The 57671-nt window shown below is 38.5% G+C and carries 54 protein-coding genes, 1 tRNA gene, 1 other RNA gene and 1 pseudogene (1 of these 57 running past the window's edge); 20 read left to right on the forward strand and 37 right to left on the reverse strand.

Annotated features, from left to right (window positions below; all coding sequences use genetic code 11):
- Positions 1 to 689, forward strand: partial view of an MBL fold metallo-hydrolase gene (locus HUS24_RS14975; protein WP_173912765.1) — the 3' portion only. 286 nt of this gene lie to the left of the window's left edge; the window shows 689 of its 975 coding nt (coding positions 287-975); the start codon falls outside the window, past its left edge; the stop codon is at positions 687 to 689.
- Between the two features lie 50 nt (positions 690 to 739).
- Here HUS24_RS14975 and HUS24_RS14980 read toward each other — a convergent pair whose 3' ends face one another.
- The 3 genes from HUS24_RS14980 to HUS24_RS14990 form a co-directional block, all read right to left on the reverse strand.
- Positions 740 to 1363 (reverse strand): LysE family translocator, encoded by a 624-nt coding sequence (locus HUS24_RS14980; RefSeq protein ID WP_173912766.1) that lies wholly within the window; start codon positions 1361 to 1363, stop codon positions 740 to 742.
- A 152-nt stretch (positions 1364 to 1515) separates the two neighbouring features.
- A complete protein-coding gene (locus HUS24_RS14985) occupies positions 1516 to 2154 on the reverse strand; it encodes a hypothetical protein (RefSeq protein WP_173912767.1) in 639 nt (212 codons plus the stop codon).
- Between the two features lie 28 nt (positions 2155 to 2182).
- Entirely contained in the window at positions 2183 to 2842 is a 660-nt protein-coding gene (locus HUS24_RS14990; RefSeq protein WP_254433875.1) for a D-Ala-D-Ala carboxypeptidase family metallohydrolase, read from the reverse strand.
- A 216-nt stretch (positions 2843 to 3058) separates the two neighbouring features.
- Between HUS24_RS14990 and HUS24_RS14995 the strand changes: the two genes are divergently transcribed.
- Positions 3059 to 3928: a 1-aminocyclopropane-1-carboxylate deaminase/D-cysteine desulfhydrase gene (locus HUS24_RS14995; RefSeq protein WP_173912768.1), complete on the forward strand. Its 870-nt coding sequence runs from the start codon at positions 3059 to 3061 to the stop codon at positions 3926 to 3928.
- 27 nt (positions 3929 to 3955) lie between these two features.
- Here the strand turns inward: HUS24_RS14995 and HUS24_RS15000 are convergent, their stop codons facing one another.
- Positions 3956 to 4300, reverse strand: a complete 345-nt coding sequence (locus tag HUS24_RS15000) for a DUF4870 domain-containing protein (RefSeq protein ID WP_065993667.1) — start codon at positions 4298 to 4300, stop codon at positions 3956 to 3958.
- Between the two features lie 206 nt (positions 4301 to 4506).
- Between HUS24_RS15000 and HUS24_RS15005 the strand changes: the two genes are divergently transcribed.
- A complete protein-coding gene (locus HUS24_RS15005) occupies positions 4507 to 5706 on the forward strand; it encodes an NAD(P)/FAD-dependent oxidoreductase (protein ID WP_173912769.1) in 1200 nt (399 codons plus the stop codon).
- A gap of 121 nt (positions 5707 to 5827) precedes the next feature.
- Here HUS24_RS15005 and HUS24_RS15010 read toward each other — a convergent pair whose 3' ends face one another.
- The 4 genes from HUS24_RS15010 to HUS24_RS15025 all read right to left on the reverse strand — a co-directional run bounded on the left by HUS24_RS15010 (position 5828) and on the right by HUS24_RS15025 (position 8490).
- The gene (locus tag HUS24_RS15010) at positions 5828 to 5980 is read right to left on the reverse strand and encodes a hypothetical protein (RefSeq protein WP_173912770.1); all 153 of its coding nucleotides are present in this window, start codon (positions 5978 to 5980) and stop codon (positions 5828 to 5830) included.
- A gap of 163 nt (positions 5981 to 6143) precedes the next feature.
- Positions 6144 to 6314 (reverse strand): hypothetical protein, encoded by a 171-nt coding sequence (locus HUS24_RS15015; RefSeq protein ID WP_173912771.1) that lies wholly within the window; start codon positions 6312 to 6314, stop codon positions 6144 to 6146.
- An 87-nt stretch (positions 6315 to 6401) separates the two neighbouring features.
- The gene (locus tag HUS24_RS15020) at positions 6402 to 8045 is read right to left on the reverse strand and encodes a mechanosensitive ion channel (RefSeq protein WP_173912772.1); all 1644 of its coding nucleotides are present in this window, start codon (positions 8043 to 8045) and stop codon (positions 6402 to 6404) included.
- A gap of 169 nt (positions 8046 to 8214) precedes the next feature.
- Positions 8215 to 8490: a hypothetical protein gene (locus HUS24_RS15025; RefSeq protein ID WP_173912773.1), complete on the reverse strand. Its 276-nt coding sequence runs from the start codon at positions 8488 to 8490 to the stop codon at positions 8215 to 8217.
- 220 nt (positions 8491 to 8710) lie between these two features.
- On the opposite strand from HUS24_RS15025, the gene HUS24_RS15030 reads away from it, so the two are divergent.
- Positions 8711 to 9133: a hypothetical protein gene (locus HUS24_RS15030; RefSeq protein WP_173912774.1), complete on the forward strand. Its 423-nt coding sequence runs from the start codon at positions 8711 to 8713 to the stop codon at positions 9131 to 9133.
- A 541-nt stretch (positions 9134 to 9674) separates the two neighbouring features.
- On the opposite strand, the gene HUS24_RS15035 is transcribed toward HUS24_RS15030, so the two are convergent.
- On the reverse strand, positions 9675 to 10436 hold the full coding sequence (locus tag HUS24_RS15035) for a ferredoxin--NADP reductase (protein ID WP_173912775.1): 762 nt from the start codon (positions 10434 to 10436) through the stop codon (positions 9675 to 9677).
- Between the two features lie 167 nt (positions 10437 to 10603).
- Here HUS24_RS15035 and gigC point away from each other — a divergent pair, with 167 nt between their 5' ends.
- The gene (gigC, locus tag HUS24_RS15040) at positions 10604 to 11494 is read left to right on the forward strand and encodes a LysR family transcriptional regulator GigC (RefSeq protein WP_173912776.1); all 891 of its coding nucleotides are present in this window, start codon (positions 10604 to 10606) and stop codon (positions 11492 to 11494) included.
- Between the two features lie 71 nt (positions 11495 to 11565).
- On the opposite strand, the gene HUS24_RS16950 is transcribed toward gigC, so the two are convergent.
- From HUS24_RS16950 to ndhC, 15 genes are all read right to left on the reverse strand, one after another.
- Positions 11566 to 13062 carry a DUF4573 domain-containing protein gene (locus tag HUS24_RS16950; RefSeq protein ID WP_217424363.1) on the reverse strand — a complete coding sequence of 499 codons (1497 nt, stop codon included), beginning with the start codon at positions 13060 to 13062 and terminating at the stop codon, positions 11566 to 11568.
- 96 nt (positions 13063 to 13158) lie between these two features.
- Entirely contained in the window at positions 13159 to 13794 is a 636-nt protein-coding gene (gene upp / locus HUS24_RS15050) for a uracil phosphoribosyltransferase (protein WP_173912777.1), read from the reverse strand.
- Positions 13795 to 13914: 120 nt separating this feature from the next.
- Complete coding sequence (gene nuoN / locus HUS24_RS15055; protein ID WP_173912778.1) at positions 13915 to 15411, reverse strand: NADH-quinone oxidoreductase subunit NuoN; 1497 nt, start codon at positions 15409 to 15411, stop codon at positions 13915 to 13917.
- A 2-nt stretch (positions 15412 to 15413) separates the two neighbouring features.
- Positions 15414 to 17018, reverse strand: coding sequence for an NADH-quinone oxidoreductase subunit M (nuoM, locus tag HUS24_RS15060; RefSeq protein WP_173912849.1), 1605 nt, complete (start codon positions 17016 to 17018; stop codon positions 15414 to 15416).
- 7 nt (positions 17019 to 17025) lie between these two features.
- Positions 17026 to 18918: an NADH-quinone oxidoreductase subunit L gene (gene nuoL, locus HUS24_RS15065; RefSeq protein ID WP_173912779.1), complete on the reverse strand. Its 1893-nt coding sequence runs from the start codon at positions 18916 to 18918 to the stop codon at positions 17026 to 17028.
- Positions 18915 to 19223, reverse strand: a complete 309-nt coding sequence (gene nuoK, locus HUS24_RS15070; protein WP_065993679.1) for an NADH-quinone oxidoreductase subunit NuoK — start codon at positions 19221 to 19223, stop codon at positions 18915 to 18917. Before nuoK ends, nuoL begins: the two co-directional genes overlap by 4 nt.
- A complete protein-coding gene (gene nuoJ / locus HUS24_RS15075) occupies positions 19223 to 19741 on the reverse strand; it encodes an NADH-quinone oxidoreductase subunit J (RefSeq protein WP_173912850.1) in 519 nt (172 codons plus the stop codon). Before nuoJ ends, nuoK begins: the two co-directional genes overlap by 1 nt.
- Positions 19741 to 20283 carry an NADH-quinone oxidoreductase subunit NuoI gene (gene nuoI / locus HUS24_RS15080; RefSeq protein WP_065993681.1) on the reverse strand — a complete coding sequence of 181 codons (543 nt, stop codon included), beginning with the start codon at positions 20281 to 20283 and terminating at the stop codon, positions 19741 to 19743. The genes nuoJ and nuoI overlap by 1 nt, the downstream gene beginning before the upstream one ends.
- Positions 20284 to 20301: 18 nt before the next feature.
- On the reverse strand, positions 20302 to 21315 hold the full coding sequence (gene nuoH, locus HUS24_RS15085; protein ID WP_173912780.1) for an NADH-quinone oxidoreductase subunit NuoH: 1014 nt from the start codon (positions 21313 to 21315) through the stop codon (positions 20302 to 20304).
- Positions 21316 to 21318: 3 nt separating this feature from the next.
- Positions 21319 to 24003: an NADH-quinone oxidoreductase subunit NuoG gene (gene nuoG / locus HUS24_RS15090; RefSeq protein WP_173912781.1), complete on the reverse strand. Its 2685-nt coding sequence runs from the start codon at positions 24001 to 24003 to the stop codon at positions 21319 to 21321.
- A gap of 11 nt (positions 24004 to 24014) precedes the next feature.
- A complete protein-coding gene (nuoF, locus tag HUS24_RS15095) occupies positions 24015 to 25343 on the reverse strand; it encodes an NADH-quinone oxidoreductase subunit NuoF (protein WP_173912782.1) in 1329 nt (442 codons plus the stop codon).
- Positions 25340 to 25849 (reverse strand): NADH-quinone oxidoreductase subunit NuoE, encoded by a 510-nt coding sequence (gene nuoE, locus HUS24_RS15100; RefSeq protein ID WP_173912783.1) that lies wholly within the window; start codon positions 25847 to 25849, stop codon positions 25340 to 25342. Before nuoE ends, nuoF begins: the two co-directional genes overlap by 4 nt.
- Before the next feature lie 12 nt (positions 25850 to 25861).
- Positions 25862 to 27649, reverse strand: a complete 1788-nt coding sequence (gene nuoC, locus HUS24_RS15105) for an NADH-quinone oxidoreductase subunit C/D (protein WP_173912784.1) — start codon at positions 27647 to 27649, stop codon at positions 25862 to 25864.
- Positions 27650 to 27735: 86 nt separating this feature from the next.
- Positions 27736 to 28413 (reverse strand): NADH-quinone oxidoreductase subunit B family protein, encoded by a 678-nt coding sequence (locus HUS24_RS15110; protein WP_173912785.1) that lies wholly within the window; start codon positions 28411 to 28413, stop codon positions 27736 to 27738.
- Positions 28414 to 28420: 7 nt separating this feature from the next.
- On the reverse strand, positions 28421 to 28969 hold the full coding sequence (gene ndhC / locus HUS24_RS15115; protein ID WP_173912786.1) for an NADH-quinone oxidoreductase subunit A: 549 nt from the start codon (positions 28967 to 28969) through the stop codon (positions 28421 to 28423).
- 744 nt (positions 28970 to 29713) lie between these two features.
- Between ndhC and HUS24_RS15120 the strand changes: the two genes are divergently transcribed.
- Complete coding sequence (locus HUS24_RS15120; protein WP_065993689.1) at positions 29714 to 30070, forward strand: hypothetical protein; 357 nt, start codon at positions 29714 to 29716, stop codon at positions 30068 to 30070.
- Positions 30071 to 30158: 88 nt separating this feature from the next.
- On the opposite strand, the gene bfmS is transcribed toward HUS24_RS15120, so the two are convergent.
- Positions 30159 to 31787, reverse strand: a complete 1629-nt coding sequence (gene bfmS, locus HUS24_RS15125) for a sensor histidine kinase BfmS (protein ID WP_217424364.1) — start codon at positions 31785 to 31787, stop codon at positions 30159 to 30161.
- Positions 31788 to 31833: 46 nt separating this feature from the next.
- Complete coding sequence (bfmR, locus tag HUS24_RS15130; protein ID WP_065993691.1) at positions 31834 to 32550, reverse strand: response regulator transcription factor BfmR; 717 nt, start codon at positions 32548 to 32550, stop codon at positions 31834 to 31836.
- A 555-nt stretch (positions 32551 to 33105) separates the two neighbouring features.
- Between bfmR and HUS24_RS15135 the strand changes: the two genes are divergently transcribed.
- The 10 genes and pseudogenes from HUS24_RS15135 (at position 33106) to HUS24_RS15180 (ending at position 44204) form a co-directional block, all read left to right on the forward strand.
- Complete coding sequence (locus HUS24_RS15135) at positions 33106 to 35964, forward strand: ribonucleoside-diphosphate reductase subunit alpha (RefSeq protein WP_173912787.1); 2859 nt, start codon at positions 33106 to 33108, stop codon at positions 35962 to 35964.
- 439 nt (positions 35965 to 36403) lie between these two features.
- Positions 36404 to 36535: a preprotein translocase subunit YajC gene (locus tag HUS24_RS15140; protein ID WP_081406093.1), complete on the forward strand. Its 132-nt coding sequence runs from the start codon at positions 36404 to 36406 to the stop codon at positions 36533 to 36535.
- A 141-nt stretch (positions 36536 to 36676) separates the two neighbouring features.
- Positions 36677 to 37960: a ribonucleotide-diphosphate reductase subunit beta gene (locus HUS24_RS15145; RefSeq protein ID WP_065993693.1), complete on the forward strand. Its 1284-nt coding sequence runs from the start codon at positions 36677 to 36679 to the stop codon at positions 37958 to 37960.
- A 197-nt stretch (positions 37961 to 38157) separates the two neighbouring features.
- The gene (locus HUS24_RS15150) at positions 38158 to 38880 is read left to right on the forward strand and encodes a glycerophosphodiester phosphodiesterase (RefSeq protein ID WP_173912788.1); all 723 of its coding nucleotides are present in this window, start codon (positions 38158 to 38160) and stop codon (positions 38878 to 38880) included.
- A gap of 340 nt (positions 38881 to 39220) precedes the next feature.
- Entirely contained in the window at positions 39221 to 40384 is a 1164-nt protein-coding gene (locus HUS24_RS15155) for an acyl-CoA desaturase (protein ID WP_173912789.1), read from the forward strand.
- 132 nt (positions 40385 to 40516) lie between these two features.
- Positions 40517 to 40843: pseudogene (locus HUS24_RS15160) on the forward strand (DHCW motif cupin fold protein).
- Between the two features lie 92 nt (positions 40844 to 40935).
- Positions 40936 to 42378, forward strand: coding sequence for a YdiU family protein (locus HUS24_RS15165; protein WP_173912790.1), 1443 nt, complete (start codon positions 40936 to 40938; stop codon positions 42376 to 42378).
- A gap of 43 nt (positions 42379 to 42421) precedes the next feature.
- Positions 42422 to 43057 (forward strand): hypothetical protein, encoded by a 636-nt coding sequence (locus tag HUS24_RS15170; protein WP_173912791.1) that lies wholly within the window; start codon positions 42422 to 42424, stop codon positions 43055 to 43057.
- A gap of 128 nt (positions 43058 to 43185) precedes the next feature.
- Positions 43186 to 43788 carry a murein L,D-transpeptidase family protein gene (locus HUS24_RS15175; protein ID WP_173912792.1) on the forward strand — a complete coding sequence of 201 codons (603 nt, stop codon included), beginning with the start codon at positions 43186 to 43188 and terminating at the stop codon, positions 43786 to 43788.
- Positions 43789 to 43823: 35 nt separating this feature from the next.
- Complete coding sequence (locus HUS24_RS15180) at positions 43824 to 44204, forward strand: MmcQ/YjbR family DNA-binding protein (RefSeq protein ID WP_173912793.1); 381 nt, start codon at positions 43824 to 43826, stop codon at positions 44202 to 44204.
- 30 nt (positions 44205 to 44234) lie between these two features.
- Here the strand turns inward: HUS24_RS15180 and HUS24_RS15185 are convergent, their stop codons facing one another.
- The 3 genes from HUS24_RS15185 to baeS form a co-directional block, all read right to left on the reverse strand.
- Entirely contained in the window at positions 44235 to 44540 is a 306-nt protein-coding gene (locus HUS24_RS15185) for a hypothetical protein (RefSeq protein WP_173912794.1), read from the reverse strand.
- Positions 44541 to 44738: 198 nt separating this feature from the next.
- Positions 44739 to 45425, reverse strand: coding sequence for a response regulator (locus HUS24_RS15190; RefSeq protein ID WP_173912795.1), 687 nt, complete (start codon positions 45423 to 45425; stop codon positions 44739 to 44741).
- A gap of 16 nt (positions 45426 to 45441) precedes the next feature.
- Positions 45442 to 47100 (reverse strand): sensor histidine kinase efflux regulator BaeS, encoded by a 1659-nt coding sequence (baeS, locus tag HUS24_RS15195; RefSeq protein ID WP_173912796.1) that lies wholly within the window; start codon positions 47098 to 47100, stop codon positions 45442 to 45444.
- Positions 47101 to 47235: 135 nt separating this feature from the next.
- On the opposite strand from baeS, the gene HUS24_RS15200 reads away from it, so the two are divergent.
- From HUS24_RS15200 to HUS24_RS15210, 3 genes are all read left to right on the forward strand, one after another.
- Positions 47236 to 47883, forward strand: a complete 648-nt coding sequence (locus tag HUS24_RS15200) for a hypothetical protein (protein WP_173912797.1) — start codon at positions 47236 to 47238, stop codon at positions 47881 to 47883.
- A gap of 511 nt (positions 47884 to 48394) precedes the next feature.
- On the forward strand, positions 48395 to 50197 hold the full coding sequence (locus HUS24_RS15205; protein WP_173912798.1) for an acyl-CoA dehydrogenase C-terminal domain-containing protein: 1803 nt from the start codon (positions 48395 to 48397) through the stop codon (positions 50195 to 50197).
- Between the two features lie 174 nt (positions 50198 to 50371).
- The gene (locus tag HUS24_RS15210; RefSeq protein WP_173912799.1) at positions 50372 to 52153 is read left to right on the forward strand and encodes an acyl-CoA dehydrogenase C-terminal domain-containing protein; all 1782 of its coding nucleotides are present in this window, start codon (positions 50372 to 50374) and stop codon (positions 52151 to 52153) included.
- A 97-nt stretch (positions 52154 to 52250) separates the two neighbouring features.
- On the opposite strand, the gene HUS24_RS15215 is transcribed toward HUS24_RS15210, so the two are convergent.
- The 5 genes from HUS24_RS15215 to coaD form a co-directional block, all read right to left on the reverse strand.
- Positions 52251 to 52679 carry a hypothetical protein gene (locus tag HUS24_RS15215; protein ID WP_173912800.1) on the reverse strand — a complete coding sequence of 143 codons (429 nt, stop codon included), beginning with the start codon at positions 52677 to 52679 and terminating at the stop codon, positions 52251 to 52253.
- 124 nt (positions 52680 to 52803) lie between these two features.
- Positions 52804 to 52880, reverse strand: a tRNA-Met gene (locus tag HUS24_RS15220).
- A 63-nt stretch (positions 52881 to 52943) separates the two neighbouring features.
- Positions 52944 to 53326, reverse strand: an RNA gene (gene rnpB / locus HUS24_RS15225) — RNase P RNA component class A.
- A 28-nt stretch (positions 53327 to 53354) separates the two neighbouring features.
- On the reverse strand, positions 53355 to 53618 hold the full coding sequence (locus HUS24_RS15230; protein ID WP_173912801.1) for a YfhL family 4Fe-4S dicluster ferredoxin: 264 nt from the start codon (positions 53616 to 53618) through the stop codon (positions 53355 to 53357).
- A gap of 1 nt (position 53619) precedes the next feature.
- On the reverse strand, positions 53620 to 54111 hold the full coding sequence (gene coaD / locus HUS24_RS15235; RefSeq protein WP_173912802.1) for a pantetheine-phosphate adenylyltransferase: 492 nt from the start codon (positions 54109 to 54111) through the stop codon (positions 53620 to 53622).
- A gap of 141 nt (positions 54112 to 54252) precedes the next feature.
- Here coaD and smpB point away from each other — a divergent pair, with 141 nt between their 5' ends.
- Entirely contained in the window at positions 54253 to 54729 is a 477-nt protein-coding gene (smpB, locus tag HUS24_RS15240; protein ID WP_173912803.1) for an SsrA-binding protein SmpB, read from the forward strand.
- A 22-nt stretch (positions 54730 to 54751) separates the two neighbouring features.
- Here the strand turns inward: smpB and HUS24_RS15245 are convergent, their stop codons facing one another.
- The 3 genes from HUS24_RS15245 to HUS24_RS15255 form a co-directional block, all read right to left on the reverse strand.
- Positions 54752 to 55417 (reverse strand): pseudouridine synthase, encoded by a 666-nt coding sequence (locus HUS24_RS15245; RefSeq protein ID WP_173912804.1) that lies wholly within the window; start codon positions 55415 to 55417, stop codon positions 54752 to 54754.
- Between the two features lie 104 nt (positions 55418 to 55521).
- A complete protein-coding gene (locus tag HUS24_RS15250) occupies positions 55522 to 56361 on the reverse strand; it encodes a GGDEF domain-containing protein (RefSeq protein ID WP_173912805.1) in 840 nt (279 codons plus the stop codon).
- Between the two features lie 792 nt (positions 56362 to 57153).
- Complete coding sequence (locus HUS24_RS15255) at positions 57154 to 57603, reverse strand: hypothetical protein (RefSeq protein WP_173912806.1); 450 nt, start codon at positions 57601 to 57603, stop codon at positions 57154 to 57156.
- Positions 57604 to 57671: the final 68 nt, after the last annotated feature.

Raw genomic sequence — 57671 nt, forward strand, 5'->3', positions numbered from 1 at the left:
TCAATACAGGAAATTCCCTTGTTTTAGTAGATAGTGGAACGGCTGATTGTTTTGGCGCACATCTGGGTTCTGTACTGAAAAATCTCAAAGCCGCAGGTTATCAACCTGAACAAGTCGATACGATCTTACTCACTCATTTACACCCCGACCATTCTTGTGGTGTCAGTAAAGACGGCGTGGCGAATTATCCGAATGCCTCAATTTATGTCTCTGAAGATGAAGCGAATTATTGGTTAAATCCAAAACAACTGAATCAAATTCCAAAAGAAAAACAAGCAAATTACAAAGGTACAGTGGAAAAAATTAAAGCGTCACTTGCGCCATACCAAGCGAAAAAGCAGTTTAAAACCTTCAAGTTAGGTAACAAAATTAAAGACTTCACTGTCATTTCGACCAAAGGTCATACGCCTGGACATTTTAGTTATCAGTTAAAAACCACCGATCAAGATGTCATTTTTATTGGCGATATTGTGCATTCACATACCGTACAGTTTGACCATCCTGAAACTGCAATTGAGTACGATATTGATCCCAAAAAGGCTGTGCAAACACGTTTAAAACAGTTTGCTGATTATGCGAAAAATGGACAAACCATTGCTGCACCACATTTACCATTTCCAGGCATTGGACATGTGTATTCAGCAGATGAAAAGAGTTATCAATGGATTCCTGTGCATTTTAAGGATTGATTTAAATACTTGAACCATAAAAAAGCGACCACTATGGTCGCTTTTTGAAACTACTTCATCCCAAAAATTAACTTTAAGCCAAGCAAAGTCATCACCCCACCTGCGATACGATCAAAGACTTTTTTAAACTTCAAATAAACTTTACGAGGTTTTTCGGCAGACAACGCAACAGCCACCAACGAATACCAACCTGCATCAATAAAAAAACATAAAATTGGCAAAACAAAATAATAATAGGTTGGGAATTCTTTAGGCAAAAGTGCAGTAAAAACACTGGCTAAAATAATGGCTATTTTAGGGTTACTCAACTGTGTAATTACCCCCAAACGATACGCTTGCGCAAAACTCATCACACGATTGGTTGCACTTGCTTGCTCGATTGGCTCTTTGGCATGCTTAATAATTTTATAAGCCAAATAAAGCAGATATAAACCACCACAAATTTTTAAAGCCAGATAAGCAGAAGGCACCGCCAATAAAACAGCTTGTAAACCAATCACCGCTAAAAAACCAAAAAATGCAGCACCAGTTCCTGTACCTAAAGCGGTAAATAAACCATGTTTACGTGAAATCGCAATTGAATTTTTTGCTACATAGATAAATGCAGGTCCAGGACTCATTGCACCTAACATCAACGCTAAAGCAATCGAACCTAAAACAATTAAAGATTCCACGAAATCTACCTAAACCAAATTTTCAGATATTTTAACTGATCGCACGCCAAAAGAATCTATTTATTTGCATTTTCTAGCTGTTTAAAATAAAAAATTGAGTAGCTAAAAAACAATGAAAAAGTTGATTTTAGATGTTGTTTTAACGCTATATTTTAGTTCATTACAATACGATAGTCTGGCAAACATGGTTTTTGGATTAAAACTTGTTGTAGCCCGTCCTCGCCTTTTAGCCCCGTATTAAAATTAAAAGAAAAATCGCCATTGTCTTCAAAATAAGCCGTTAATGGGTCAGTCAGGGATTTAAATTGAGGAACTTTATTATTGAGCACCAAACGCACACGAAAATCGGGCACACTATAAAAAACCAATGAATCAGGCATATTTTTTAAACCATGTTCATAAGTGACTATGCAGCTTTGTGCAGTATTCATGGCTTTAAAATCGGCATATTGTTTTTGTTGATTTTGATCATCGATGACAGTCAAAATATGTCCTGAGCCTGTAGCGCCATATAAAAAGCCAATGTGTTTTGCTGAGAACTGATATAACTTGACATGATGTGACCAATCTTCAATTAAGACTACACGCTGCCCTTTTTCATTATATAAAACATAATCACAGTTAAAGCCATTTTGATCACAAAACTCTTTTTGAATTGTTACTTTTGCAGCATGTCCTAACACTTCTGCTTTGGGATCAACCTCATAAGCGACTGGTGACTTGGCAAAAAGCATAGAACTATTCAGACTGATTAGGCAGAAAATAAACGTTTTAAATCGTGTTTTAGACATATTTTTCCCACATACTTCTCTAATATGATCAATGCTTTAGACATGGTGATGTCGCTGAGGAATAATTTTTACCCCAAGTTCGATAGCCTTGCGTATCTATATGAAAACGGTTGTTGCCATATACCCCAAATCCCATTTTATAACGCTTACCTTCTTTACGCCAAAATTCACATAAATCTTGTTCTAGTTTTTGGCTTGTCTCTGCGTTTGTTTCTTTAGGGTTCAACACATGAAAATCTACAGCAAAATTTTGCAGATGTTTACTTTTTTTAGCGCCTTTCACACATTGGTTTAATTCAGGATTACGATAAGTTGCGGTGATAGTATAACTTTTAAAATATTCACTCTGATGTAGTTTTTCTAACAAAATCAAACTTGGTTTGAGATTATTCCAGTATTTTTTCGGTGGAATACTAAAACGTGCATATTCACACTTTTCAGGCATAAAATTTCGATTAGTGACAAGTTCCATCATTGGCGGAGGTTGTTTCATAAAGTTTGCAAAAAATTGCTGATATTCTTTAAAAAGTTTCGGGTCTTGTTGTTGTTTCCATGCCAAATATTGCTGCTTCAATTTTGAAGTTGCTTGTATTTTTTGTTGCGGTGCGTCTTCAGACTGTTGCGAACATGCCGCAAGCAAGCAGATCGTCATGAAAAGAATCGTTTTTACTTTTTTTTGATGGGTCACAGCATTACTCTAGTTACTGATATACAAATTATTTTTAATAGATTTACTTCAATCACTTATTCTAGGTAAGTTTTAGAAATATTGCATTTCCATTTACAAAAAAGCACATGCGTATTGGTTTAAAAGAAAAATATTTTTCAAAAATTTGGTTTGATTGTTTATTTTATAAAATCATTTTAAACTCATTCTTCCACGATAAAACTCTGTCAAAATTTTGTGTTTAATACCATCGCTCATACACTTTCTGACCAAACTTTAAGCTTAGACTCCTCTATTCAACTGACCATTAAACGACTGGATCAAATCCATCCACAAATTTCAGGCAATAAATTTTTTAAATTAAAATACAATTTCTTAGCAGCCAAGCAACATGCCAAAAATACACTGATCACCTTTGGTGGCGCATATTCTAATCATATTGCAGCAACTGCTTATGCTGCGCATCGTTTTGGATTTCAAAGTATTGGCATTATTCGAGGAGAAGAACTGGCAAAAAAACCACTAAATCCAACTTTAGCTACAGCACAACAGTTTGGCATACAGTTAAATTTTATTTCTCGTGAACAATATTGCTTAAAAGACCAGAGAGAATATTTAACGGAACTCGAAACACACTATCCAAATAGTTATATTATTCCTGAAGGTGGAACAAATCAGCTTGCAATTCAAGGCTGTAGTGAAATTTTAACCCCATATGATCGAGAAAATTATGATGTGATCTGCTGTGCTGTGGGTACAGGGGGCACGATTACAGGCTTAATTGAAGCAAGCACTGCCCACCAACATATTTTAGGATTTTCAGCATTAAAAGGAACTTTTCTAAACGATGTGGTTGCTCAATTAACATCGAAAAAAAATTGGAAAATATTAGATAATTATTGTTTTGGTGGTTATGCCAAAACCACACCAGAATTATTTGAATTTATTGAAAATTTTGAAAAAAAATATCAGATTCCTTTAGAGCAAGTGTACACAGGAAAAATGCTATTTGGTATTTTTGATCTCATTTCAAAAGGCTATTTTTCTGAAAACACCCGAATATTAGCGATTCATAGTGGCGGTTTACAAGGCAAAGCTGCTTTATAAACCATTGAAAAATGCCACTTAAAGAATTTAAACTTGTATGGATTTATTGTCATTTAACGCAATTAAGCCTTTGATTAAACGATAGACATTCCAAACAAAAACCACAAATAAAATGACAAACCCAATCAGTACAATCGCTAATAATCCGCCAATGACATATCCTGCCAAACTGATCCAAAAGGTTTTGATTTGATAATTGACATGACTTTCCAACCATGTGCCACGCATCTCATCACGCTTAATATAATTCATAATAATTGCAATAAGCCATGTAAAACCAACCACATAACCTACGAGATATAGAATATAACTAATCTGATTATATTGTTTAAGTGAAGCAAGGTCTGTGTCAGTTTTTGATAAATTATTCATGTTTTAACCTTATATTTATAAAGCTTATTTATACTACAAAAATATTTTAAGTTTCATTTAAGCTGTCTTACAAAATTAAATCATTTGTAAATGAGTGCTCAGTGAGTTTGAAATCACAATTCATTTAACTTTGCTGGCTAAGGAGCTGAACTTTTAACTTGATTTTGTCTATAATTGCCTGCTTTCCTTCCTCTTCGAGTTTTGAAATGTCTACTCAAATTTACGATGTTCTGGTTATTGGCGCAGGTGCTTCTGGCCTAATGCTAGCAGCCAAAGCCGCAGCACGAGGTCGTAAAGTTTTAGTGGTTGAAAAAGCCAATAAAATTGGTAAAAAAATTCTGATGTCAGGCGGTGGAAAATGCAACTTTACCAACTTGTATGTTGAGCCTGAAAATTTTATTTCTCATAATCCTCATTTTGTAATTTCAGCACTTAGCCGCTATACCAATTGGGATTTTATTGGTATGGTCTGCGAATACGGCATCGAATACGAAGAGCGTAAACATGGACAATTATTTACATTAAATGGTGCCAAAGAAATTTTAGCCATGTTGCAAAATGAATGTGAAAAAACTGGTTTAGTTGAAATTAAAACCAGTTGTGAAGTCAAAACTGTTCATGCAATAGATGAACAAGCTTTCCAAGTTGCGACCAATATCGGCTATTTTCAAGCCACATCTGTAGTGATCGCTAGTGGCGGACTTTCCATTCCAACTTTAGGTGGTTCTGATATTGGCTATAAAATTGCAAAGCAGTTTGGACATTATATTTTCCCAACGCGCGCAGGCTTAGTTCCTTTCACTTTTTCTGATCAATTCAAAGAAGTAACCACTCGTTTAAGTGGCAATGCAGTTGAAGCAACGCTCTCCAATGACTTAAATAGTTTTACTGAAGCATTACTGTTTACCCATCGCGGGCTGAGTGGTCCAAGCGCGTTACAACTTTCAAATTACTGGGATGTCGGGCAAAGTTTTAAAATTGACTTTTTACCTTCTGAAGATTTATTCGCATTCTTTAAAGCTAAAAAACACACCCAACCTAAAGTTTTACTGCGTACCTTGCTGGCAGAACGATTACCTAAAAGTGTGGTATTAGAATTACAAAACTTAATTTGGGCAGAATATGCCGACACTGCGATTGCTCAACTCAGCGATGAAAAGCTTGAACATATCGCCAAAAAATTACAGCAATTTGAAGTTAAACCTTCTGGAACAGAGGGCTATCGGACTGCTGAAGTTACTTTGGGTGGTGTGGATACCACAGAAGTTTCATCAAAAACCATGGAAAGTAAAAAACAAAAAGGTTTATTTTTTATTGGTGAAATTTTGGATGTTACAGGACATTTGGGTGGTTTTAATTTTCAATGGGCTTGGGCATCTGCACATGCTGCATCTGAATATGTTTGATCATTCATACAAAGTATTTAACAATCATATACTTAACTACAAAATATTTAAAATATGAATTAAAATGAAGCTGTATAATACTCCCTTTACACAGCTCCATTATGCATTTATAAGAACTTGATTATTCTAAATAATCTGTTCTAAATAGCATGATTTTCGGATTATTTTCAATACGCTGCGTAGCAATATCCATCCATTGATATTCAGAAGATTGCTCCGCACGATTCCCCACAACACGTTGATAAATAGATTGTATGATATAGACAAGTTTCATTTTTAATTCCTTTTTAAAATTGTGTTTATTAAAAATTCATATCATGATAATTCAGTTTTATTTCATAAATATGAATCACTTAAATTTATCTGATAATTTTTTTAATGTCTATATTTTATACAATAATATTTACAACTTAAATCATCCAAAGTTGTGATCAAGCTCACTCTTTGGTTTCTGTTTGCGTATTGTCCTGCTCTTGCTTGGCAACTTCTTCAGTATCTTCCTTTTTAGGCTTAGCAAAAATAAACTTATACGCACTGGCTAAGAAGCCAACAGTAATCCCCGCAATCACAATAGGAGCAATAAATTTATTTGGCTGCTTTTTCGACATGTTGTTTCTCCTAATTCATATTTTTCATTTTACAAATAAAAAAGACCGACCAGTGCATCCTGATCGATCTTGATTATAAATTACAGGTTAATTCAGGTCATCTTTTAACGGATAATCAGAATTTGGAGTCGATGAAGTACTTGATTGATCTAAATTTGTTTGATATTCAGATTCAATTGTTGGCGTATCAGTAGTGACTTGATCCTGTGGCACAGGCGGCGTTGTCGTTACTGTACTTTGTTGTGCTAAAGGATTTGGTTTATTGCCTTCTTTTTTAGCCTTGTCAATCAAATCAGTCAGTACACGCTCTGCAGGTTGGCGTCCACCAAGACCAAATGCCAAAGCGAAAGCAACGGCAACTGCACCTAGAGTTAGACCAAATGCAAGATTGACAATAGAGTCTGCAATACCCATTGCACGTAGTCCCATAGCGATCACAAGTCCCATGATCAAAATACGAACTAAGTTACCCAACCAACGTGAACTGTTATATTCACCCCGTTGCACCACATTTGCTACAAGGTTTGCAAGCCAGAAGCCTATCACCAGTATCACAGCACCAAGTAAGATGTCTGCACCAAACTGGATAAACATCGAAATTAATCCACTGATTTGCTCGAAGCCTAAACGATTTGCTGCCTCAGACACAGCAAACAACATGGTAAAGAATACAATCAGATAACCCACTACACTTGAGATTTTAGTGTTGCCTAAGAAGCGTTGAACATCAAGTTTTGCAGGAACCTCATCTACACCTGTCCCCGCAACCACTTCAGCGACCAAGCGTCCAACAAAACGGGATACCACATATGCCACGATTAAAATCAAGCCTGCTGCAATGATATGCGGAATTGCATACATAATTTCAGCCAACATTGCTGTTGCAGGTTGTGAAATCGCTTGAATACCTAGCGCTTCAAATGCCACGATCAATGACGTAATCATCACAATCGCAAAGACAAAAGAACCCAGAAGTTTTGCTAAGTTACTATTTTTAAATAAACCGATTTTTTCAGCTTGTGCTTGTAGATTTAGGCTATTGCTCAACCCTTCCACAATACCACGTACAATTTTTGCCAAAATATAACCGACAAAAACGATCACACCTGCAATGAAAATATTTGGTAAGTATGAAACAGCTTCATTTACCATATTTTGTACAGGAATTAGCAAGCCTTGTAGTCCTAAAATAGACAATACAATTGGCAGGAATAACAATAAAATCAACCAATACACAATATCTGCAATATTATGACTAATCGGATTTACACCTACTTCCGCACTGAGTTTTTCATCCAGTTGGGTACGGTCTAATAAATTTTTAAGCCCGACTTTGACCAAGTTGGCAATAATCCATCCCACAAAACCCACAGCAACAGCAGCAATAAGTTGAGGAATAAACAATAAGAATTGCTGAATCATATTGCTGAATGGACTACTGATACTGCTTAAATTCAGTACATTCAGCGCTCCGATTACAGCGATCACCATGACCACCCAAAAGATCACCCTTGAAACAATATTTTCAATATTTGAACGATGACCTGTGGCATTAGAAAGTTTTTGGTTGGTTCCTAATTTTGTGAGTATTTTTTTAATACCTGCTGCAATAATGAGCGCAATAATCCATCCCACCAATAGAATTGCAATTGCTGCAATAATGGGCTGAAACTGTTCCCAATAATACATGGCGTCAAACCGCCCTCCTCGCGCACCTAAATAATCATTCATTGTTATTTCCTCTATTATCCTGATCAGTTATAAATCATGATTAATTACAAATGACTTAAGTAACTTATTAATTTTTAAGCACCAAAGATGAAAATAATCAAAAATTTCACATGTTTAATTTTATAAAAGCATGTTTGATAATTTTATAAGCAATAAAAAAGCGTGTCCCTTAAGGATCACGCTTGTCTTTTGCGGTGTCTGTAGTTTCATCTATCGCTGTACCAATCGTATCTTGCTGGCGATCTGAATCATGTTCACTTGCAGCAGGTATAGACTGATCAGCAGACGTTTCTCCAGGTGAAGGATTAATATCTACAAACATGTAAAAAATTAGAGCTGCCAAAAAAACTCCAACAACAATTAAAATATAGACAGGTAAACGTCTTTTTTGTTGTTTTTCCTCAGCTCCCTCAACATGGGGCGGTTTATTAAAATCATGTACCATGTTTTCCCCCTTATTCACGTAAATGGTGTTTTTTTATACTAACAAGCTCTACTGTTGTATTGTGTAAAAATTTTTATTTGTTAGTAAATCAAATCTGTAGCCTGTGGCTGAGTTTATTTTTATTAACACGACTGAGAAAAAACGCGTATTCAGCTGAATTTTAAGTGTGAGGGCATAATTTAAGCTATACTAATGCCCCTCTTATTTGGCTATGGATCATATGGCTTATCAACGGCAAAGTGTCTCCTTAGATATAGACACAGATGTCACTCATCAATGCTTTTTGCATACTACACGTGATGAACATTTAATTGGGATTATTGAGTTTACAAAGCAAAGCTATGTTCTAAAGTGGGGAGATTTAGAATATTTCCGTCGTCGTACTGAAGAATTATCCGTCATGCCATTTCCCGACTGTATCAATGCCATGATTATTGATATCCGCAATGTCGCACCTTATTTGGACAGTGAAGTTCCAATTATTCCTTGGCGTTTGGTCGAAGAAGAATGTCCGATTCGTATCGTTGTTCCACAAGAGCGCTTAGAGTTTTATTCGGGCTTTTTTGAACCTACATGGCTCAGTACAGACACCGAATCTGCCATCCATGAATTACGCGAGTTTATGGATATGTTTGTACATTAAGCATAAAAAAGAGCATTTATATATCATGTATAAATGCTCTTATACCAAACAATAAAAGTTTTATAATATATTTTTGGAATAATTTTTTCTGCTTCCAATCATAAATTGAGACGCGGAAACGTCATCCACAGTTGTTTGAGGCAGGATTACTAATGATTGATAATGTTTTTGCAATACATCAATCAATTTATGGTATTTGTCGAGTTCTGTGGTGAGGAGCAACGCTCCGCAAGGTGGTTTTCTTGCGCAGTTTCACTGCTCATTTTGCCGAAACAAAAGTAGGTCGAGCCTGAGCAAGTCAAAGTATACTTTGACGAAGCGCAAGACGCAGTGGCTAGTCCCTAAAGATAAATTTTAGATGTAAGACTCCGTCAAAAATAAACCATTTATATTATGTTAATTTTCAAGAATGGTATTATATTTAAATCCGAACAACGATTAGCTATTAAGGCTGCTAACCGAATAAAGCATATTGCCTTAGGTTTAAATCAGTATAATTTTCAAAAATAAAATGATCTTTATTTTATTGAATTACAATACATTACCAATAGTTTTCTACCGCAATATTTCCTTCGCCACGTCTGTTCATGGTTAAGCCTCGTGCTTTTAAGGCATCCTTCGTATCATCCACCATTTGTGGATTACCACATAACATGACATGTGTCGTTTCAGGGTTGAATGTTAAACCCACAAATTTTTCTAATTCACCATTTTCAATCAAAATCGGTAAACGATCATGCAAAACTGCTTCTGGTTCACGTGTGATAATTGGCACAAATTTAAAGCCTGTATGCCCTTCACCAAAAGTTGCTGCAATTTCTTGGATGCGTTCCACATAGGCCAGCTCAGTAGCAGTACGCACACTATACACTAAAGTAATATTTCGGTATTTTTGCCAAGTTTCAAAGTCTTGAAGCATAGAAATGAATGGCGCTAAACCTGTACCTGTTGCCAATAACCATAAATCATTTGGCAAAGGTAATTGATAGCGAGCCAACGTTAAAAAGCCATAAGGAACTTTTTCTAAATACAGCGCATCACCTACTTGCAAATGCTGTAAATTTGAAGTGAATGCACCTTCGGGTACCACGATCGAAAAGAACTCTAAAGTTTCATCGAAAGGAGAGGAAACCACAGAATATGCTCTCACCACCAGATCATCTGCAACTTTAAGTCCGATACGGGCAAACTGCCCTGCCGTAAATTTAAAATGTGCTGGGCGGGTCATCGTAAAACTAAATAAGTTATTGGTCCAACGATGAACAGATAAAACTTTTTCTACGCTAAATTTTTCAATTGACATAATTTCAACGTGGCATGAATGACTGTGCTCATGGTAGCATGTCAGTATAATTTATTAATATTTATTTAAATAGACTTCTTTCATAAATCTAGTTTTTTCACTTATCGGTGAAATTTCCAACAGATTTAAAATGCTTATGAAAAACGTCTCAAGTTAAGGCTATTCACATGCGCATGACTTTACGCCAATTGGCTGTTTTTGTAGCAGTCGCTCAAGAAGGTACCGTAACCAAAGCCAGTGATGCGGTTCGACTAACACAAAGTGCTGCAAGTATGGCTTTGGCAGATTTAGAAGATGGACTTGGTGCGCCATTATTTGACCGTTTGGGGAAAAGACTTCAACTTAATGACTTGGGACGTTTTTTATTGCCCCAAGCTTTAGAAATCTTAGGTCGCTGCGAAGCTTTTGAACAAGCAGCAAAAGGTGAATTACAAAGTATTGATTTACGCATTGGTGCGACTTTAACCATCAGTGATTATCTCATGCCTGATTTAATGGCCGATTTTTTGCAAATTCGTCCTCAGGCTCATTTACAATTACAAGTCGGCAATACCCGTCAAATGATTGAAGCAGTGAATCAATTTCAACTTGATTTAGCTATGATTGAAGGGTCTTGTCATTTACCCCAGTTACAATGTATTCCTTGGCGTGATGATGAGCTTGCTGTCTGCTGTTCTGCTAATCACCCTTTAGCACAGTTAAATCGCCCACTCACACCTGCAGATTTTTATGCTGTGGAATGGATTTTACGTGAAGAAGGCTCTGGTACACGTGAAGTTTTTGATCATGCCATTTTAAAAGATTTGCCTGATGCAAATATTCGTCTAACACTGGGTCACAACGAAGCGATTTTAAAAATTGTTGCGGGCGGTTTAGGGATGTCTTGTATTTCAAAATTAGCCATTGAACCTTTGTTAGAAAAGCAACAATTGGTAATTTTAAATACTCCTTTTTGGTCACTGACGCGTCCACTTTATATGCTGGTGCATCGTCAAAAATATCAAGGACCTGGCTTACGTTCTTTTTTGAAGTTTTGCGAAGACCAAGTTGCCGAATAACCTATTTATCTAAATAAAACTGATTCGCCAAAAATCATTTTTAGACATAAGATTTATAGTTAAAATGCTGCTTATTTTCTTAAAGCAGCATTTTTTTGTGCAGCATTTTTCTTTTCTTGCTCTATTTTATAAAGTTTTAGCTTGGCATCTTGCTCTAGTTGATATTTTTGATATTTGCCATAGGCTAAATAGCTTACATTTGCAGCTAAGATTAAAATAACTCCAGTAATAATATAGAGAGGGTTAATATAGACTTTGCGCTCCTTTTTTTCTTTAATAGGTTTCCATTTTCCATATAAAATTTGTGTTTTTAAGTTTAGATACATTGAGTTTTCTTTAAAACTTGACATTTCCTTGATGATTTGTGCTTCTGCTTCTTTAATCTCTGTGGTTAAAATTTGTTGTTTTTCTTCTTCATTATCTTTGTCGTTGAAGTCATTAACTTGTGGAGTTTCAACAAGATTTTGAATATTTTTACATTCTTCAAGAATATCAATCTGTTCTGACTTATCGGATGAATGTTTTATGTCTAGCGTTACTTTCTCTTGTAAGTTTGAATTTTGAATTAAATGCTGTTTATTTAATTCAAATATTTGTGTTTTATCTAGAACATCTACATCAAGCTGTGAATCTTGGATATTTGTTACTCTTTCTTTAGCTTGCTCAAGATCTTTTGTTTTATTCACATTTTTTGAACCAATCAAATCTTCATTACTTAAAGAATCATTTAAAATTGGCTCTTTTTTCGGTAAATCTGATGCATCATGATGAACAAGTATATCTTTCAATATTACTACTTCATCATGCTGAAACTCCAATTTACCAACAGCTTGTTGATTTTTCTTTATTAAATGTTCAACGTTTAACTCAATTATAGGATATATGTTTTCTTCTTCTGCTTGTAAGTTTTCAACAGCTTCAACAGCTTCAACAGCTTCAACAGCTTCAACAGCTTCAACAGCTTCTACAGCTTCTACAGCTTCTACAGCTTCTACAGCTTCTACAGCTTCTACAGCTTCTACAGCTTCTACAGCTTCTACAGCTTCTACAGCTTCTACAGCTTCTACAGCTTCTACAGCTTCAACAGTTTCAACAGCTTCTACAGCTTCTACAGCTTCTACAGCTTCTACAGCTTCTACAGCTTCTACAGCCTCTACAGCTTCTACAGCTTCTACAGCTTCTACAGCTTCTACAGCTTCTACAGCTTCTACAGCTTCTACAGCTTCTACAGCAGTATGCAGAGTTTGATTTGTATTTAACAGTCGTAATCGCGCCAAAACTGATTTTCGACTCATCCGCTTAGATTGAGTTTGATGATTATCAGTCAATAGCTCTGTATAACTTTTAGGCTCGTGTTGAATATTTGCTACTGCATTTTTGATATCTAAACGTACAATACAGCTTGCCATAAGCTGATTCATATCATCCGTTACGATACATTTGATACGTTCATTTATTTGCGGTGATATATCTGAATTGGGAAAATCAGACAATTGAAAATGAATAATGCGTTGATCCTTAACCAGTTCAATACAACCAGTCTCATCCTCAGCATCATACTGAACCACGATCCCCTTATAAAACATAAGTCAATTCTCTAATTTTTTATAATAATGTCAAATAAAAAAGGAAGCTCGAAAGCTTCCTCTTAATACTACTAAATTTTAATCTTTTTGCACACTACCAAAAATTTTATCACCCGCATCTCCAAGTCCCGGTACGATATAACCATTTTCATTTAAACCTTCATCGATTGACGCTGTGAAAATGGTTACGTCTGGATGTGCCTGTTCTACACGTTGAATCCCTTCAGGTGCAGCAACCAATACCATCACTCGAATGTCTTTACAGCCACTTGCTTTAAGTACATCAATTGCTGCCACTAATGAAGAGCCCGTTGCAAGCATGGGATCAATAATCATCGCAATACGGTTTTGCACATCTGGTACAAGTTTTTTGTAATACGTGCGTGCTTCTAAAGTTTCTTCATCACGCTCTAAACCTAATACAGAAACTTTAGCACTTGGGATTAGGTTTAAAAAACCTTCTAACATGCCGATCCCTGCACGCAAAATAGGTACCACCGTAATTTTTTTACCCGCAATACGATCTACAGTAACTTTACCATTCCAACCTTCAGTTTCATGGTCGCATACAGGTAAATCTTTGGTCGCTTCATAAGTCAAAAGCATTGTGACTTCTTGTGCAAGTTCACGAAAATTCTTGGTACTAATATCAGCACGACGTAATAAACCTAATTTATGACGAATAAGCGGATGACGAATTTCTTGAATGGGCACGGGAGAACACCTAAAAAGATAAAAGTAAATTTCCATTATTATAAATGTTTTTTATATAAGATATAAGAAAGCCCTCAATGTTTGAGGGCTTTTTTTGTTAAATCTGATCGTTTTTATAGATTATTGCTGTTGGCTCAACATCATATGAATCGGTGAAAGAATTTCAGATTTAAGCGCCAAGTCAATTAATGGATCTGGGTAGACACCAATAATTAAAACAAGAGCAGCAGCACCTAAAACCATAAGACCACCGACTTTTTGCCCCCAATGATCAACCGCATCAATACGAGGATTTTCAGGTGGAGTCATATACATCACAACCATCACACGTAAATAGTAATATAAACCAATACCACTACCCACAATAATCATTGCAGCTAAGAACCAATGTTGTGCCGTTACTGCCGACATCACCACCAAGAACTTACCGATAAAGCCTGCAGTCAATGGAATACCTGCGAGTGACAACATCATTACAGTTAATGTTGCAGTCAACACAGGACGACGCCAGAACAATCCACGATAATCAGCCAAAGACTCTGCTTCATCAAGATTGTTATATGGGCTAGACATTAATGCAACCGCACCAAAAGCACCGATTGTAGTTAATGTATAAGTCGCAATATAAACGCTGACACTGCCTAGACTTGCATAGGTTGTGCTTACCAAAGCAATCAATAAATAACCAAAATGTGCAATCGAAGAATAACCTAAAATACGTTTTAAGTTGACTTGACGTACTGCAAGGAAGTTACCGACCAAAATAGAAAGTACCGCAATCACTGTAATGATCGTTACGATTGAAGGTACTAAAATTGCACCTGAAGTCAAAATGTAACGCACCAATAAGCCGATTGTTGCAACTTTTGCCACAGTCGCCAAGAATGTTGCGATTGGCGCAGGCGCACCTTGATAAACGTCAGGTGTCCATTTATGAAATGGTGCAAGTGATAGTTTAAAGCCGATTGCAAATACAATCAGACCTAAACCTAAAATGACCATTGGTTGTTGAATTGCTTGGAATAAAGCAGGCACAGCTTCATAGAATGCCAATGAACCTGTATATGCATATACATACGCCATACCCATCAACAACATTGCAGAAGCCGTTGCAGAAAGAACTAAATACTTAATCCCAGCTTCTAACGATTTTGCACGTTGATGTGTATATGCCAACAAACCATACACAGGAATTGACATCAATTCTAAACTAATAAAGAACGATGCAAAGTGTGAACTTGCCACCATTAACATTGCCCCTGCAACAGAGATCAACATTAAGATATAAAGCTCTTCACGGTTATCTTTATAAGTTTCGATATAAGCATGCGCCAAAGTACAGCAAGCCAAAGCAGCAATAATTGCAAGCAATTGATAGAACAATGTAAATGGATCAACCATAAACATGCCCATCACATTTGATGGTGCAAAATCACCACCAAACATCATGATCAATACATCAAGCGCTGCAAGGTTTAAACCCACCACTGAAGCGGTTGCAATCAAATTATGATTACGTTTGATTGCAGTTAAGATCATCACCACGACTGCAGTCAAAGCTACAATCATGACAGGTGCCAAAGGCATGAGATCCGAAAATGACATTGTGAAGTTCATGATTATTGGATCTCCACATTTGCTTGAGAAACAACCTGTTGAGTTGATTCAACGATTTCTTGAACAGGAATATAGCTATTTGCAATCCACTGCATACTTGAGTTTGAAACATCTAAGAATGTCTGTGGATACATACCCAGCCATACCAAACCAATCGCACAGACCAGCAAAAGAACAATTTCACGTGCAGTCAAGTCTTTAAATGGTGTTGCATAATGTTGTTTCTGCGCTTCGTTTGGTGTTCCAAATAAAGCTTTGTGAATCAAGATAAGACCATACAGACCCGCAAACACTAAACTGATCGCAGCAATAATCGTGAATGTTGGAAATTTACCAAACGCACCCATCAAGATCAGGAACTCACCAATAAAGTTACCTAAACCAGGAATACCGACTAATGCTGCAATAAAGAACATTAAGAAGAATGGTAAATATTGGAACTGACCACGAATCCCCCCCATTAAACGTAAATCACGTGTATGTAAACGCTCATACACTTGACCACACATAATGAACAATGCAGCAGAAGATAAACCATGTGCCAACATCATGATCATCAGACCTTGGAAGGTCAAAATATTACCTGCATAAAGCGCAAGTAACACGAAGCCCATGTGCGAAATAGATGTATACGCCAATAAGCGTTTCATATCTGTTTGTTGGAATGCACACCAAGCACCGTAGAAGATACCAATTAAACCAAAGATGATCGCAATATCTGCAAATTGTGCAGATGCTGCTGGAAAGAACGGAATTACGAAACGTAATAAACCGTAAGCCGCAGTTTTAATCAAGATACCTGCCAAGTCTACAGAACCTGCTGTAGGTGCTTGCGCATGCGCATCTGGTAACCAACCATGTAATGGAAAAACAGGAAGTTTTACTGCAAAACCGATGAACATACAGATCATCAATGCATAAGCGATATGCGGTGCTTGAGCATCTAAAGTACGTGCAACAGCCATCAAGTAGTAATAATCAAAGCCAATCGTACCTGACATCATGTATCCATAGATCACAAGACCTAGAATACCCACAAGCATGATCAAACCTGCAACCTGTGTATAAATAAAGAACTTCGTCGCTGCATATACACGTGATTTACCTTCTGCCCCAGTATGACCCCAAAGTGCGATCAAGAAGTAGATTGGAACAAGCATCATCTCCCAGAAGAAGAAGAACAAGAACAAATCAATTGCGAGGAAAACACCGATGACCCCACCCAAAGACCATAAAAGGTTTAAGTGGAAGAAACCAACGTTCTTTTGAATTTCCCCAAATGAACAACCTACTGCAAGTACACCTAGCAATGCAGTTAAGCCAACCATTAATAATGAAAGACCATCAACAGCCAAATGAATATTAATCCCTAAAGACTTAATCCACTCAACCTGAAATTGTGCTGCCCAAGATGGGACTTGTTGTCCCAACTCATATGTAAAACCACCTTGGCTCCAAAGCACACCTGTTAAGCCCAAAGTAATGAGCATACCAATCAATGCGATGTAACGAGGTAAATGGTCATCGAGCTTATCGACTACCCAGCAAAGAAAACCTGCAATAAAAGGTACAAGAATTAATGCGGGTAAAATCCAATTGTTTGTGATTTCCATCTTATTTCCCCACTACCTGAATCACGATCAAGATCATCAGCAATACCACTACACCGAGTGACATACTTGATGCATATTCACGTAATGAACCTGTTTGACGGGCACTTGTAAATTTATTACCACCTTTCACAATTGCAGGTAAAACTAGCCATAAACCATCAATTGGATCACGACCAAGAATTTTTGCAATCAGTAAATAAGGTTGAACAAATACAAGGTTATATAATGAATCGAAACCAAATGCATTACGGCAAATATTGGCTAAGCCTGCACCGAATGAAGTTGCTGCAAAACCTTTTACCGCATTGTATGCAAATGCAAACAAGACAACACCCACCACTAAACCAGCCAGTGCAATACCCACTGCTGTATATTCAGCAGAATGCATACCATGCATTAATTCCTCAGTTGGAATATTAAATACAGGAATTTGCGCTGCAGTTAATGCTTTTTCTACTGGTGCTTTTAAGACATAAGCCACACCTGTAGAAAGTACCGCAAGGATACCTAAAGGTAACCAGTATGTTGCACCTTTGATTTCATGATAAGGCGTATTTTCTTTGCCAAAGAATACAACCCAGATTAAACGGAATGTATAAATTGAGGTTAAGAATGCCCCTGCGACACCGACCCAATATAACCAGCCAAATGCTGCATTGGCTTGACTTTGTACCCAAACCGCACCCAAGATCGCATCTTTTGAGAAGAAGCCGATGGTTACAAATGGAATCGCTGCAAGCGCACCACCACCGATGGCAAAACATGCAAACAGGAACTTGTTATGTTTGTACAAACCACCCATTTTGAAGATGTTTTGTTCGTGATGATAAGCCAAGATCACCGCACCAGAAGACAAGAATAATAATGCCTTGAAGAATGCGTGAGCAAGCATATGGAATAAACCTGCTTGGTATGCTTCTGCACCCACCGCCATAAACATATAACCGAGCTGACTCATGGTTGAGTAAGCCAAAATACGTTTGATGTCGGTTTGAACCAATGCTGCAAAACCAGCAACCAATAACGTAACCGCACCTGTAATTGCAATGAACTGCATGATTTCAGGTGTCATTTCAAACACACTGAACATACGACAGCACAGATAAACACCTGCTGTTACCATTGTTGCAGCATGGATCAATGCAGATACTGGTGTAGGACCAGCCATCGCATCTGCCAACCATGTTTGTAATGGGATTTGTGCAGATTTACCCGCAGCACCCAAGAACAACATCAATGATGTCCAAAGTGCAAGGTTATGATCAAGCGCTAAAACTTGTGATGCATTTGCAACGATGGTACCGATATGTAAAGTACCAAATTGTTGATAAAGCAAGAACAACGCGATGAGTAAGAAAACATCACCCACACGTGTTACGGTAAATGCTTTAATCGCAGCCATACCATTTGAAGGGTTTTGGTAGTAGTAACCAATTAACAGGTAAGAACACAGACCTACACCTTCCCAACCTAAGAATAACAACGCTAAGTTGTCACCCAACACAAGTACAAGCATGCTTGCAACGAATAGGTTGAAATAAGAGAAGAAACGTGCAAAGTCCTCTTCACCACGCATATACCATGTTGCGAAAATGTGAATCAGAAAACCTACACCTGTGATCATGCCCATCATTAACAATGATAAGCCATCTAAATGTAAGCTAACCCCTGGTGCAAAACCACCGACATTAAACCAAGTCCACAAATTCTGTGTTTGTGCAACAGAACCATTGTTGACAAAGTCCATACCAGCAATCCAGGCAAATAATGCAGACAGACCTACAGAACCCGCACCAATGATTGCCGCAACATTTTCAGGAAGTTTATTGCGCCCTGCCGCTAAAAGGATAAAACCAATCAGCGGAAATAAAATTGTTAAATATAAATAGCTCATCCGCGCATCTCACTAGCAGCATCTACATCCAAGTGATGGAAGCGATGATAGAACTGAAGGACGATCGCAAGACCGATACACGCCTCTGCTGCAGCAAGGGTCAAAATTAAGATAAACATAATTTGACCATCAGGTTGTACCCAAGCACTTCCTGCAACAACGAATGCCAACGCAGCAGCATTCATCATGATTTCAAGGCTCATCAACATAAATAAAAGGTTGCGTCGTACCATTACACCGTAAAAGCCAAGTGCAAAAAGGATAGATGCAACGATTAGACCATGCTCTAAAGGGATATTGCCCATTATTCTGTATCCTCTTCTGCACTTGGTTCACGTTTGCCTAAGTGGAACGCTGCAACCAATGCTGCAAGCAATAACATTGCGGCTACTTCAACCAATAATAAGTAGTGTGTAAAGAGTGCTTGACCGACAGCTTTAGGTCCCACCATTTGAGTACCTAAAACATGTTGTGTTTGGGTATAGTCAGAACCTAACATCCAAACTAAACATAAACCCATCAAGAAACTCATCAATGCTGGATACGCCCAAGCATCAGAAGTTAACCATTTGCGTTCTTGATCAACGGTATGTTGACCAAGATTGAGCATCATCACTACGAAGACGAACAACACCATAATTGCGCCTGCATAGACAATCACTTCTAATGCTGCTGCAAATGGTGCGCCAATGGTTAAGAAAATCCCTGCAACTGCAAGCAATGACACGATTAAGCTTAATAACGCATGTACAGGATTCGCATTGGTCACAACGCGAATGGTAGAAACAATGGCCACGAGAGCCATTAAATAAAATGGCCACATCATGGTAGTAAGCTCCGTACGTCAACAGGTGCGCTTTCACGTTGCGCTTGACCTTTTTCTTTACCGTCAATTGCCATACCCGTTACACGATAGAAGTTGTAATCAGGGTATTTACCTGGACCAGAAATCAGTAAGTTTTCTTTTTCATAGACAAGGTCTTGGCGCACATATTCACCAAGTTCAAAGTCTGGAGTTAACTGAATCGCAGTCGTTGGGCAAGCTTCCTCACACATCCCACAGAAAATACAACGTGAGAAGTTAATACGGAAAAATTCTGGATACCAACGTCCATCTTCTTTTTCAGCTTTCTGTAATGAAATACAACCTACAGGACATGCAACAGCACATAAGTTACACGCAACACAACGCTCTTCGCCATCTGGGTCACGTGTTAATACGATACGACCACGGTAGCGTGGTGGTACGATTTGTTCGGCTGGAACTTCAGGATATAAAATCGTATCACGAGGACGAACAGCGTGTGTAAACACCATCCACAGTGAGCGAACAATTGTTCCTACGCCAGCTAGAATTTTATACATTTTGTACTCCCTGCTGTCCTAGGCTTGATTCATCAGAATCACAGCACCAGTCACCAAAAGGTTAACCAATGCGAGTGGTAAACACACTTTCCAACCAAAATTCATCACTTGGTCATAACGAGGACGCATTAACGAACCACGCGCCAAGACAAACATCATTACAAAGAATACTGTTTTGATGATGAACCAGAATGCATCTGGAATGAATGGAATATCTAAATTAAACGGTGCTAACCAACCACCAAAGAATAATGTCACGATCAATGCTGAAATTAAGATAATGTTGACGTATTCAGCAACGAAGAACATCCCCCATTTCATACCACCATACTCGACATGGTAACCTTCAGCCAATTCTTGTTCAGCTTCAGGTTGGTCAAATGGATGACGATGCGTTACAGCAACACCAGCAACCACAAAGATCAAAAAGCCAAGGAATTGTGGAATAATAAACCAAACATCACGTTGTGCTTCTACGATGTCACGCAAGTTAAAAGAACCTGCAATCGCGACCACACCCATGAGCGAAATCCCTAAGAATACTTCATAAGAGATCGTTTGAGCTGCAGAACGTAAACCACCGAGTAATGCATATTTGTTATTTGAAGACCAACCACCAAATAACACGGCATAAACTGCAATCCCCGCCATTGCCATAAAGAACAATAAGCTGATGCTCATGTCCGCTACACCTAAATAAGGTGAAATCGGAATAACCATGAATGATAGTACTGCAGTTGCCATTGCAACTGCTGGTGCTAAACGGAAAGTCAGTTTATCTACAAATTTTGGTGTCCAGTCTTCTTTGAACATGATTTTCAGCATGTCGGCAACGATTTGGAACATCCCGCCAGGACCAACACGGTTTGGACCATAACGGTCTTGCCATAAACCCAGTAAACGACGTTCGATAAATGACATTAGCGCAGCAAACAAAACCACAACCAGCATGATCACAATCGCTTGTATCACGCTGTAGGCAATTGGCCAATCTTGAGCCCATGTCGGGAGGGCGCGTAAAGTTTCGTTCATGAATTACACTCCTACCGCCACAGATACAGGTTCAGCAAGAGAAACGGTTGGTGCTTGTCCAACTGGATACCCAATATAACCTGTAGGTAAATACTCAATCACTTGAACTGGAAGGCTGATCGTTGTTTCGCCTGCTTTCACAGTGATTTTCTGACCGTCCTGAACATTCAAACGTGCTGCATCTTGCTCACCGACTGCAAACATTGCTTCAGGAATACGTGACTCCATTGCAGGTGTTTTCACAGTGAACTCACCAGACGCAAAAATATGATGCATCGGGACTAAACGGAAGCTATCAGGATTTGCAACGAGTGCTGTTGGTGCCACATAACTACGTGTAGGACGTTTAGGTAAACGATCAAACAAACGTACGCCTGCATCACCACCTTTTAAGTGACCGCCCACTTCATCTTGGTATTTGTTCCAAGATTGTGGAGAGTTCCAACCTGGTGCCCATGCAAATGGAACCAAAGATGCTGCTTTTTGTGGACCCACATAACCTTCCATAGAGAATGTTAATGCAGAGTCTACATCGACAGGTTGTTTTGGCTCATGCACATTCAAAGGTGCACGCATTGCAGTACGACCTGAGTAACGACGTGGTTCACGTGCAATTTTTAGACCATGTACACGGTAGCCTGCATCAGGTGCAACATCTTGGATCGCTTCTAAAGCAGGAACATTATTTACAACGCTTTCAATTACGTCATCTAACAATGTCCAAGAAATCGCTTTACCTTTCACACCAGTTTCAATGGCATGTAACCAACGCCAAGATTCTTTGATCGCAAGTTCTGGTTTATAGTAACTTGGGTCATAGATTTGATAGAAACGTTGTGCACGACCTTCTTGTGAAACAACCGTACCATCACCCTCAGCAAAACTCGCAGCAGAAAGAACTACATCAGCCGCTTTCACTGTAGCAGTTTCTGAATGATCCAATACAATCACATTTTGTGCTTTAGCCAATGCTGCTTGTACTTGTGTCGCAGGTAAACGACGGAACAAATCATTTTCAACAATAATGATGGATTCATAATCTTGTGCAAATGCTTGTTCTAAGCTTAAACCACCAAACAACGCCAAGCCCATTGAGTTCACTTCCGGCACAGTCAAGGTTAAACCTGCATTTGAACCAAGGTTCTGTGCAACTTGTGCAGCAGCTTCCATGATCGCAGCATCTTGTAAACTTGTACCAGAAATGATTAATGGTTTTTTCGCAGCTTTTAAGGTATCTGCAATGGTTTGTGCAAATGCTTTCGCATCATCATCTAAACCTGAAATGCTTTCACCTTTTACAGCAGCAGCAATCGCAAAACCTAAACGCGCAATGTCATTTGGAGAAGCAACCACTTCACCTGTTGCCACATCAGCAAGACGTGTTTGCGTTGCAGCTAAAATGTAAATTGGAGATTTTGCATCTTGACCAATACGTTTAACTGGTTCAGCCAACCACTCTTGGGTACGACGCTCTGCTGCCATTTCTTTGGCTTTGTTTTTTGCCGCTTGACGAACTGACAATGCCATACGTGGTGCAGTTTGGGTCAGGTCTTCACCTAAGATCAACACCGCATCATAACTTTCGATTTCACGCATACCAGGATTATAAACACCCTCGGTTTGCATGATAGAGGCTGCAAGCTCAACCAAGCTTTGCTCTTTTTGAGACATCCCAGTTGAATAGTTATCTTGTCCCACTAATTCACGAAGTGCAAAGTTCGATTCGAGTGATGCACGTGGCGAACCAATACCCAAGACTTTTTTGCCCTGAACATTTGCAATAACAGTATCCAATGCTGTGTCCACTGAAACAGTTTGAACATCAGCATCTTTACGGAATTGTGGTTGACGTGGACGATCTTCACGGTTCACATAACCTGCACCAAAACGACCTTTATCACAAAGGAAGTATTGGTTAACTTCACCATTAAAACGGTTTTCTACACGACGCAACTCACCATAACGTTCACCCGGTGAAATATTACAACCTGAAGAGCAGCCTTGGCATACGCTTGGCGCATACTGCATGTCCCATTTACGGTTATAACGTACAGAATGAGTTTTATCGGTAAATACACCCGTTGGGCAAACTTCAGTCAAGTTACCAGAGAATTCCGACTCTAATGTACCTGATTCTGGACGACCAAAGTAAACACGTGACGCATTGGCATATACACCAAAATCTGTACCGCCCGCATAGTCATTGTAATAACGAACACAACGGTAACATGCGATACAACGGTTCATTTCATGTGCAATGAAAGAACCTAGCTCTTGGTTATAATGCGTACGTTTTGTAAAACGATAACGACGACGATCGTGACCTGTCATTACGGTCATATCTTGCAAATGACAGTGACCACCTTCTTCACAGACAGGACAGTCGTGTGGATGGTTGGTCATTAAGAATTCCACAATCGACTCACGGAAATCTTTTGCTTCTTTGTCTTCAATCGAAATATAGGTATTGTCAGCAGCAGGTGTCATACATGACATGACCAAACGACCACGCGTATCTTCTGGATTTGCGTATTGAGTCACGGCACATTGACGGCACGAACCGACAGAACCTAAGGACGGATGCCAACAAAAGTACGGAATATCAATTCCCAAAGATAAACATGCTTGGAGCAAGTTCTCTGAGCCATTGACTTCGTACGATTTGCCATCGACATGAATTGTAGCCATAGTCGAATTCCTTAAGCTTGTTCTACGTTGCTAGTTTGAGCTGCCGCATTGACGACTTTCGCTTCAAACTCACCACGGAAATATTTGAGTGCACCCATGAGTGGCTCCATTGCACCTGGTGCATGGGCACAGAAAGTTTTACCAATCCAGAGCTTACGTGTCAGCTCTTGTAAATGATCGATGTCTTCTTTCTTACCTTCACCATTTTCTAGTGCTTTTAGCACTTTCACAGCCCACGGCAAGCCATCACGACAAGGGGTACAGAAACCACATGATTCACGTGCAAAGAATTCTTCTAGGTTACGGGTTGCAGAAACCATACATTGGGTTTCATCCACCACCATGAGCAAACACGTACCCAAACGTGAACCTGCTTTCATGATGCTTTCTGCATCCATTGGCAAATCAATATGCTCTGCAGCCAAAAAGTCAGTCGATGCACCACCCGGCAACCATGCTTTGAGCTTCAAGCCATCACGCATACCGCCTGCATATTCTTCAATCACTTCACGCGCAGTTGTACCAAATGGTAATTCCCATAAACCCGGGAATTTCACCTTACCTGATGCACCATAAATCTTGGTGCCTGGGTCTTTGGATTTGTCTGCAGATAAAGCGATATACCACTCAGGGCCACGCAGCATAATTGCTGGTAAGTTATTGTACGTCTCTACGTTATTGACAATCGTAGGACGACCCCAAGCACCTGCAACCTGCGGGAATGGTGGTTTGGTACGAGGATTGGCACGACGACCTTCGAGTGAGTTAATTAATGCAGTTTCTTCACCACAAATATAACGCCCTGCACCCGTATGTACGTGTAACTCAAAGTTCCAACCTGTACCTAAGATGTTGTCGCCCAAATAACCTTTGGCACGAATTTGCTCCAAAGCTTCATTTAAGTATTGGGCAGCTTCAACGTACTCCCCACGAATGAAGATATAACCTTGAGTTGCCTCTAAGGTATAGCCAGCAATCAACATGCCTTCGAGCAATTGATGTGGAAGTTTTTCCATCAACAAGCGGTCTTTGAATGTACCTGGCTCCATTTCATCGGCATTACAGATCAGGTAACGAGGGCCACCATCATTTGGCGCCATCAATGACCATTTAATCCCTGCTGGGAAGCCTGCACCACCACGACCTTTTACGGTTGCAGCTTTAATCACTTCAAGCACTTCTGCTGGTTTCATACCCAATGCTTTTTTGAAGCCTGCATAACCTTCGAGTGCTTCATAATCATCTGCACTACGCACAAACTCTTGCTTGCTTAAACGCCAAGTCAATGGATGAGTTTCTGGATTACCGTCGCCATAAATTGGTTTTGGTTCAGTATTCATACATACTTCTCCAATAATTGTTTCACAGAAGTTACTTCAACCAAACCATGAGTATCTTCATCAATCATCAAAGTTGGACCTTTGTCACAATTTCCTAAACAGCAAATTGGCAATAAAGTAAAACGACCATCAGCAGTTGTTTGGCCATATTGAATGCCTAATTCACGTTGGAATGCTTCTGCCAAAGTTTCCGCCCCCATCAAGAAACATGCAATCGAATCACACAATAAAATCACGTGACGACCCACAGGTTGACGGTAAATACGGTTATAGAACGTTGCAACACCTTCCAAATCCGCAACACTAATGGTCAACAACTGTGCAATCGCATTCAATTGTGCATCATCTACCCAACCATTACGGCGCTGTACACACTTCAAAGCATCCAAAGATGCTGCACGTGGGTACGGATAGTGACCAATGTGATGTTCAATTTCATGGATTTCTTCCGCAGTTAAAATCCCTTCAACATTCACACGTGGTTTTTTATCAGTCAAAATCATCATAATGCGTACCCCTTAGCGATCCACGTCAGCCATAACAACGTCAATCGTCGCTAAATAAATGATCAAGTCAGATACAAGACTGCCGTTAATCACAGAAGGAATTTGCTGTAAATGCGTGAAAGTTGGTGTACGAATACGAGTACGATAGCTCATCGTTGACTTATCTGAAGTCAGATAATAATTCGATGCACCTTTTACCACTTCTGCCATCACAGACGCTTCACCTGCTGGCATTACAGGCCCCCATGACACGCTCAAGAAATGCGTAATCAAAGTTTCAATATCGTGTAAAGTCTTGTCTTTTGGTGGTGGAACTGCCAAAGGATGATCCGCTTTATAAGGACCAGAAGGCATATTATCCAAGCACTGTTTGACAATTTTTAATGACTCTTCGATTTCACGATAATGCACGATCACACGTGCATACGCATCGCCTTCATATTCTAATGGCACTTCGAAATCGTAGTTTTCGTAGCCACTATATGGACGATATTTACGCACATCAAAGTCAATACCTGTCGCACGTAAGCCAGTCCCTGTTACACCCCAAGCCAATGCAGATTTTGCATCGTATTGCGCAACATTACGGGTACGACCAACAAACACTGAGTTTTTCAGCGCTGCTTTGTGATATTCCTTCAAACGTTTTGGTAACCAATCCAAAATTTCACGAATGAGCTTTTGCCAGTTATTTGGAAGATCGTGTGCCGTACCACCGATACGGAACCATGCTGGATGCATACGGAAACCTGTGATCGCTTCAATCGCATCATAGATTTTTTGACGATCCGCAAACATATAGAATACTGGCGTCATACCACCCGCATCCTGAATCGCAGTACCGATGTATAACAAGTGGTTATTGATACGGAACAATTCAGACAACATAACACGAATACATTGCGCACGATCAGGAACAGTGATTCCTGCCATTTGCTCCACACCCATCACATAAGGCATATTTTGCGCACAACCACCCAAGTAGTCGACACGGTCAGTATAAGGAATGAATGAATGCCAAGTCTGACGTTCAGCCATTTTTTCTACACCACGATGGTGATAACCGATATCAGGTACGCAGTCCTTAACTTCTTCACCATCTAACTGTAATACCACACGGAATGCACCATGCGCAGAAGGATGGTTCGGACCCAAGTTCAAGAACATAAAGTCTTCGTCTTTGTTCCCACGCTTTAAGCCCCAATCTTCAGGAACAAAACGTAAATGTTCTTGTTCAAAGTCTTGTTTGGCTTTGTCCTGCATATACGGTGTGTACTCAGTTGCACGTGCAGAATATTCTTTACGAAGTGGGTGACCTTCCCAATACGTTGGCAACAAAATACGACGAAGCATTGGATGCCCTTCGAAGTTAATGCCAAACATATCGTAAGCTTCACGTTCGTACCAATTGGCATTTGGCCAAATGTTGGTTGCTGTTGGGATATTTAAATCACTATCACTCAACGCAACTTTAATACGAATATCACTATTACGCTCAAGCGATAACAAATGATAGAACACAGTAAAGTCAGATGCAGGGAGTCCATCACGGTGTGTACGCATGCGTTCATCTACCGCTGACAAGTCAAATAGCATCACGTAAGGACGTGATACTGTACGCAAGTACATTAAAACTTCTTGTACACGTGCGCGCTCAACCCAGACCGTTGGAAAATCTTCAAACGTTGGTTGCACGTAAAAGTTCTCACCAAATTTGGTTTTGAGATCTTCTACAATCGCAAATGCTGGGCGTGAATCAACAGGGGTTGACTCTGGCATAGCAATTTCAGTTTCAGCCATTGGCTTGGCTTCCTATTTAATACAAATTCTGTCAAATTTTCCGATGATCATAGCCTTCAGCTACGTCAAACATTCATCAGAAAAAATTACTCAATTTCATCCATAGAGCGTAAGTTTTTCACTGCAATACGTTCAGCATTCTTACGATCACGTTCAGGCATCATCTTTGGCTTATATACTGGCTGAAGATCATCACCGATTACCGCAGAAAGCGGACGACGCTCTAACTGAATTTGGTCTTGCAATAACATCAATGCCTGAATTAAAGCTTCAGGACGAGGTGGGCAACCTGGAACATACACATCTACAGGAATGATTTTATCCACGCCTTGTACGACTGAATAGATGTCATACATACCACCAGAGTTTGCACAAGCCCCCATTGAGATGACCCATTTCGGCTCTAACATTTGTTCATACAAACGTTGAATGACAGGCGCCATTTTTACAAAGCATGTCCCTGCAACAATCATTAAGTCAGCCTGACGTGGAGAAGCACGAATAACCTCGGCACCAAAACGTGATAAATCATGCACACCTGTTAAGGTCGTTGCATATTCCACGTAACAGCAAGAAGTACCAAAGTTAAAAGGCCATAATGAGTTTTTACGGCCCCAGTTGACAGCTGTATGTAACACGTCCTCTAAACGAGTCATGAAAACATTTTTATTCACTTCTTCTGAAAGCGGATCAGTAACGATCTGACGCTCTTGAAGTGGATATTGATCAGCTTCTGGATTCGCACGGGTTAAAGTATATTTCATGCCCGACTTACTCCTTGTTCAGTGACATAGTCGGTGTTTTTGATTTCACACGACCAGATGATTGAGCTGGAATCGTACCAGTAGGGTCAGTAACCAACTCTTCAATAGAATTGAAGCGAGTGATTTCTGCAAGATCCATATTTGGTGAACCTACTTTAGCTTTAATTCCTGCTGCTTTACGTTTATCAGAAGGTGACCAATTTAACGCACCAGTCGATAATTCATAAATCAAACCAACAAGTAAAACTAAAATAAACACAGCAGCAGCAGCAAAGCCTATCCAACCTACTTCACGAACAGAGTTTGCCCATGCATAGAGATAAAGCGCCTCTAAGTCGAAGACGACAAAGAAGATTGCAACTAAATAGAATTTTGCAGATAAGCGGATACGTGCACCACCAGCACCTACCACACCAGATTCAAATTGCTCTTGCTTAGCACGACCCCAAGCTTTACCCCCAAGGAGTAAAGGGACTGTGAGCATAAAGACACATAGAAATGTAACGCCGATCACGAAGGCAATAATTGCCCAATCGTATGGAGTAATGGCACTCATGCGGGGATAACTCCTGGCAGGCCTATTATTAACAAAGAATGTATGTATTGGCCTAAAAATACACCAAACACAAAATAAATCTGAACAATTGTACCCGATTGGTATCATCTGTTGCTAGTTTATAGCTATAAGTCTTTCGGATGATTTTTTAATCTTTTAGCGTATTGACACACATTTCGCACCGATATCTGCTAGATCAATCGTATTCTCAAATAAAAAACAATATTTTGATAAGTTTTTTCAAGAAAACACCTATAATTCCCATTTTTTTAATTTAAATCATTTACTTAATACTTTATTTACCATTTTTTGGCGATATCTTTTAGCAAGTGTTTCGAGATTATCTAGATCATTTTTGGAGAATTTCTTTTAAAAACCCCATTGAAAATATTTTGTTACATTGTTCAAAGCAAGAGAATTTATTATTTCGTAAAAAATAATAAAAATATCTTAATGCGATAAAGCTGTAAAAATTTAAAAGATTTAATTAAAAATAATAAGCATTATTATCATCAATACAAACACATGAATTATTCAAACACTGAACAGCATCCTCAATACAATTTTATTTCCTACTTCTCACCTACCTTCGATTTAAGCAAATCAAATTTTTCTAAAAAATAGTTAAAAAATTTAAAGCTTTATTTTTTCATTTTTCAAATTTTTAACAACCATTAATAAAGTTTATACAATTCATTGAGTTATTCTGTGTATGCTAGTCATTAATAATAAGGAGTACAACCGATGAGCATGAACTTTGCACATAAACCAAACTATTTTTTATTTGCTCAATTATTAATACGTCATGTTGAGGGGTATATCAAAAAGCATCCTGATGCGAATAATGCGATTTTTGACTTGCGTGATATTTATGAATTGTTCCGTCAAGATTTGGCTTCAACCACGACCAATTTAGATGGCATCTTAAATATTGCAGATGAATATACTGTCGATACCATCAACGGTGATCAAAAAATTATCAGCCAATATAAAATTGATGCTGAACAAAACAGCTTATTGATTGATTTTAATGCTGATGCTTTACAAGCACTAAGAGATGGCAAGCAAATCATTGCGCCTGATGCAACTTTACATCAGTAATTTTATAGACATTGTTCTTATAAAAATAATTGCATAAAAAAGCACCAAAATCTTGGTGCTTTTTTCATATTCATATAAGTTTCAAAGATTATTTAACTTTCGACTTCGTTCTTTTTGCAGGCCAAGTCATTTTAAAGCGTGCCCCCCCCAACGTTGGACTCTCATCAACCTCGATCGTACCGCCAAACCAGTATGCAATACGGCTCACAATAGAAAGCCCTAGACCATAACCACCTGAAGCGCGTGTGCGGCTATCATCTAAGCGTGCAAAAGCTTCAAAGATACGTTTACGGTCTTCTTCTGCAATACCCGGCCCATCATCCTCAACGCAGACGTATGCCATACCTGTATTCGCATCGATGCCACCACTGATATTGATTCGATCATCGCAATAACGAATCGCATTCCCAACCAAGTTTTGCACAACACGATGCAAATAACGGCGCTCTGCTTCCACCACAATATCATTCGCCAATGGAATCAAATGAATTTCTTTTTGTGTTTTTAAAGCTTCCGTTTCTACAGCAACTTGATCCAATACATCAACTAACACAATTTTTTCAAAATCTAGTGATGGCGTACCTTGCTCAAGTTTCGCATAAGTCATGATTTCATCAATCAAAGTATTAAGTGCTTCAATATCTTTATCAATCATTTCCATTTGTTGCAGACGATATTCATAATCATCTTCATCCGCCAGCATTTCCATACCGAAACGAATCCGTGCTACAGGCGTGCGCAGTTCATGTGACACTGCCCGCATCAATTCACGTTGCGCCTCAATAAGACGCTGAATATGATCTGACATGCTGTTATAGCTCGTCGCCAAACTTGCCAACTCATCATTTCCTTCTACAGGCACACGATGGGACATATCGCCTGTTTTCATGACATCTAAAGCATCATTGACCAGCCTTAATTTACGTTGCATCGGGACAATTAAACCATAGACCCCTAAACACAGTAAAAACATACTGAGCAAAGTAATACCCGCAGCAAGTTTAACTGGCATCCAATTGAACATTGGGACGGGACCAATCACAAGCGCTTCACTTGGAGAGTTTGGCAAGGGTGAAACGATAGAAAGTGTCGTTCCACGTGCAGTAGCACTATCTCGCCATAAAATTACAGATTGATCAGAACGCAATCGCCCAAGCTGTTCAGGATCAAGGTTTAACTCGGAAACTTTTTCTAAGGAAACGTTATAGTAAAAATGCTCTTGTATTTTTTTAAGATATTCCTGCTCTTGACCTGGATAATACACAAGATAATCCATGATAAAGACAGGTAAAGCTCGCATTTGTCTTTCAGCAAACTGGTCAACTTTGACATATAAGTAATGCTTTGAATCATTACGAATCCCTAACACCAAATATGCGACACCATGTTCTGCATCATAGCGCACCACTGCTTTTTGACTGTCTATACGCTTCTTTTCAGTTCTAGATAACTCAACTTTATTAGCATCTACATAATGAATAGGCAGTTCGAGCAAATCAGAAGCATCTGAAATCCAGTCTGCTCTTTGTTGTTCAGTTTGTTGACGTGCCACACCCTCACTGATGACATAAGAAATACCGTCTGTGAGTGATTCACGATATTCTTGTGCGCGTTGATAGTTGATAATTTGCACCAGCAAATAACCAAACAATGCAACTAAGACTACAAGAATAACTAATCCTGCGTAAATACGCAGGAATATGCTATGTTTTGACACGAAAACAACCTTAATCTAGCGCTATATTTCCTAGAGGAAAATAGCATTACATCCCATTCGTTTCTTTAACAAATAGGTAACCTTTACTACGTACCGTTTTAATACGTTTTGGATTTTCAGGATCATCGCCGATTTTTGGACGAATACGAGAGATACGCACATCGATTGAACGGTCTTGACCATCATATTCAATTCCACGAAGACGTTCAAAAATATCTTCACGTGACAAAATACGTCCAGCATTTGATGCCAATAGCCATAAAAGGTCATATTCTGCACTGGTGAAATCAACCAACTCACCATTTAAAGTCACTGAACGACCACCATTATCAATGACCAAGTCATCAAACTCGATACGCTGTGCAACTTCATCCTCAGGTGCTTTGTCTGTACGACGCAACAACGCACGGATACGTGCTAAAAGTACACGCGGCTGAACAGGTTTAGCCACATAGTCATCTGCGCCCATTTCCAAGCCAAGGACTTGATCCATATCTTCTGTACGTGCTGTCAACATCAAAATCGGTTGATGATAATGTGGACGAACTTCACGACAAACTGTTAAACCATCTGCGCCCGGCAACATCACATCTAACACAACCATATCTGGCTGTTCTGCAATAATACGACGAATCGCACGGTTACCGTCTGGTTCTACCCCAACTTCAAGTCCATTACGGATCAAATACTCTTGAGTCAAACGCGCTAAACGCTCATCATCTTCAACAATTAAAATTTTTGGTAACTTTTCTTCTTGGCTCATTCATATGCCCCTTATTTAATTTGGTATCTGCGTACAAATCTCGCAGATTCAACACGCTATGTTTTGCAATATACACACGTTTACATTGTAAACAAGACCCCATTCACCAAACTGATACACGACAGTAGCATTTTGTTATATTTTTACTAGTCATTGAATTGTCGATCATTTTCTCTTATAAAATCGTGTTTTTTCTAATTCGTTAAATTTCTCGTTATTTAAAAGCACGTTTTCTATACAAAATATTTCATTGTTCACATTCTGTCTCTTTAAACACACTGTTTTTAGTTATCCACAAGGTTATCTATAAGCAGCTTTGCTAGAGTTTGTTATGCTATGCCCTTGTCTAATAAGGCATATATAACAAGCTCACAAGAGCACCTGAATATTTCAATTTTTTCTCGTTGGCTTGAGAAAAAAATTTATCGAAATGTCAATATTGATCTCCCCTAATTTTTACCGTATCTTGTGTCCTAAGTTAAATTAAACCACTAAGTATTGTGTTTAGTCCTTAAATATCGCAACTATATATCCGACGATATTCGTGCGATTCAAATGGTCCATAAACATAACAATGATGACAATGGAGCTACGCTGACAATGAACGCCATGACTACCCCAGGTCAACTTCAAGTGATTAAACGCACTGGTGATGTTGCCCCGTTTGATGCAGAAAAAATTGCTGTCGCAATTGGCAAAGCTTTTTTGGCTGTTGAGGGTCAACAAAGTGCCGATTCAAGCCGTATTCATGACCGTATTACACAATTAACAGAAATGGTCTTAAATACTTTTAATCGTCGTTTACCATCAGGTGGCACGATTCACATTGAAGAAATTCAGGATCAAGTTGAATTGGCCTTGATGCGTACAGGTGAACAGAAAGTTGCACGTTCTTATGTCATCTACCGTGAACAACGTGCCGAAGCACGTAAACAAATGGGCGCTCATCATCACCCAACTTTACAAATCACAGATGCGAATGGTCAGCTTCAGCCTCTAGATTTGGGCAAACTTCAAGCCACAATTGAAAAAGCAAGTGAAGGCTTAGAAGGTATCAATGTTCAAGCCATTGTCGATGAAACAGTTAAAAACTTATATAACGGTGTAAAACAGTCTGACATCTCAACCACCATGATGATGGCGACGCGTACCCGTATTGAACAAGAACCTAATTATACTTATGTGACTGCACGTTTATTGCGTGACAATTTGGTTGCGACAGGTTTAGAGTTTTTAGGCTTAGCTGCTGATACTTTAGAAAATGATGCTTTAGAAACTTTCCTTAAGAAAGGTGTAGAGCTTGAATTATTAGATCCTAAATTACTTGATTTTGATCTTAAAAAATTAGCTGCCGCAATCAAACCTGAGCGCTCAAACCAGTTTACCTATTTAGGTCTACAAACTTTATTTGACCGTTACTTCATTCATTCAGATGGCATCCGCTATGAACTTCCACAATTGTTCTTTATGCGTGTGTCTATGGGTCTTGCGCTCAATGAAGAAAACCGCGAAGAACGTGCGATCGAATTCTATGACTTATTGTCTAGCTTCGACTACATGGCATCTACACCGACATTGTTTAACTCAGGGACGTTACGTCCGCAGTTATCAAGCTGTTATTTAACCACGATCCAAGATGACCTTTATGACATCTATGGTGCGATGCGTGACAATGCCTTACTTTCGAAATGGGCGGGCGGTTTAGGCAATGACTGGACGCCTGTTCGTGCCTTGAACTCATACATCAAAGGGACAAATGGTAAATCACAAGGTGTCGTACCATTCCTTAAGGTGGCGAACGATACTGCCGTTGCGGTGAACCAAGGTGGTAAGCGTAAGGGTGCAGTATGTGCATACCTTGAAACTTGGCACTTGGACATTGAAGAGTTCCTAGAGCTGCGTAAAAACACAGGTGATGACCGTCGTCGTACCCATGACATGAACACAGCAAACTGGGTACCAGACTTGTTTATGCAACGTGTATTTGAAGATGCTGAATGGACGTTATTTACACCTTCTGAAACACCTGATCTACATGATTTAACGGGTGAGGCATTTGCTGAACGTTATGCGTATTATGAAGGTATTGCCAAAGAACAAAACTTACTGCATAAGAAAATCCGAGCGAAAGACTTATGGCGTAAAATGTTATCAATGTTGTTTGAAACAGGTCATCCGTGGATCACATTCAAAGACGTATGTAACTTACGCTCACCACAACAACATGTAGGTGTAGTACATTCTTCTAACTTATGTACTGAAATTACGTTAAATACAGATAAAGACGAAATCGCAGTATGTAACTTAGGTTCGATTAACCTCGTACAACACGTACAAGGTGGCGTATTAGATCGTGAAAAACTTGCACGTACCATTAAAACAGCTGTACGCATGCTCGATAACGTAATCGACATTAACTACTATGCTGTACCACAAGCGAAAAATTCAAACTTGAAACATCGCCCTGTGGGTATGGGTATCATGGGCTTCCAAGATGCTTTATACGAAATGAAACTGGCTTATGGTTCTGATGCAGCCGTTGATTTTGCTGATGAATCTATGGAAGTGATCAGCTACTACGCAATCCAGACTTCTAGCGACTTAGCTGTTGAGCGTGGTGTGTATTCAACATTTAAAGGTTCATTGTGGGATCAAGGTATTCTCCCAATCGACTCTTTAGACATCGTTGCAAAATCACGCCCTGAACGTATGTTTGAAGTAGATCGCACACAACGTTTAGACTGGGACACTTTACGTGCCAAAGTTCAAAAAGATGGCATGCGTAACTCGAATGTAATGGCGATCGCACCAACTGCAACCATTTCAAATATTTGTGGCGTTTCTCAATCGATTGAGCCGACATTCCAAAACCTATATGTGAAATCTAACCTTTCTGGTGAATTCACAGTGATCAACCCGTACTTAGTGCGTGCGTTAAAAGATCGTGGTCTTTGGGACTCAGTGATGGTCAATGACTTGAAACATTTCGAAGGTTCTGTTCAAAAAATTGCTCGTATTCCTGAAGAGTTAAAAGCAATCTTTGCTACAGCGTTTGAAGTTGAACCGCGTTGGATCGTAGATGCAGCATCACGTCGTCAAAAATGGATCGACCAAGCACAGTCACTTAACCTTTACATCTCTGGTGCAAATGGTAAAAAGCTTGACCTAACCTATAAAATGGCATGGTTACGTGGTCTTAAAACAACCTACTACCTCCGTGCATTGGGTGCGACATCTGCTGAGAAATCAACCATTAATACAGGTGCACTAAACGCAGTTAAACCAACAACTGTTGCTGCCCCTGTTGCAGAAGCGAAGCCTGCTGCCCCTGCTGAAGAAGAAGGTTTTGCTAATGCAGCACCAGTACCACAAGCATGTTCAATCGATAATCCTGATTGTGAGGCTTGTCAGTAAGCTAATTCACCTCCCCTAACCCCTCCTCAAAGGAAGGGGAAATCCTCCCTTAAATAAAAGGGATTTAGGGGAATCTAAATTTAGGCAATAAAAAAGCCCTCTAGCGTCGGCAAAACTAACTAGAAGGCTTTCAATCTCGAGGTGATACCAAGATGGTCACAACGAGGCTGGCATATGTGAATGCGATGCTGATTCTACCACTGAATTATCTTTCGAGCCAGTAACAGTCATCTTGATTTTTGTATCAATGAGGTACTTAGTCATGGCAAATAAAATGGCTCGAAGTGCAATCACAGGTCAATACATAACTTTGGAATATGCAAAAAGCATCCCAAAACCACAGTGATTGAAACAGTAAAGCCGACTAAATCATCCAAAAAATGATTTAAAAACTTGAACTTTTATTTTTAAAGTTCTCAAGACCCAAAAGGACTAAGAGATGTTCCATTTAAGTCATAACTATGAGTTAGGCGTAATTGCACTAATCTTAGCCTTTTTAATTTTTTATGTGCCTGCGCTCTACGCATTTTTTGCCATTCGTAAGCAACAAAAGCGTAAGCATCATAAATAATTTAAATATTTGTTCTTTCGAACAAGAACAAAACAATGATTGGTAAAACTTAATTTTACTTACACAAATTGAGCGTATAGTAGGACATCTCAAGTTGAGATGTCTAAATAAAAGATATAAAGCAACGAAGAGAGAATTGATATGTCTATCCTAAGTTGGGACGATTTTGAAGATGATGAACCGAAACAAGCTGCACAAGCTCACCAGCCTGCGCCCGTCGAACCGAAAAAAACGACTGATTCGCAAGTGGTACCTGATGCACAGCAATCATCGCAGAATTTGGCAACTGCACAATCCACTGGAACCCATTCAACACGATCAACAAATCCAACCGATTCGTTGGCAAGAGCATCTGACGCTCTAGAAAAATTAGACGTAGCACCTGGCTTAGAAGAGTTAGAAATGGGTGCGCAACGTGTGCAAGTTGACGACAAAGCCATGATCAACTGCCGTGCTGACTTAAATCAACTTGTACCGTTCAAATACGAATGGGCTTGGCAAAAGTATCTCGATGGTTGTGCAAACCACTGGATGCCACAAGAAGTCAACATGAACCATGACATCGCACTTTGGAAGTCTGAAAATGGTTTAACCGAAGATGAGCGTACCATTGTTATGCGTTCACTTGGTTTCTTCTCGACTGCCGACTCATTGGTTGCAAATAACTTGGTCTTGGCGATTTACCGTCATATTACCAACCCAGAATGTCGTCAATACATTTTACGTCAAGCATTTGAAGAAGCCATTCACACGCATGCTTATCAATACTGTATCGAATCTCTAGGTATGGACGAAGGCGAAGTCTTCAATATGTATCGTGAAGTTCCATCTGTTGCACGTAAAGCAGCATGGGGCTTGAAATATACACAATCTCTAAGTGATCCTACTTTCAAAACAGGAACACCTGAAAACGATCAAATTTTACTGCGTAACTTGATCGCGTTTTATTGTGTACTTGAAGGGATCTTCTTCTACTGTGGTTTCAGCCAAATCCTATCAATGGGTCGTCGTAACAAGATGAATGGTGTTGCTGAGCAATTCCAGTACATTTTGCGTGATGAGTCGATGCACTTGAACTTTGGTATCGACATGATCAACCAAATCAAGATCGAAAACCCACATCTTTGGACAGCAGAGTTCCAAGAAGAAATTATTCAAATGATTCTTGAAGGTACAGTACTTGAGATCGAATATGCGCGTGACACTATGCCACGTGGCGTATTAGGTATGAATGCTGCAATGATGGAAGAATATTTGAAATTCATTTGTAACCGTCGTTTAGCACAATTGGGATTACCTGAACAATTCTCAGGAGTTAATAACCCATTCCAGTGGATGTCTGAAATGATGGACTTGCGTAAAGAGAAGAATTTCTTTGAAACACGTGTCACTGATTATCAAACTGGTGGTGCGTTAAGTTGGTAAGTTGAGTAATTAAAGGAGGGTTTTTAACCCTCCTTTTTAATGCTTATATGTAAATAAATAGTCACTTCAACTTAATTATTTAGCAAACTCTCAAACAGCTATTTTATTGAGATAAATTCTGCGCCTAATCTATATTGCTAGTGCTTGCTCATTTACAATACATCTTCATAAAATGATTAAAACGTTAAGAGTTCATTATGATCATCATCGGACATCGTGGTGCACGTGGCGAAGCACCTGAAAATACTTTGGGCGGTTTTCAATACCTCCATGACTTAGGTATTCGCGCAGTCGAATTTGATGTCCGCCAACTAAAAGATGATGAACTGATCATCATACACGATGATAATTTACTCAGAACTACAGGCATTAATCAAAAACTATATGAATTAGAAAGCACGGAATTAAGTGACTATAATCAAGCTAACATTTGGATGGATTGGGACAAGCAAATTACCCCTACGCTAAAACAAACTCTGAATATTATTCAAGATTTTGATCATATTGAAGTCGAAGTCAAAACAGTTGACACACAGCAACAAGCTGAAAAATTAGTGATCGAACTACAAAAACAATTACAAGGTTTTGAAAAATCTGCTGTGATTACCAGTTTTGATTTAAAAATTCATCAAGCCTTAAGACAGCAAAAAACTGAATTTAAACAAGGATTATTGATTGAAAATGACATCGGTGAATATGCAATTGAACAAGCACTGGAACTCAATTGTGTTCAGATCGGTTGGATGAATCAACTTGCAACCGATCACATCATTCAAAAAACTCAAGCAGCACAATTAAATACCAGTGTGTGGACTGTAAATGATATTGAACGTGCCCGACGTTTATGTGAACTCGGCGTTCAAGGTTTGATTACAGATTTTCCTAAAATGATGCAAACTGCTTTGCAACACAGCCGATAATACTCTATAAAATTGTTGATATTTTGTTCTATTTTGACTTTTAAATGAAATATTACAATGTCACGTTCTGTATAAAATCAAAGATTAAAGACTAATTTTTGCACAATTCCACCACAGGGTTTTACCTAAATTTGCATGATATGCGTTGTTTCTTTTTTCCGATAAAATCTACTAAAAACATGTTTTATTCTGTTACTGTTTTGTACAATACAGTTGTAGAATAATACTAGTGAACAACTGTTTTAGCATGTTATTATTCACGCATTGCAGCCTCATAAAAAGCGTCGGCTGTACCTTATTTTTACCTAATATTTAAAGGTTTTTAGGAGTGCTGTTGGAGATGAATGCTCCCCTACCCAAAGCCCCAATTAACTGGATCGGTGTATTCGCGTTAGTTTTATTACCTATCGTCGCACTTATCGCCATTCCTTTGTATGCTTGGCATCATGATTTCAGTACTGCGGCTTGGATCAGCTTATTCGTGCTACTTGGTTTTAGTAGTTTAGGTATTACAGCGGGTTATCATCGTCTGTGGGCACATCGTGCCTATGAAGCGACCTTACCGCTTAAAATTATTTTAATGATTATGGGTACTTTTGCAGTTCAAAACAGTATTTTGTTTTGGGCTTCAGGTCACCGTACTCATCACCGTCATGTGGATGATATCGATCAAGACCCTTATTCGATTAATAATGGATTTTGGTATGCGCACATCGGTTGGATGTTACGCAATTATCCTGCATCTGAACCTAATTATAAAAATGCGCAAGATTTGCTCAATGACAAATTGGTTATGTTCCAACATAAATACTATATCCCGTTGGTGATTGGCGTTCATGCTGCAATTTTATTACCAATCGGTTGGGCTGTAGGTGATATGTGGGGTGTTTTGTTATTAGGTGGTTTAATTCGCTTAATCATTAGCCATCACGTAACATTCTTCATTAACTCACTGTGCCATATGTGGGGCAAACGCCCTTATACAGATGAAAATACAGCACGTGATAATTTCATCCTTGCAATCGCAACTTGGGGTGAGGGTTATCATAACTACCATCATATTTTCCAATACGACTATCGTAATGGCGTGAAATGGTGGCAGTATGATCCAACGAAATGGCTAATCTGGTCTTGTTCTAAAGTGGGTCTTGCAAAAAATTTACGTCGTATTCCAAGCTTTAATATTAAAAAAGCTGAATTGGCAATGCGTTTTAAATATGCAGAACAAGATTTAGCCGTTTATGGGCACGATGTGAATGCGGATATCTTGGCAATGAAACAGAAAGTTGCTCAAGAATACGAAGCATTTACCAATACCTTAAATGATTGGGCTGCATTGAAAGAGCAAGAGTTACAAACTAAAAAAGCATCTGTGGCTGAAAAATTACATCAAATGGACAGTAAACTTAAAGTTGACTTCCAATTGGTAGAGCAAAAACTTGCTTTCCACCGTGAACGCTTAGAAACTTTGATGCGTGGCATTAAAAAGAATGTCGTTTCTTAATCAAATGAATATGCAAGAATAGCTCCGACATGGGGCTTTTCTTTTATCATTTAAAAAGATCAAAAGAAGCCTATCTCATAAAAAATAGCCTTTGTCTTACACACCCTAAACGACATAAATAAGAGAATAAAAATGAACCTGAACAATATCCCTTTCGGAACGACCAATTGGAATGATATCCCCATAACTCGTCATGAAGGCGCACAAGGCTATGCACTTTGGCGCACTCAGCAGTTTGACAATATCCGTGTTAGGATGGTCGAATATTCAGAAGGCTACCTTGCCGATCATTTCTGTTCTAAAGGTCATATTTTATTTTGTTTAGAAGGTTAATCACATACTGAATTTGCAGATGGTCGAACTTTTAATTTAACAGCGGGAATGAGCTATCAAGTCGCTGACAATGCTGAAGCGCATCGCTCCTCAACAAGAGTTAGAACAAAATTGTTTTATTGTTGATTAACATTAAAGTGGACTCAAACAGTTGGAATTCATCCAATCCATCTGATAACTTTGCTATAGTTTAGACAAAGCCATTTTGATGACCTGTTATGCACTTCAATTCACGCTACCCTTCACTTAACTCTAAACTTTATCATGAGCAAATGCCTGTACCACTCAAAGGTGCAAAAGCAGGTCATTTTAATGTAGCTTTAGCAGAGCAATTACAGTGGTCAGCACAAGATAAAACTGAATGGGTTGAAATTTGTAGCGGACAAAAAACTTTCCCTGAATTTCACCCATTGGCGATGGTCTACGCAGGACATCAGTTTGGACAATGGGCGGGACAACTTGGTGATGGACGTGGCTTACTCATTGCACAGATTTTAGATAAAAATAACCAAACCATAGATTTACATTTAAAAGGTGCAGGCTCAACGCCCTACTCTCGTATGGGCGATGGTCGTGCGGTTTTACGCTCTGTCATCCGTGAGTATTTAGCAGGTCATGCCTTAAATGCTTTGGGTGTGCCTTCAAGCAATGCTGTTGGATTTACCAGCTCAGAACAAGGTGTACAACGTGAAAAATTAGAGTTGGGCGCAATGATGCTACGCACTTCAGATTGTCATATTCGACTGGGGCATTTTGAATGGATCAATCAATACCAACCTGATTTACTCCAAGAATTTACTGAAAAATGTATCGAATGGCACTACCCTGAATGTCTTCAAGCTGAGCATCCAATTTTAGCATTTGCCAGTAAAGTTATTCAAAATACTGCGGTAATGATCGCAAAATGGCAATTGGTTGGTTTTGCACATGGTGTAATGAACACCGATAATCTCAATATTACAGGTACAACTTTGGACTTTGGTCCATATGGTTTTATGGAGCGTTTTCGTCCAAATTGGATCAATAATCACAGTGATTACAACGGTCGTTATACCTATCAAAACCAGCCGAGTATTGCCCATTGGAATTTATGGAATTGGTTAAATAACCTTATTCCACTTGCAAGACCTGAAAATAAACAACAATTTAAACAAGATTTAGCACAGTGTTTAGAACATTTCGAGCCGACATTCCTTGAACATTACACCCATGGTTTATGCCAGAAAATGGGCTTACCAAGTTTCCACAAAGACAGTTTTGATTGTGCAATGGTATTTCTAAAAATTTTGCAAAGCGAACAATTAGACTATACTAACAGTTTTGTACGTTTACAAAATAAGCAATATGAAGCCATTAAAGATGACTGTTTAGATCGCCGACAGTTTGAAAGTTTCTTGGCACAGTATGAAAATATTCGTGAAAATCAAGATACCGATGTCTTAGATGCTGAAATGCGTACAACCAATCCGATTTATATTTTGCGTAACCATATGGCGCAAAAGGCAATCGAAGCAGCAGAGAGAAATGATTTTTCTGAAGTAGATCGCCTGTTTAAATTACTCAGTCAACCATTTACTCAACAGCCTGATTTGGAAAAAGCGGAAGACTTAGCACCGTTGCCAAGTGATGTTCCTGAAGTCATGGTGAGCTGCTCATCCTAAACATGCTATAAATCCGTTATAAATAATTTTTGGAATGATCTAAATGAATAAAGATCATAGATTACTTTTAGAAGAAATCATTGATACTTCATACAATCTATTAATCCGTAAACTTGCACATGGCGGGCTTAAAGCCAGAAATGAAAGTGCTTTTCAGTTGGAGTTTGGGCATATTTTAAAAACGATTGGTCAGCTTTATGAGTTTCGAATCGAAGATAAGTTTAATTTGGAGTTTGAAACTTATCTTACGCTCAATCAAAAAAGTATAAAAAGTAGATCTTTTAAAGCCCGTGTCGATTTACTTCTGACCTATCAAGATGATCTACACTCTGCCCAAGCCGCTATCGAATTGAAATTTTTTAAGAAAGAAAATCATCGAAAACCCAATAATCGTTATGATGTATTTAAAGACATTTCAAATTTAGAAATGTATAAAAAACAAGGAATTGATCTTTGTTATTTTATTCTAGCTACAGATCATGCTCATTACTGTTCGCAAGAAAAATATTCCCCTGATACCGCTGATTTTGATTTTAGAGATCAAAGTCACTATTCCAAAGGAAAAGTTTTACAATACAAAACTCAAAAACCTTATGGTGATGATATTATTTTGGAACAAGATTATTCTTTTCACTGGGATAAGATCATAGACTTAAATTTTCTGAAAATAAAAGTTTAAACAAAGGCATAATTCGTTCTACCACGCTTTTTCTCTATTGATCAGATCATTTTATCAATGTGGGTTTGATCGAACGTGAACTTTTAAAATCAATAAACCAAAAATAGATTTATTTTATATAGATAACTATGAGTAAAAAGGCGATTTTTAGCATATTCATTGGACTGTGCCTTGTGATTGCAGGGATATTTGCCTATCAAAAATATAATAAATATCTTCCAACGAAACAAACGAGCATTTTAATACCAATGCCTCTCACAATGGCTGAAATGGCAAAAATCCGCCAAGAAACCCCGATTACCGAAGTCAAAGTATATAAGTCCAAACATACCGTTGAACTGCTACATCGGGAGCAAAGTATTCGTACTTATTCGATGCGCTTAGGTTTTGATCCGATTGGACATAAAGTTCAAGAAGGTGATGGAAAAACACCTGAAGGTCAGTATGTTTTAGATTGGCGTAATCCCAAAAGTGCATTTTATAAATCTTTGCATATCTCCTATCCAAATGCACAAGATCAAGCCAAAGCCAAGCAACTTGGTGTGTCTGCAGGTGGTGACATTATGATTCATGGTTCAGCGACCACCACACAAGTCGCAAAACTTCCCAAGCTAATGACCTATATGCCACGTAATGACTGGACTTGGGGTTGTGTCGCTGTGCGTAATATTGATATGGATGAAATCTGGACACTGGTTGATGATGGCACAATCATTAGCATTTATCCCTAAAGCATCAAAGATAAATAAGAAGAGGAAATAAAGCCATGAATGCAGATGAAATTCAAACTTATGCGATACATATTGCCGCACAACTTCCTTTGGCTGAGTTAAGCTATCCTTTTGGTGAAGATGTGCATGTCTTTAAAGTGATGGATAAAATTTTTATGATGAGCTTTCAACATGCAACTCAAAAAATAATAAATCTCAAATGTAACCCTGAACAATCTGAAATTTTACGTGATTTATATCCCTCTATTCATACAGGCTATCACATGAATAAACAACACTGGATTTCAGTCTATGCAGGTGAAAAAATTGATCAGGCATTAGTTGAAGATTTGGTTAAAACTTCATATCAATTGGTCACGGATAAATTAACCAAGAAACAGAAACAAGTTTTAGCTGTCTATTCTGAAATTATTTAACATCTAAAATCGGCATATTTTTTAAATATTTTAATCAAATACGTGGCGAATCAGTGTCAATATCATCCGAATCGGATAGGCAATTAAATGAAAAAATCCTTGGATAATCCATTGATCTAAAAATAGTTCCTGTACAACATCAGCTCGCCTACTCTCTCTATTTTGCGAATATGGCGCAATACAATAAGCAAGTACAAAAAAGATCATCATCAAGATGAGTAAAATATAATGCTCTAAATCAGTAAGAAAAAATGTCCCTAAGCAAACAAATGCCGTAATAAAAAAAAGCACAGCAATAAATCTACGCAAATGATAATAATCGGATGAGTTAGACATTTTAGTTTTCTATTGACCTTATTCGACTGATTATAATTCAAGCATAATTCTTATAAAAATACAGATCAAAAGCAATTTTCATCATAGAAGCATGTCATCTGATTGTTTATTTTTTAATATACGTTATCAGCAGTTATACCCAAAATCTGTGGATAAACCTGTGCTTATCCACAAACCATGTTTCAAATTGTAAATTTTTTAATCTTCTGGATATTCAAAACGATAGCCTACTCCATAAACAGCTTGCACCCATTCATGACGGTTACCAGTTTCTGCTGCTTCTGAAATTTTACGACGTAAGTTCTTGATATGACTATCAATAACTCGGTCAGCAACATCAAAACTATCTGGATTGATATGGTCTAAAAGTTGCGCACGTGAATACACTTGCCCAACATGCTCTAGGAATAATTCCAATAAACGGAATTCAGTTGGTGTTAAATTCAACGATTTTTGTTGATACCAGATGCGTTGTTGTGCTTTATCCATACGGAATAAATTATTTTCCTCAGGTTCAGCTTTACGCTCTAAACGACGCAATACTGCTTGCACACGTGCGACTAACTCTTTTGGACTAAACGGTTTACAGACATAATCATCTGCACCCATGTTTAGCCCCAATACACGGTCAATCTCTTCAGTACGTGCTGTTACCATAATAATCGGTAAGTCAGACTGTTCACGAACTTTACGGCAAATGGTCAAGCCATCCATACGTGGCACCATCAAATCTAAAATCATCAAACTTGGTTTACGTTGCAAGAAACTGTCATATGCTTCTTGTCCATCATGAAACATACTGACTTCTAAGCCTGCTGCTTCAAGATAATCTCGCACTAACTCTGCAAGTTCCACTTCATCTTCTACAAGCATAATATGCTTCATGTTGTATTTTCCTTTTTTAACGCTTTGTTTGTTTTGGGAAAGTTAATTTACAACGCAAACCACCCAATGGAGAATGCGCAAAACTCAACTGACCACCTAAAGCTTGCGCAATTTTACCTGACAATGCCAAGCCTAAACCTGTACCACCTGTGCTACGTGTGCGAGAGTCGTCCACTCGATAAAAACGCTCACCGAGTTTAGATAGCTGTTCATCAGTTAAACCCAGTGGACTATCATCCACATAGATCGTCCAACTGTGTGCATCTTGTCCAGTGTGAATCTGAACTTCACCGCCTGCTTCAGTATAACGAATACTGTTACCTAACAAGTTCACCATAATTTGTTTAAAACGGTCTATGTCTAATTGTAATTTTGCACCCTCACCTTGTACATCAACTGACAAATGAGCTTTCTCAAATTTTGGTTTAAAGTTTTCAACCTCTTGTAAAACCACTTGCCATGGGTCAACTTCAGCAAAATAACAAGTCAGTTGTTGAGCTTCAGCCTGTGCCAAATCTGCCAAATCTTGAGTCAATTTTTTCAAACTGGTGACTTGTCCAAGCATGGCAGCAAAATGCTCAGGTGTTGGCTTGCGAATACCATCTTGCATCGCCTCAATCTGTGCTTGTAAAACAGCTAAAGGCGTTTTTAGCTCATGTGAAGTGTCTGCAACCCATTGACGGCGTGAATTTTCATGCTGATCCAAAATTACTGCCAATTGATTAATTTCTGTAGACAAATCACCCAATTCATCATTGCGTTTAACTACAACTTGATGTTGATAATTACCTTTTGTCAGTTCTCGGGTCGCATTAAGCAAACGCTGAATCGGCTTTTTAAAATATGTTGCGAGTAATAATGCAGTAATTAAACTAGCAATCACGGATAAAATATAAATCAATACCAGAAATTTTTTCTGATTACTAAAAAAGTTAATACTTAAAGCATCATCTTGATCTAAAACAGGTTTTAGACCTAAATAGCCCACTACTTTATCTTTGACAATAATTGGGCGAAATGAGACTTGGTCTTCCGAAGGCTCACCAATAATAAACTGGTGTTTGGCATCATACAAAGACAAACGAGAACTCAAACCTAAGCGGTCAGGCATTGAAATAAAACGTTTTTTACCATCTTGCTTGAAGGTTGAAACTGAAGTTTGGCTTTTATTATTTTTTTCTGGTGCTTTAAAAAAACTTTGATTAGAACTGAGTGGAAATTTTAAACCTTCAAAAGGTTGATAGGCTGAGGGTAAGTTTTCTTGTAACATTTGCAATTCAGCAGGATCAAGTTTGCTTTGATTCATGCCTGCATCTTGACTAATCTGACTAACCAGCGTGTGTTCTTTAAAATAGCGTTGTTGCAGGGCAATATCATACTGACGTCTGAGCCACCAACGCGATAATTTATCATAATCGTCAGGTGCAGCCTGACCTTCGATCTGTAAAATTTGTGCTTGAACAGCATTACCCCAGTCTTGATATAAGCCATATACGCCCGCTAAATTTTCAATCAGATGATCGAGTTTTTGCATCTCTACATCTGCGACATATTTAGCGAAATTTTTCTGCATCGTCCAATGCAACACACCCAAGCTGACTGTGGTAATGACTAAAGTGGTCAGTAATACAGTCAAAAATAGACGTAATGCAATAGGAACTCGGCGTATATTCAAATCAGTTCTCACACATTTTCTTCTCTATTTGGCATTGTAACCAACAGTGCCTCCAAATACTCTCCATTGTTTCTACATCATTATTATTTAATCTTTAAAGAATGCAAATATTTACAACCTCATTGGAGCAGCACAATGAAAGTAACAACTAAAATCGCGTTGGTTACAGCAAGCATTCTAAGCATGGGGGCATTAACTGCGTGTCAATCAACAGCTACACCGCAAAATGAACAAAATACTCGCATGATGGGATATCATAAATATGACCGCCATATGAGCCCAGAACAACGTGCTCAATTTAAACAAATGCGTGCTGAACGCCAAGCGTTCCATAATCAAATTCAAAAAGCTTGTGATGGAAAATCTGTTGGTCAGACAACACAAATCAAAGCAGGCGAAAAAACACTAGATGGCACATGTAATATGGTTTTCAAAGTTGACCGTAAAGCCATAGGTGAAATGAAGCGTGAGTTTCGTCATGATCAAGGTCGCATGATGCGTGGTCATTCGGGTAATCATCATCGTGGTCAACGCCAAATGCAACAAATGACTGAAGAACAACGCGCACAAATTCTAAAACAACGTGAACAAAACCGTGCAGAACGTCAAGCACGTTGGGATGCCATGCAAAAAGCTTGTGTAGGTCAAAGCAATGGTAAAGCCATTCAAGTGAAATTAGGTGAGAAAATCATTGATGGAACTTGTGTGGTAAAATTTCAAACACAACGACCTATTCAACCGATGCAGCCACTTGCACCTGCAACTGATGTAAAAACATCATAATTTAAAAGAACGACTTAAAATCGCTCTTCGGGGCGATTTTTATTATTCATCCAAGTTTTACTACCCACAGTTTTCCTTTATCACTTGAGTTTAAATTTGAATTATATTTTCTTAACTAAGCAAAGATAGAAAAATAAGCAAAGATAGAAAAATTGGCATGATTGAACTAAAACGAAATGATTTGTTTCTATATTTAATTTTTTTTTGAAAAATTTACGTTATTTTTACTTTTTACAATTCGTCATTCTGACAAAACTATGAATAGAAATATCTTTTTACGATTTTGACTATTTGTTACCTTATTTTCACTACAAAACTGTTTACACTCAAAGCACTTACACTATTCCAACTATTTTTCTTTGACTTTACAGTCACAGAGAAATCACACTGAAATACTTGTACGTTATTATAAGTTGTTGCACGATGTACATAACAACTATGTGTCGATGAAGACACACATCGTATTTATTAGGATTATAAATCTGGTTTAACCAGTATTGAGGAAACCGATATGCCACAATACAAAGCACCCTTACGTGATATGCAATTCGTTTTACATGAATTATTAAATGCTGAAGAACATTACGCTAAACTCCCTGCATACCAAGAAAACGTAAGCCGTGAGTTGGTTGACCAGTACTTAGAAGCTGCTGCTGATTTTTGTGAAAATGAACTTTCACCTTTAAACCAAGTAGGCGACCAAGAAGGTTGTACTTGGAATGACGGCGTTGTAACAACACCAACAGGCTTTAAAGAAGCATATCAAAAGTATATCGAACTTGGCTTCCCTTCTCTTTCTGTTCCAGAAGAACATGGTGGTCAAGGTTTACCAGGCTCATTAGGTACTGCGATTTCTGAAATGGTCGGTTCTGCAAACTGGGCTTGGGGAATGTATCCAGGTCTATCTCATGGTGCAGTACGTACCATTGAGCATCATGGTAATGAAGAACAAAAATCAACCTATTTACCAAAACTTGTATCTGGTGAATGGACAGGTACCATGTGCTTAACAGAATCTCATGCAGGTTCTGACTTGGGTATTATTCGTTCTAAGGCTGAACCTCAAGCTGACGGTAGCTATGCGATTTCTGGTGAGAAAATCTTTATCTCAGCAGGTGAGCATGACATGGCTGAGAACATCATCCATATCGTACTTGCACGTTTACCAGGCGCACCGAAAGGCACCAAAGGTATTTCTTTATTCATCGTACCAAAATTCAATGTTAATGCTGATGGCTCAGTTGGCGAGCGCAATGCTGTACGTTGTGGTTCAATTGAACACAAAATGGGGATCCACGGTAACGCAACGTGTGTGATCAACTTTGACAATGCTAAAGGTTTCTTAATTGGACCTGAAAACCGCGGTCTAAACTGCATGTTCACCTTTATGAACACTGCACGTATTGGTACTGCTGTTCAAGGTTTAACGGCTTCTGAATCTTCTTTCCAAGGTGCGCTTGCATATGCGAAAGATCGTTTAGCGATGCGTTCTCTTTCTGGCCCTAAAGCACCTGAAAAAGAAGCAGACCCGATCATCGTACACCCTGCTGTTCGTAATATGCTGTTAACTCAAAAAGCATTTGCTGAAGGTGGTCGTGCACTCGTTTACTTCTTGTCTCAATATGCAGATGTTGTAGAGCAAGGTGAAACTGAAGAAGAGCGTAAGTTTGCAGACAATATCTTGTCACTTCTCACCCCAATTGCAAAAGCATTCTTAACAGAAACAGGTTCAGAATCAGCAAAACACGGTGTTCAAGTCTTTGGTGGTCACGGCTTTATTTCAGAACATGGTATGGAGCAAATCGTACGTGATACGCGTATCGCTTGCTTATACGAAGGTACAACTGAAATCCAAGCTCTTGACTTGTTAGGTCGTAAAGTTTTGGGTACTCAAGGTGCAATGTTGAAAGACTTCACTAAGATCATCCACAAATTTATTGAAGCAAACAAAGACAATGCTGATTTGAAAGAGTTCTTAGAACCGCTTGCTGCACTTAACAAAGAGTGGGGTGACTTAACCATGCAAATCGGCATGAAAGCAATGCAAAATCCTGATGAAGTGGGTGCTGCTGCGGTAGATTATCTATACTTCTCTGGTTATGTAACGCTTGCATATTTATGGGCTCGTATGGCATTGGTTGCTCAACAAAAACTTGCTGAAGGCACTACAGATGTAGACTTCTACAATGCAAAAGTAACGACTGCTCGTTTCTACTTCAAGAAAATTTTGCCACGTGTTCGTTCACACGTTGACGTGATTGCAGGTGGTTTAGAGCCACTGATGTCTTTAGATGCAGAACACTTCGCATTCTAAGTGACTGAAAAAACTGTACCCATGCGTACATAAATCAAGAAAGGACAGTCATAGCTTTGATTGTCCTTTTTCTTTATAAATAGACCTAAATTTTACTTTTGTCATTCTAAGCATAATATTTCAGCTTAGACTGACCCTTAACTTTAGTTTTAATCGAATAATAGGTGACTGACTATGCCAATTTACAATGCGCCCCTCGCGGATATGCGTTTTATCCTTAATGATGTTTTTAACGCAGAACAATTCTGGCAAGCCAATGAAAACCTAGCACATCTTGATGCTGCAACAGCAGAAGCTATTTTAGAAGAAATGGCGAAATTTGCTCAAAACGTTACGCTTCCAATCAACCGTACAGGTGATGAAGAAGGCGCGAAATATGAAAATGGTGCTGTGACTACACCTGCTGGTTTTAAAGAAGCATTTAAGCAATATGCTGAAGGTGGTTGGATCGGCTTAGGTGCAGATGAAGAATGGGGTGGTCAAGGCATGCCTAAAATGCTGACTGTCCTCGCAGATGAAATGTTATTTGCAACCAACCCATCTTTCTTGCTCTATCCACTGCTTTCTGTAGGTGCAGGTATGGCATTAAACAGCTATGCTTCACAAGAGCAAAAAGAAACTTATTTACCTAAAATCTATTCAGGTGAATGGTCTGGTACGATGTGTTTGACTGAACCACATGCAGGTACAGACTTAGGTATTATCAAAACCAAAGCTGAACCGAATGCTGATGGTACATATAACATCACGGGTACAAAAATCTTTATTACAGGGGGCGATCATGACCTCGCTGAAAATATTATTCATTTAGTTCTAGCTAAGACACCTGATGCACCTGCGGGTTCACGTGGTATTTCTTTATTCATTGTGCCTAAATTTATCGTAAATGCAGATGGTTCTTTAGGTGAGCGCAATCCTGTTGGCCCTGGTTCGATCGAACACAAAATGGGTATTAAAGCTTCTGCAACCTGCGTTATGAACTTCGATGCTGCCAAAGGTTATCTAGTTGGCAAAGAAAACGAAGGTTTAGCAGCAATGTTCGTAATGATGAACTACGAACGCCTTTCTATGGGAATTCAAGGTCTAGGTGCTTCTGAATTTGCCTATCAAAATGCAGCACAATATGCGACTGATCGTTTACAAGGTCGCAGTGCCAATGGCGTTCAATCACCAAATAAGCCTGCAGACAGCATCTTAGTTCATGGTGATGTACGTCGTATGCTACTCAATGCTCGTGCAAACAATGAGGCTTCTCGTGCATTTGCAGTCTATGTCGGTCAGCAATTAGACATCACCAAATTCTCAACAGATCCTGAAGCAGTTGCGAAAGCCAATAACCGTGTTGCATTATTAACGCCTATCGCTAAAGCGTATTTAACAGATACAGCTTTTGATGCAGTGATTGATGCACAAATGTGCTTCGGTGGTCATGGTTATATCCGTGAATGGGGTATGGAACAATGTGTTCGTGATTTACGTATTGCGCAAATCTATGAAGGTACCAACGGTGTTCAATCACAAGATTTGATCGGTCGTAAAACCATTAAATGTGATGGTGCATTTATTGCAGAATATATCGCTGAAATCCGTGACTTTGCGAATGACTTAGATGCTGATCTTAATTTCATCAAAGATGCAACCTTAGATGCGGCAACTGAAATTGAAGTAGCAACAAGTCGTATCATTGAACGTTCTAAAGAAAATGCTGATTTTTCAAATACTGTTGCTGTAGATTATTTACATACAGTAGGCTTACTCAGCTTTACTTATATGTTTGCGCGTATTGCGAAAGCAGCAAAAGCAAAAGAAGGTCAGTTCTACCAAGACAAATTATCACTTACACATTACTACATCCAACGTGTATTGCCTGAGTTAAGTGCTCGTATTACAAAAATTAAATCTGGTGCAGAAGTGATCATGAGCTTTAGCGAAGATTATTTTACAAATCAGGCTTAAATTTTTTTAAGTTTTACCATACCCTCAACTTGTAAAAGTTGGGGGTGTTTTATTCTGAATACCCAAAGAAAAATATTTTTTACATATATTCAAATTACTAGCCCATTAAATGCATTTCTTCCTCACTCCACCAATGTTGTGCATAAATTTCAGGGTTCGTGGTTAAAATTTCATTCAAAATATTTGCTAAAATCGTAAGTTGCTCTGATATATCTATCTTTTTAAAGAACCATTTTTTAATAATCGGTTTAGATGGATGAATAAAGACTAAAAAGCCATTTTCATATTCTAAATAATGATTACAACCGATAAAAATCTCACTAAACTGTTCATTGGAAAGCGAAATCAAATAACCCCAATCCTCAATATTAAACCCTAAAACCTCAATTCCATGCTTTTCTAGTTCTACTGCTAAATATTGAGCTAATAGAATCCCACCAACTTGCTCATCCCATACTTCCTTTTCTTGGGGTGTTTGTGGGAAACTATCTGATCTAAACTCAATATGTGTTTTATAGAATGTCATAAATGATGTCTTTTATTAATTATTATCCACAAAATAAAATATTCTTTATTTAAAATAAAGCACCAATGAAAGTCAAAAAGCAAAGATAAAAAAAGACCACGTTTTGGAACGTGGTCTATAAAAATGGTGGCTATGACGGGACTTGAACCTGTGACCCCAGCATTATGAGTGCTGTGCTCTAACCAACTGAGCTACATAGCCGTAAACTGTGCGCGCATTATGTGTTGTAATCACCACTACGTCAAGCACTAATTTAAAAAAATTATTCGAAGTGAGCCGATAAGCCGGGTTCTGTCGAGAACGATCATTCCTCTAGGCGTACAATCACTCATACGCTCAAGCGACCTACCCGAATCCAGTACGGGCCGTACCTCAGGATTCCTATTTGGTCTTGCTTCTGGTGGGGTTTACCTTGCCGTGAACTGTTACCAGACACGCGGTGCGCTCTTACCGCACCCTTTCACCCTTACCATCTCTCTTGGCTTCCTCGAAAGGAAATTGCAAAGATGGCGGTCTACTCTCTGCTGCACTTGCCGTCGGCTTTCACCGCCCAGGCGTTACCTGGCACCCTGCCCTATGAAGCCCGGACTTTCCTCCCCTGCTTTAATCACGGAGATCTCCACAGCAGCGATCGTTTGGCTCACTTCAAGGGGCGCATATTAGCAAATTTTCAAATCAATTGCTCGCACTTTTTTGAGCAATTAATTTTTTATACTTATCCATCAACTGCTCTTGGCTTTCTTCATGATTTGGATCAGAAGGAATACAATCTACAGGACAAAATAAGGCACACTGTGGCTGATCATGATGCCCCACACATTCTGTACACAAATCAGGGTGAATTTCATAAATGACTTCACCCATGAAAATCGCCTCATTTGGACAAACAGGCTCACACACATCACAGTTGATGCATTCATCAGTTATATATAAAGACACTCTACCAACCTTGTTGATGTTTCCGTTCAAAAGCCTCAACCACAGTTTGTGGTACAAACTTTGTCACATCACCTTTTAAACGCGCTATTTCACGAACCAATGTTGATGAAATAAATGAATACTGCTCAGAGGGAGTTAAAAATACAGCTTCAAATTTTGCATCAAGTTGACGATTCATATTTGCCAATTGAAATTCATATTCAAAATCAGAAACTGCTCTTAAACCACGTAAAACAGCCGTTGCTTTTTGCTCATTAAAAAAATTAACTAAAAGTCCATCAAAACCAACAAATTCAACATTGGGCAAATGACTTAAAGACTTCTGTGCCAATGACACACGCTCTTCTAAAGTAAATACAGGATTTTTATGATGTCCAATCGCAATCGCTACTACGACTTCATCAAACATTTTTGATGCACGGGAAACTAAATCGATATGCCCATTGGTAATAGGATCAAATGTTCCAGGATAGATGACACGAGTCTTAGACATCCATTTATACTCTAGTTGTTTATGTAGGTGTATAGTTTAACAAAAACTTATTTTTAAGCGAACTCCCTCAATGCAATTGAAAGCACTTCACCTATAGCCAAGTTTGAGGCAAAATAGGATTAATCTTGGAATTTTTGAATTATGTCTAAAAATATTGTGGTAAAGAAAAATAATGGTGGCACCATTGCACAAAATAAACGTGCTCGCCATGATTATTTTATTGAGGAAAAGTTTGAAGCAGGTTTGGCTTTACAAGGGTGGGAAGTCAAGTCTTTGCGTGCAGGTCGTATGACCATTACCGAAAGTTATATTATTTTTAAAAACAACGAAGCATTTTTGTTTGGTTCACAAATTCAACCCCTCTTGTCAGCATCAACGCATGTCGTGCCTGAAGCAACTCGTACACGTAAGCTACTGCTGTCTAAACGTGAAATTGAAAAACTACAAGGTGCTGTTAATCAAAAAGGCTATTCTTGTGTACCTTTAGCATGTTATTGGAAAGGTCATTTGGTTAAAATTGAAATTGCTTTAGTCAAAGGGAAGCAGCTTCATGACAAGCGTGCCACTGAAAAAGATCGTGATTGGCAACGAGATAAGGCTCGTATTTTTCATAAATAATGCTCTGAAATAAAAGCTATTTTTAAAAAGGCACATTTCCCTGAATCTCAACCTGTTCACCGCTTAAAGGTTGAGTAAATGCCAAATAACTGGCATGTAAAGCCATTCGTTTTAATGGGCTACGGCTAGGTTCAGGGTGATAAATTTTATCCCCTGTAATTGGATGCCCAATGTGCATCATATGCACACGCAGTTGATGTGAACGTCCAGTGATAGGCGTCAGCAAAACACGAGTAATCGCTTGTTCTGCATCATAACTTAGTGCTTGGTACAAGGTTTTTGCTGGCTTTCCTAATTCAAAATGAACCATTTGACGAGGACGGTTTTCCCAGTCTGTAATCAAAGGTACATCCACACTGCCCTCACCTAATAACTGTCCCTGAACCAAAGCAATATAGTTTTTCTGTACCGTTCTGGCTTGAAACATTTTACTCACAGCAACTTCAGCATCTCGATGTTTGGCAAACATAAGAATCCCAGAAGTTGCCATATCTAAACGATGGGTAATTTTTGCATTTGGAAATCTATCTAATACTCGAAAATAAGCACTGTCATGATGCTCAGGCAAACGTCCAGGAACAGACAACAGCCCTGCAGGCTTTTCAATGACCACCAAATCAGTATCTTCGTACAAAATTTTAAGTGGCTCTTGAGGAGGCATATACACAAAGTTGTCATCTAGAGGCATGGTAAAAAATCAGTTTTTAACTTAAATTAGGAGCGAATTTTAATTTCTAAATACAAAATTTATCAACAATGATCGTAAATAAAATATAAATATTAGATTCGATATTAAGCCATACAGATCGTAGTTTGTGATTTGCCGTGTGCTTTGGACTGATACATTAACTGATCTGCTTGATGAGTAGCGTAGTCTAAATTTTCAGGCAATTCATCAAAAATACGAATCCCCATACTAAAATCCACACCATATTGACGTTTCAAACCACTCATTAAAAAAGCTTCACGTAAGCGTGTTTCAAAGACTTCTGCACCTTTTTGATCAGTATCTTTGAGTACCATAACAAATTCATCACCACCCATACGAGCCACAATATCACTTGAGCGTGCTACACTTTTTAAAACCTGCGCAAATGCAATCAGCACATCATCGCCTTTACTATGACCATATTGATCATTGACTGCCTTAAAACCATCCATATCAATCAGTGCCACCGCTATTTTTTGCCCTACTCTGATTTTACGTTCTCGTAATTGGTGATATTGAATAGCAAAAGCACGGGTATTATTTAAAGTCGTTAAATTGTCCTGCATCGCCATCATGGTCATTGCTGTTAAATTCTCACGTACTTTGATTAATAGAAAAGCTACAACACTAAAAAAACCTAAACGCGCAATAGCATTCCAATAAGGCGCAGTAATATGTTTATATTGATGCCCAGAAATAAAGTCTGCATACAACCAAGTCAGACCTGAAACAAGAATAGTGATGACCGTTACTTTCTTATTATCAAACCAAGCTGCTATTGAAATCGGAACCAAATAAAATACCGCAAAAGAGTATTCATAACCTGTTGCAATATCGATCCATCCCCAAATGAAAATAATCAACAGAATAATCATTCGACGAGTCAGCGTATGTGTTGAAAGTAGTTTTTCAAGGATTTTCATCTTATGCATACTCTCAATTTTCAGCTAAAAGACATACACCTAAATTTAGCATTTTTTACCAAGCTTTAAGTTATTTAATTTATTAACCAGTCATCGATTCAGATAAAGTCTGCAAAGTACTACTCAATTATTTATGATTTAACATTACTATTTTGTAATCCTAAACCCTGCCAAAACTCGTTAGGATAATTTAATTTTGGTTGTCCAACCCAACCTGTTGTAATATCAGGATTAATATAACTTTTAATTACGATTTTATAAATCCTGCATCGACATTAATTTTAAATCAAAATAATTTTATGACTTGATTGAATTCGTTTTAGCTTAGAACTTATAAGAAATTGTTCTTATTTTTAGATAAAATAACTTTTTAAAGTTGCTTATTTTTAAAAATTTCTGGGGCGTTCAGGAAAACATCTTTTGTTTACTTCAACTATTAAAACTTGGTAAGTCTTAATCCTATTGCCTATAAACTTGTGGTCTATAGCGTCCTAAGCCGAATCGAGATCTTGTGGATTTGTACTACACGCACGTTGTACGCAACTGGTAGCAGGCTACTCTTTTCGATCCCATCACACCCTTACCATTTATAATAGTAAAATCTAAGCGGGATTAATTTCCTAAGTTTTAGCTTTTCATTAAAATTTTAAAAAAAATTTCCATAAAAATAGCCTTAAAGCATATTTTTTTCCAAATCTATAAAAATAACTCACTTTTTTACGCTTAAAATGGTCATTCTTTCGAATTTTTAACTTCAACTTTTATAAAGTTCAGTTTAATTTTCTCAAAAGTTTAATGATTGAGTGAAGTTTTGACTTTACTTTGTTTATAGCATTCAGCAAAAACTTCATTTTCACCATTTAAAAAGTACAATAAATATTGTCGCGCTGTGCCAAAATCAATATTTTTGAAATCAATGTAATCTTTGATTTTGCGCGTAATTAAGCCAAAGACATCCTTTTGTGGCGTGATAACCACAATGTCGCTTTCGATTCTAAACTCTAAATCAGCCGAGCTGGAAAATGCATTTAAGCTTAACTTTAGCGTTTGCTCCGTTTCCAAATCAGTTACTGTAAAACTCGCACTATCACTATCAAATTGCAATTGACGAACCAAAAGTTGTCGCCAATTTATATTATCAAATTTGATTAATGTTTGAATTGCTGTCAATTTCCCTGATACTTCATCACCACCTTCTTGTAAGTTTTTCGGTGTATGAATCACTAAATCAAATGTTTTCATTGTTATTCATCCTGTTGAACAGGTATATTTTAACAATTAATTTAGGCTAATCCTTTGAATTTCCGATG

The organism is Acinetobacter sp. Marseille-Q1618, assembly GCF_902809855.1.
Taxonomy (GTDB): domain Bacteria; phylum Pseudomonadota; class Gammaproteobacteria; order Pseudomonadales; family Moraxellaceae; genus Acinetobacter.

Bases quoted from the DNA above. Each gene is read 5' to 3' on its own strand.
- HUS24_RS14985 (WP_173912767.1), bottom strand. From the start codon at position 2,154: ATGTCTAAAACACGATTTAAAACGTTTATTTTCTGCCTAATCAGTCTG.
- HUS24_RS15000 (WP_065993667.1), bottom strand. From the start codon at position 4,300: ATGAATAATTTATCAAAAACTGACACAGACCTTGCTTCACTTAAACAA.
- HUS24_RS15005 (WP_173912769.1), top strand. From the start codon at position 4,507: ATGTCTACTCAAATTTACGATGTTCTGGTTATTGGCGCAGGTGCTTCT.
- HUS24_RS15010 (WP_173912770.1), bottom strand. From the start codon at position 5,980: ATGAAACTTGTCTATATCATACAATCTATTTATCAACGTGTTGTGGGG.
- HUS24_RS15015 (WP_173912771.1), bottom strand. From the start codon at position 6,314: ATGTCGAAAAAGCAGCCAAATAAATTTATTGCTCCTATTGTGATTGCG.
- HUS24_RS15020 (WP_173912772.1), bottom strand. From the start codon at position 8,045: ATGAATGATTATTTAGGTGCGCGAGGAGGGCGGTTTGACGCCATGTAT.
- HUS24_RS15025 (WP_173912773.1), bottom strand. From the start codon at position 8,490: ATGGTACATGATTTTAATAAACCGCCCCATGTTGAGGGAGCTGAGGAA.
- HUS24_RS15030 (WP_173912774.1), top strand. From the start codon at position 8,711: ATGGCTTATCAACGGCAAAGTGTCTCCTTAGATATAGACACAGATGTC.
- HUS24_RS15035 (WP_173912775.1), bottom strand. From the start codon at position 10,436: ATGTCAATTGAAAAATTTAGCGTAGAAAAAGTTTTATCTGTTCATCGT.
- gigC (WP_173912776.1), top strand. From the start codon at position 10,604: ATGCGCATGACTTTACGCCAATTGGCTGTTTTTGTAGCAGTCGCTCAA.
- nuoN (WP_173912778.1), bottom strand. From the start codon at position 15,411: ATGAACTTCACAATGTCATTTTCGGATCTCATGCCTTTGGCACCTGTC.
- nuoL (WP_173912779.1), bottom strand. From the start codon at position 18,918: ATGAGCTATTTATATTTAACAATTTTATTTCCGCTGATTGGTTTTATC.
- nuoK (WP_065993679.1), bottom strand. From the start codon at position 19,223: ATGGGCAATATCCCTTTAGAGCATGGTCTAATCGTTGCATCTATCCTT.
- nuoJ (WP_173912850.1), bottom strand. From the start codon at position 19,741: ATGTGGCCATTTTATTTAATGGCTCTCGTGGCCATTGTTTCTACCATT.
- nuoI (WP_065993681.1), bottom strand. From the start codon at position 20,283: ATGTATAAAATTCTAGCTGGCGTAGGAACAATTGTTCGCTCACTGTGG.
- nuoH (WP_173912780.1), bottom strand. From the start codon at position 21,315: ATGAACGAAACTTTACGCGCCCTCCCGACATGGGCTCAAGATTGGCCA.
- nuoG (WP_173912781.1), bottom strand. From the start codon at position 24,003: ATGGCTACAATTCATGTCGATGGCAAATCGTACGAAGTCAATGGCTCA.
- nuoF (WP_173912782.1), bottom strand. From the start codon at position 25,343: ATGAATACTGAACCAAAACCAATTTATGGCGACGGTAATCCAGAAACT.
- nuoE (WP_173912783.1), bottom strand. From the start codon at position 25,849: ATGATGATTTTGACTGATAAAAAACCACGTGTGAATGTTGAAGGGATT.
- nuoC (WP_173912784.1), bottom strand. From the start codon at position 27,649: ATGGCTGAAACTGAAATTGCTATGCCAGAGTCAACCCCTGTTGATTCA.
- HUS24_RS15110 (WP_173912785.1), bottom strand. From the start codon at position 28,413: ATGAAATATACTTTAACCCGTGCGAATCCAGAAGCTGATCAATATCCA.
- ndhC (WP_173912786.1), bottom strand. From the start codon at position 28,969: ATGAGTGCCATTACTCCATACGATTGGGCAATTATTGCCTTCGTGATC.
- HUS24_RS15120 (WP_065993689.1), top strand. From the start codon at position 29,714: ATGAGCATGAACTTTGCACATAAACCAAACTATTTTTTATTTGCTCAA.
- bfmR (WP_065993691.1), bottom strand. From the start codon at position 32,550: ATGAGCCAAGAAGAAAAGTTACCAAAAATTTTAATTGTTGAAGATGAT.
- HUS24_RS15135 (WP_173912787.1), top strand. From the start codon at position 33,106: ATGGTCCATAAACATAACAATGATGACAATGGAGCTACGCTGACAATG.
- HUS24_RS15140 (WP_081406093.1), top strand. From the start codon at position 36,404: ATGTTCCATTTAAGTCATAACTATGAGTTAGGCGTAATTGCACTAATC.
- HUS24_RS15145 (WP_065993693.1), top strand. From the start codon at position 36,677: ATGTCTATCCTAAGTTGGGACGATTTTGAAGATGATGAACCGAAACAA.
- HUS24_RS15150 (WP_173912788.1), top strand. From the start codon at position 38,158: ATGATCATCATCGGACATCGTGGTGCACGTGGCGAAGCACCTGAAAAT.
- HUS24_RS15155 (WP_173912789.1), top strand. From the start codon at position 39,221: ATGAATGCTCCCCTACCCAAAGCCCCAATTAACTGGATCGGTGTATTC.
- HUS24_RS15165 (WP_173912790.1), top strand. From the start codon at position 40,936: ATGCACTTCAATTCACGCTACCCTTCACTTAACTCTAAACTTTATCAT.
- HUS24_RS15170 (WP_173912791.1), top strand. From the start codon at position 42,422: ATGAATAAAGATCATAGATTACTTTTAGAAGAAATCATTGATACTTCA.
- HUS24_RS15175 (WP_173912792.1), top strand. From the start codon at position 43,186: ATGAGTAAAAAGGCGATTTTTAGCATATTCATTGGACTGTGCCTTGTG.
- HUS24_RS15180 (WP_173912793.1), top strand. From the start codon at position 43,824: ATGAATGCAGATGAAATTCAAACTTATGCGATACATATTGCCGCACAA.
- HUS24_RS15185 (WP_173912794.1), bottom strand. From the start codon at position 44,540: ATGTCTAACTCATCCGATTATTATCATTTGCGTAGATTTATTGCTGTG.
- HUS24_RS15190 (WP_173912795.1), bottom strand. From the start codon at position 45,425: ATGAAGCATATTATGCTTGTAGAAGATGAAGTGGAACTTGCAGAGTTA.
- HUS24_RS15200 (WP_173912797.1), top strand. From the start codon at position 47,236: ATGAAAGTAACAACTAAAATCGCGTTGGTTACAGCAAGCATTCTAAGC.
- HUS24_RS15205 (WP_173912798.1), top strand. From the start codon at position 48,395: ATGCCACAATACAAAGCACCCTTACGTGATATGCAATTCGTTTTACAT.
- HUS24_RS15210 (WP_173912799.1), top strand. From the start codon at position 50,372: ATGCCAATTTACAATGCGCCCCTCGCGGATATGCGTTTTATCCTTAAT.
- HUS24_RS15215 (WP_173912800.1), bottom strand. From the start codon at position 52,679: ATGACATTCTATAAAACACATATTGAGTTTAGATCAGATAGTTTCCCA.
- coaD (WP_173912802.1), bottom strand. From the start codon at position 54,111: ATGTCTAAGACTCGTGTCATCTATCCTGGAACATTTGATCCTATTACC.
- smpB (WP_173912803.1), top strand. From the start codon at position 54,253: ATGTCTAAAAATATTGTGGTAAAGAAAAATAATGGTGGCACCATTGCA.
- HUS24_RS15245 (WP_173912804.1), bottom strand. From the start codon at position 55,417: ATGCCTCTAGATGACAACTTTGTGTATATGCCTCCTCAAGAGCCACTT.
- HUS24_RS15250 (WP_173912805.1), bottom strand. From the start codon at position 56,361: ATGAAAATCCTTGAAAAACTACTTTCAACACATACGCTGACTCGTCGA.
- HUS24_RS15255 (WP_173912806.1), bottom strand. From the start codon at position 57,603: ATGAAAACATTTGATTTAGTGATTCATACACCGAAAAACTTACAAGAA.